General features: G+C 73.0%; 43 protein-coding genes, 1 tRNA gene and 3 pseudogenes (1 of these 47 only partly in view). 14 read left to right on the top strand and 33 right to left on the bottom strand.

Translation table 11 applies throughout. The features are described from left to right. Window positions 1–147 precede the first annotated feature (147 nt). Window positions 148–351, top strand: a pseudogene (locus tag ACIRPP_RS25600) (phosphotransferase); the annotation flags it as partial. On the opposite strand, the pseudogene ACIRPP_RS25605 reads toward ACIRPP_RS25600, so the two are convergent. From ACIRPP_RS25605 to ACIRPP_RS25625, 5 genes and pseudogenes are all read right to left on the bottom strand, one after another. Next, a pseudogene (locus ACIRPP_RS25605) lies at window positions 323–730 on the bottom strand (alpha/beta hydrolase); the annotation flags it as partial. The pseudogenes ACIRPP_RS25600 and ACIRPP_RS25605 overlap by 29 nt on opposite strands. Window positions 731–1004: 274 nt before the next feature. Then, window positions 1005–1358 carry a hypothetical protein gene (locus ACIRPP_RS25610; RefSeq protein WP_403647100.1) on the bottom strand — a complete coding sequence of 118 codons (354 nt, stop codon included), beginning with the start codon at window positions 1356–1358 and terminating at the stop codon, window positions 1005–1007. Window positions 1359–1610: 252 nt separating this feature from the next. Then, window positions 1611–3002: a PASTA domain-containing protein gene (locus ACIRPP_RS25615; RefSeq protein ID WP_403647103.1), complete on the bottom strand. Its 1392-nt coding sequence runs from the start codon at window positions 3000–3002 to the stop codon at window positions 1611–1613. A gap of 377 nt (window positions 3003–3379) precedes the next feature. Then, window positions 3380–4798 (bottom strand): NAD(P)/FAD-dependent oxidoreductase, encoded by a 1419-nt coding sequence (locus tag ACIRPP_RS25620; protein ID WP_403647106.1) that lies wholly within the window; start codon window positions 4796–4798, stop codon window positions 3380–3382. 209 nt (window positions 4799–5007) lie between these two features. After that, window positions 5008–6222, bottom strand: coding sequence for an erythromycin esterase family protein (locus ACIRPP_RS25625; protein WP_403647109.1), 1215 nt, complete (start codon window positions 6220–6222; stop codon window positions 5008–5010). A gap of 58 nt (window positions 6223–6280) precedes the next feature. Between ACIRPP_RS25625 and ACIRPP_RS25630 the strand changes: the two genes are divergently transcribed. Both ACIRPP_RS25630 and ACIRPP_RS25635 read left to right on the top strand, forming a co-directional pair. Then, the gene (locus ACIRPP_RS25630; RefSeq protein ID WP_403647112.1) at window positions 6281–7030 is read left to right on the top strand and encodes a MerR family transcriptional regulator; all 750 of its coding nucleotides are present in this window, start codon (window positions 6281–6283) and stop codon (window positions 7028–7030) included. A 212-nt stretch (window positions 7031–7242) separates the two neighbouring features. Further along, window positions 7243–8136, top strand: coding sequence for a restriction endonuclease (locus ACIRPP_RS25635; protein ID WP_403647115.1), 894 nt, complete (start codon window positions 7243–7245; stop codon window positions 8134–8136). A gap of 31 nt (window positions 8137–8167) precedes the next feature. Here ACIRPP_RS25635 and ACIRPP_RS25640 read toward each other — a convergent pair whose 3' ends face one another. Continuing rightward, window positions 8168–9526, bottom strand: a complete 1359-nt coding sequence (locus ACIRPP_RS25640) for a GH1 family beta-glucosidase (RefSeq protein ID WP_403647118.1) — start codon at window positions 9524–9526, stop codon at window positions 8168–8170. A gap of 170 nt (window positions 9527–9696) precedes the next feature. After that, window positions 9697–9850 (bottom strand): annotated as a pseudogene (locus ACIRPP_RS25645) (carbohydrate ABC transporter permease); the annotation flags it as partial. 355 nt (window positions 9851–10205) lie between these two features. Between ACIRPP_RS25645 and ACIRPP_RS25650 the strand changes: the two are divergent. Then, window positions 10206–12020, top strand: coding sequence for a coagulation factor 5/8 type domain-containing protein (locus ACIRPP_RS25650; RefSeq protein WP_403647121.1), 1815 nt, complete (start codon window positions 10206–10208; stop codon window positions 12018–12020). A gap of 156 nt (window positions 12021–12176) precedes the next feature. Here the strand turns inward: ACIRPP_RS25650 and fusA are convergent, their stop codons facing one another. From fusA to ACIRPP_RS25665, 3 genes are all read right to left on the bottom strand, one after another. Further along, window positions 12177–14213, bottom strand: a complete 2037-nt coding sequence (fusA, locus tag ACIRPP_RS25655) for an elongation factor G (protein WP_403647124.1) — start codon at window positions 14211–14213, stop codon at window positions 12177–12179. Between the two features lie 91 nt (window positions 14214–14304). Next, window positions 14305–14430 carry a hypothetical protein gene (locus tag ACIRPP_RS25660; protein WP_403647127.1) on the bottom strand — a complete coding sequence of 42 codons (126 nt, stop codon included), beginning with the start codon at window positions 14428–14430 and terminating at the stop codon, window positions 14305–14307. Between the two features lie 285 nt (window positions 14431–14715). Then, window positions 14716–14800, bottom strand: a tRNA-Leu gene (locus ACIRPP_RS25665). A 143-nt stretch (window positions 14801–14943) separates the two neighbouring features. Between ACIRPP_RS25665 and ACIRPP_RS25670 the strand changes: the two genes are divergently transcribed. Then, window positions 14944–16275, top strand: coding sequence for a DUF2254 domain-containing protein (locus ACIRPP_RS25670; protein WP_403647130.1), 1332 nt, complete (start codon window positions 14944–14946; stop codon window positions 16273–16275). A 97-nt stretch (window positions 16276–16372) separates the two neighbouring features. Here the strand turns inward: ACIRPP_RS25670 and ACIRPP_RS25675 are convergent, their stop codons facing one another. From ACIRPP_RS25675 to ACIRPP_RS25745, 15 genes are all read right to left on the bottom strand, one after another. After that, a complete protein-coding gene (locus ACIRPP_RS25675) occupies window positions 16373–17581 on the bottom strand; it encodes a sugar phosphate isomerase/epimerase family protein (protein ID WP_403647132.1) in 1209 nt (402 codons plus the stop codon). Window positions 17582–17732: 151 nt separating this feature from the next. After that, on the bottom strand, window positions 17733–19208 hold the full coding sequence (locus ACIRPP_RS25680; RefSeq protein WP_403647135.1) for a nucleotide pyrophosphatase/phosphodiesterase family protein: 1476 nt from the start codon (window positions 19206–19208) through the stop codon (window positions 17733–17735). Then, window positions 19205–20374, bottom strand: coding sequence for a metabolite traffic protein EboE (gene eboE / locus ACIRPP_RS25685; protein WP_403647138.1), 1170 nt, complete (start codon window positions 20372–20374; stop codon window positions 19205–19207). Before eboE ends, ACIRPP_RS25680 begins: the two co-directional genes overlap by 4 nt. A gap of 3 nt (window positions 20375–20377) precedes the next feature. Further along, window positions 20378–21268, bottom strand: a complete 891-nt coding sequence (locus ACIRPP_RS25690) for a TatD family hydrolase (RefSeq protein ID WP_403647141.1) — start codon at window positions 21266–21268, stop codon at window positions 20378–20380. Then, a complete protein-coding gene (locus tag ACIRPP_RS25695) occupies window positions 21268–22188 on the bottom strand; it encodes an EboA domain-containing protein (RefSeq protein ID WP_403647144.1) in 921 nt (306 codons plus the stop codon). The genes ACIRPP_RS25690 and ACIRPP_RS25695 overlap by 1 nt, the downstream gene beginning before the upstream one ends. Beyond that, window positions 22185–23243, bottom strand: coding sequence for a sugar phosphate isomerase/epimerase family protein (locus tag ACIRPP_RS25700; RefSeq protein WP_403647147.1), 1059 nt, complete (start codon window positions 23241–23243; stop codon window positions 22185–22187). The genes ACIRPP_RS25695 and ACIRPP_RS25700 overlap by 4 nt, the downstream gene beginning before the upstream one ends. Next, window positions 23240–24232, bottom strand: coding sequence for an SCO3242 family prenyltransferase (locus ACIRPP_RS25705; RefSeq protein ID WP_403647273.1), 993 nt, complete (start codon window positions 24230–24232; stop codon window positions 23240–23242). Before ACIRPP_RS25705 ends, ACIRPP_RS25700 begins: the two co-directional genes overlap by 4 nt. Before the next feature lie 308 nt (window positions 24233–24540). Further along, window positions 24541–25848: an inositol-3-phosphate synthase gene (locus ACIRPP_RS25710; RefSeq protein ID WP_403647150.1), complete on the bottom strand. Its 1308-nt coding sequence runs from the start codon at window positions 25846–25848 to the stop codon at window positions 24541–24543. A gap of 197 nt (window positions 25849–26045) precedes the next feature. Next, a complete protein-coding gene (locus tag ACIRPP_RS25715) occupies window positions 26046–29759 on the bottom strand; it encodes a ThuA domain-containing protein (RefSeq protein ID WP_403647153.1) in 3714 nt (1237 codons plus the stop codon). Between the two features lie 269 nt (window positions 29760–30028). After that, window positions 30029–31027 (bottom strand): sugar phosphate isomerase/epimerase family protein, encoded by a 999-nt coding sequence (locus tag ACIRPP_RS25720; RefSeq protein WP_403647156.1) that lies wholly within the window; start codon window positions 31025–31027, stop codon window positions 30029–30031. Between the two features lie 15 nt (window positions 31028–31042). Further along, window positions 31043–32254 (bottom strand): Gfo/Idh/MocA family protein, encoded by a 1212-nt coding sequence (locus ACIRPP_RS25725; RefSeq protein WP_403647159.1) that lies wholly within the window; start codon window positions 32252–32254, stop codon window positions 31043–31045. A gap of 80 nt (window positions 32255–32334) precedes the next feature. Further along, a complete protein-coding gene (locus ACIRPP_RS25730; protein ID WP_403647162.1) occupies window positions 32335–33384 on the bottom strand; it encodes a substrate-binding domain-containing protein in 1050 nt (349 codons plus the stop codon). A gap of 16 nt (window positions 33385–33400) precedes the next feature. Next, window positions 33401–34420: an ABC transporter permease gene (locus ACIRPP_RS25735; RefSeq protein ID WP_403647165.1), complete on the bottom strand. Its 1020-nt coding sequence runs from the start codon at window positions 34418–34420 to the stop codon at window positions 33401–33403. Then, window positions 34417–35934: a sugar ABC transporter ATP-binding protein gene (locus ACIRPP_RS25740; protein WP_403647168.1), complete on the bottom strand. Its 1518-nt coding sequence runs from the start codon at window positions 35932–35934 to the stop codon at window positions 34417–34419. The genes ACIRPP_RS25735 and ACIRPP_RS25740 overlap by 4 nt, the downstream gene beginning before the upstream one ends. 387 nt (window positions 35935–36321) lie before the next feature. Beyond that, window positions 36322–37503 (bottom strand): ROK family protein, encoded by a 1182-nt coding sequence (locus ACIRPP_RS25745; protein WP_403647171.1) that lies wholly within the window; start codon window positions 37501–37503, stop codon window positions 36322–36324. 366 nt (window positions 37504–37869) lie between these two features. Between ACIRPP_RS25745 and ACIRPP_RS25750 the strand changes: the two genes are divergently transcribed. Then, window positions 37870–39585 (top strand): protein kinase, encoded by a 1716-nt coding sequence (locus ACIRPP_RS25750; protein ID WP_403647174.1) that lies wholly within the window; start codon window positions 37870–37872, stop codon window positions 39583–39585. Then, window positions 39582–40349 carry a hypothetical protein gene (locus ACIRPP_RS25755; protein WP_403647177.1) on the top strand — a complete coding sequence of 256 codons (768 nt, stop codon included), beginning with the start codon at window positions 39582–39584 and terminating at the stop codon, window positions 40347–40349. The genes ACIRPP_RS25750 and ACIRPP_RS25755 overlap by 4 nt, the downstream gene beginning before the upstream one ends. A 15-nt stretch (window positions 40350–40364) precedes the next feature. Here ACIRPP_RS25755 and ACIRPP_RS25760 read toward each other — a convergent pair whose 3' ends face one another. After that, window positions 40365–41303 carry a beta-ketoacyl-ACP synthase III gene (locus ACIRPP_RS25760; protein WP_403647180.1) on the bottom strand — a complete coding sequence of 313 codons (939 nt, stop codon included), beginning with the start codon at window positions 41301–41303 and terminating at the stop codon, window positions 40365–40367. Window positions 41304–41939: 636 nt separating this feature from the next. Here ACIRPP_RS25760 and fdhD point away from each other — a divergent pair. Both fdhD and ACIRPP_RS25770 read left to right on the top strand, forming a co-directional pair. Next, window positions 41940–42788: a formate dehydrogenase accessory sulfurtransferase FdhD gene (gene fdhD, locus ACIRPP_RS25765; protein ID WP_403647183.1), complete on the top strand. Its 849-nt coding sequence runs from the start codon at window positions 41940–41942 to the stop codon at window positions 42786–42788. Between the two features lie 81 nt (window positions 42789–42869). Further along, window positions 42870–44099, top strand: coding sequence for a DUF4185 domain-containing protein (locus ACIRPP_RS25770; protein WP_403647186.1), 1230 nt, complete (start codon window positions 42870–42872; stop codon window positions 44097–44099). Here ACIRPP_RS25770 and ACIRPP_RS25775 read toward each other — a convergent pair. Beyond that, a complete protein-coding gene (locus ACIRPP_RS25775; RefSeq protein ID WP_403647276.1) occupies window positions 44035–45123 on the bottom strand; it encodes a bile acid:sodium symporter family protein in 1089 nt (362 codons plus the stop codon). The genes ACIRPP_RS25770 and ACIRPP_RS25775 overlap by 65 nt on opposite strands. 194 nt (window positions 45124–45317) lie before the next feature. Between ACIRPP_RS25775 and ACIRPP_RS25780 the strand changes: the two genes are divergently transcribed. The 3 genes from ACIRPP_RS25780 (at window position 45318) to ACIRPP_RS25790 (ending at window position 49264) form a co-directional block, all read left to right on the top strand. After that, complete coding sequence (locus ACIRPP_RS25780; RefSeq protein WP_192232063.1) at window positions 45318–46184, top strand: LysR family transcriptional regulator; 867 nt, start codon at window positions 45318–45320, stop codon at window positions 46182–46184. Window positions 46185–46517: 333 nt separating this feature from the next. Continuing rightward, window positions 46518–48344: an AMP-dependent synthetase/ligase gene (locus tag ACIRPP_RS25785; RefSeq protein ID WP_403647189.1), complete on the top strand. Its 1827-nt coding sequence runs from the start codon at window positions 46518–46520 to the stop codon at window positions 48342–48344. Window positions 48345–48472: 128 nt separating this feature from the next. Next, on the top strand, window positions 48473–49264 hold the full coding sequence (locus ACIRPP_RS25790) for an aldo/keto reductase (RefSeq protein ID WP_403647279.1): 792 nt from the start codon (window positions 48473–48475) through the stop codon (window positions 49262–49264). A 101-nt stretch (window positions 49265–49365) separates the two neighbouring features. Here the strand turns inward: ACIRPP_RS25790 and ACIRPP_RS25795 are convergent, their stop codons facing one another. The 3 genes from ACIRPP_RS25795 to ACIRPP_RS25805 form a co-directional block, all read right to left on the bottom strand. Next, window positions 49366–50343, bottom strand: coding sequence for a class I SAM-dependent methyltransferase (locus ACIRPP_RS25795; protein WP_403647192.1), 978 nt, complete (start codon window positions 50341–50343; stop codon window positions 49366–49368). 86 nt (window positions 50344–50429) lie between these two features. Beyond that, window positions 50430–51176 (bottom strand): class I SAM-dependent methyltransferase, encoded by a 747-nt coding sequence (locus ACIRPP_RS25800; protein ID WP_403647195.1) that lies wholly within the window; start codon window positions 51174–51176, stop codon window positions 50430–50432. Window positions 51177–51181: 5 nt separating this feature from the next. Further along, the gene (locus tag ACIRPP_RS25805) at window positions 51182–51487 is read right to left on the bottom strand and encodes a 4a-hydroxytetrahydrobiopterin dehydratase (RefSeq protein ID WP_403647198.1); all 306 of its coding nucleotides are present in this window, start codon (window positions 51485–51487) and stop codon (window positions 51182–51184) included. A gap of 141 nt (window positions 51488–51628) precedes the next feature. On the opposite strand from ACIRPP_RS25805, the gene ACIRPP_RS25810 reads away from it, so the two are divergent. Beyond that, on the top strand, window positions 51629–52459 hold the full coding sequence (locus ACIRPP_RS25810; protein WP_403647201.1) for a helix-turn-helix domain-containing protein: 831 nt from the start codon (window positions 51629–51631) through the stop codon (window positions 52457–52459). Here the strand turns inward: ACIRPP_RS25810 and ACIRPP_RS25815 are convergent. Continuing rightward, window positions 52441–52866, bottom strand: coding sequence for a hypothetical protein (locus ACIRPP_RS25815; RefSeq protein ID WP_403647204.1), 426 nt, complete (start codon window positions 52864–52866; stop codon window positions 52441–52443). The two genes, ACIRPP_RS25810 and ACIRPP_RS25815, sit on opposite strands and share 19 nt — an antisense overlap. A gap of 248 nt (window positions 52867–53114) precedes the next feature. Between ACIRPP_RS25815 and ACIRPP_RS25820 the strand changes: the two genes are divergently transcribed. Next, window positions 53115–53978, top strand: coding sequence for a helix-turn-helix domain-containing protein (locus ACIRPP_RS25820; RefSeq protein WP_403647207.1), 864 nt, complete (start codon window positions 53115–53117; stop codon window positions 53976–53978). Window positions 53979–54005: 27 nt separating this feature from the next. Here ACIRPP_RS25820 and dnaK read toward each other — a convergent pair whose 3' ends face one another. Together dnaK and ACIRPP_RS25830 are read right to left on the bottom strand one after the other, a co-directional pair. After that, entirely contained in the window at window positions 54006–55901 is a 1896-nt protein-coding gene (gene dnaK, locus ACIRPP_RS25825; protein WP_403647210.1) for a molecular chaperone DnaK, read from the bottom strand. 90 nt (window positions 55902–55991) lie between these two features. Beyond that, window positions 55992–56482, bottom strand: partial view of a glycerophosphodiester phosphodiesterase family protein gene (locus ACIRPP_RS25830; RefSeq protein WP_403647213.1) — the 3' portion only. The gene runs 250 nt beyond the window's last position; the window shows 491 of its 741 coding nt (coding positions 251–741); the start codon falls outside the window, past its right edge; its stop codon occupies window positions 55992–55994.

Here is a 56482-nt window from a genome sequence, read left to right on the forward strand (position 1 = left end):
AGGGGTTGCTGCTGCCGGCCCAGTGCTGCTCAGACCGGCCGCGCGCCAGTCGTAGCTCACGAAAACCGGTCGACAGGCCGCTACCTCGCTCGGTGTGATGGTGTGTGACCGTCCGCCGTACCGAGCGGGCCGACCACAGGAGCCGCCGTGGGCACCGCGGACGTCGTGGACACTCTCCCCCACATCGACGCGGTGCTGGTAAGGCGCCTGGTCGACGCCCAGTTCCCGCAGTGGGCCACGCTGCCACTGGACCGGCTCGATCCGGCCGGCGCCGATCATGTGATCTACCGTCTGGGCAACGAGTTGATCGTCCGGCTGCCTCGTCACGCCGGGGCGACGCGAAGAAGCCGAGGGTGCGGTCGGTCGACTCGTCGTCGAGCAGCGGGTGGGCGGAACCGGAGTAGGCGGCGGCCGCCTTGAACATTCCGGGGTGCCTGGCTGCGTAGAGCAGGGCGCCCTGGCCCCCCATCGACAGACCGGCGACGACGTGGTTCCGGCTCGCGCCCCAGTCGTGTTCCAGGAGATGGCGGAGCTCCACGGTGTGGAAGGTCTCCCAGGCCGGGTCGCCTCCCCGGCCGTGGTTCCACCAGTCGCTGTACCAGCCGTTCCAGCCCGCTTCCGGCATGACGACGAGGACGTCGCGGAGGCTGCCGGTCTCCGCGACTTCGGTCATGGCGGTCCACGAGGTGTATTCGCCGCAACAGCCGTGGAGGAGCCACAGGGTGGGCCAAGGGGCAGGCCGCGCACGAGGTCCGCCGCTGCCGGCACCTGCCGCTCGGGCCGCGACTCAGGCGGCTCCGCCGCCTGGGCGGGTGCCACACCGAACGTCACGAGGACGCCGAGTACAGCGCCCGCACCGCACACTCTCTTCCGCACTCTGCACCGCCCGCGTGGAGGATGATGGACGTGAGGTGTGACAGGAGCTTCTCGGAACGCCCTTCCCGCTGTGGGCGCGACCATGCATGCCCGCGAGCGTGAAAGCCCCCGTCCGGTCGCTTCGCTTCCTACTTGGCCAGGCGGACCTTCTCGTGATCGAGGAGCGCGGTGTGGGTCGCCGCCGTGATGATCAGCAAGGTCAGCAGGAAGCCGGGCACCGAGTTCCCGTCGTCGTCGGTCGGGCTGACCACCAGGCCGAGGGAGAACACGGTGATCTCCGCGATGACGTACACGGCCGCCAGCCAGACCTTCACCACCCCCTTCACGGAAGCGACGACGAACGGCACCGCCAGGGCCAGCCCGAGGGTGACGATCGGGACGAGTGTCCAGACCACTTTGGCGAAGGTGGACGCGAACATCCGCGGCCGAGGCGGCGCGAGCGGCGCGTGGAGGTACGGGTTCGGGGCGGGATTGGGTGCCATCGCTCCTCAAGCGGTTCGTGTGACCAAGGGACGTTGTGGTCGTCATGTAAGGCCACCGGGCTCCATGACACCCGCCGGTCAGGAGAGTTGCCAGGGCGCATCGGGGTGAGAGGGGTTACGCGGTGCGCGGCGGGCGCCGTCGGCCCGACCGGTCCGCTGCTATGCCGGTGCGGAACGGCTGGGGGCGTGCCTGCGAGACCGGGAGGTGTCCCGCAGGCCCGCCCCCGGAGGTCACCGCGAGCCGCCCGGATGTCACCCGGAGTTGTATCCCCAGCGGGCGTTTCCGTCCTTGCCCATGAAGCACTTGGCGGGCCGCCCGTCGGTGGTCGTCGCGATGGCACCCACGGGAGAGCAGAACTGCCCGAACTGCACGCCGGGTCGGCTCCCGGTGCCCCCGGTGCCGCCACCCGTGGTGCCGGAGGATCCGCCACTGGTGGAGCCGCCGCCGGATGAACCGCCGCTGCTGCCGCCGCTTCCCGTGGTACTCCCGCCGGACGTACCCCCAGTGCTGCCGCCCGTCGAACCACCGCCCGAGCCGGTGCCGTACGACGGCTTGGGCTTGGGCTTGGGCTTCGGTTTCGGCTTGGGTTTGGGCTCGGGCTCGGGATCGGGGCTGGGCTTGGCACAGCTCTTGCTCGGGCCGATCAGCCACAGATCGGCCTGGGTCCCGGTCGAGATCTCGGTGTCGGGTTCCGGATGCTGTCGGCACACCCGCCAGTCCGCCACGTCCTGCAGCCCGTCGGTCAGACGCTTGCCGGTGTGGGCGTGGAAGAGGACCACGCGCCGGAGGCCGAGGTCGTCGAGCGTGCTGGAGGCATCGTCGGCCTGCTCGCCCACCAGGTCGGGCATGATGACCCGGCGGGAGCCGTGCAGCCGGGTGGGGCACTCCTCCTGCTCGGGAACCGCGTACAGGATCAGCGTCCTGCCCGAGGGAAGCACCTTCTCCTCGCCGGACGGGCTCTGGAAGCAGACCTGCCAGCCGCTCGTCGTGGTGGTGACGGAGCGCCGGTCGGAGGAGGCGTCGGCCGCCGACACCGTCTGCCACGGATGCCGGCCGGCCGATACCGCCGCTTCGGCGAGAGGGGAACCCGAGAAGTCGGGAACGACCAGGCGCGTGGGCGCGGGCGCGGGCTTCTGAGCGACCGCCGCTTTCTCACTCTCGGTGGAGCCCGGCCCCAGGACGGCGAAGAAGAGTCCGAACACGGCCGCGGCCATGACGACCGGGTGCCGGCCCATCCAGGTGGCGAGCCGTATTCTGCGGCCGGGACGCAAGGGAGAGTCCGGGGGCACCATCTCGCCCATGGCCATGAGGAGCTCGCCCTTGGGGTCCAGCTTCGATCCCCGCAGCTTGTACGGGTGCCCGAGGACGAGGACGTCGACGGAATCGGACACGCCGTAGGTGGCGCGGAGGATCTGGAGGGGCGCGGGGACGCGGATGGCCACGGGCTTGACGATGCCCCGCAGCAGGATGAGGCCGTTCTCCGCGAGCACCACCCTGCCCCAGCCGTTGTGGTACGCGGCCAGGACGGTTTCCCGGGGTCCGAGTTCCCTCAGCAGGGCCTTCGCCTGGTCTTCGGACAGGGGGTTGCCTTCACCGGCGCCGGCTTCGGCGGTGCGCGGGTCCCCGGCCAGCAAATCGGACAACGCTTCTCCAGCTCTTTCCAGGAGTCCTTCGGACGTGTCGAGCTGTGAGTCCCGGTGGCCGGCGCGTCCCCCTCTCACACTTCACACTTCCGGCTTCACGAGGAGAGGAGACGTCCGGACCGCCGGACACAGTGCATGGGGGCACTGTGCGACAGGTACCGACATGTGGAGATGTTAACGGCGACCAACCCGGACCCGAAGGGCGGTGACAATCATGAAATGCACCCGTGACCTGCACCGACTCTGACTTTCTGGGCTCCTCCCCCTCGTCGCCGGTACGTGACCTCTGCCCGCGCTGCCGCAGGAGTCATCGCCGTCTCCCGTCGCGGGAGACGGCGCGGGCCGACGATCCCGTCGCCGGCCGCCACACCTACTTGTCAGTTCCCTGTCTCCGCGCGGGCCATCGGGGGCTCCGTGGGGGTCGGGACGGGTGTGCCGAACAGGACGGCTCGGGCCACCGCGGGGGCGAATACGGCGGTCAAGGGTGCGGACAGGCTGAGTACGGACCGGAAGGCGTCGCCCACCACGGGGTCTCCGGCATAGCGGTCCTGGACCCGGCCCAGGTACCAGTGGGCCGCTCGGTCCCCGGGGCGGGGGGCGACCGCGTTGCCCGTCGCGCCGGGCATGAGCTTGTCGGCTCCGGCGGAGATGTCCCACGCCTGCCGGGACGAGGACAGCACCGCCCGCTGGACGCGGCGCGTCGTGGGCTTGCGCCGCGGGTCGGCCAGGGCGTCGCGGAGCGCGACCGCGTTGAGGGCGGCGACGCTCATGCCCTGTCCGTAGATGGGGTTGAAGGTGCACAGGGCGTCGCCGACTGCCAGGAAACCGGCCGGGCGCCGGCCCGGCAGGTCGTAGCGGCGCCGTACGTTCGCGGTGTGGCGGAAGCCGTGGACCGGTGACACGGGTTCGGCCTTGCTCAGCCACCGGTGCACGAGCGGGTGCGGCAGTTTCTTGGCGTAAGCCGTGAACTGGTCTCCGTCCGTGGGCGGTTGATCGCCGCCGAGGCCGGACAGGGTGACGAGGTGAGTGCCGTCGCCCAGAGGCAGGACGACGGCGCCGTACGTCTGGGAGGGATTGGGCACGATGTAGTAGCCGAGTGCGTCGGTGCCGAGGATGCCGTCCTTGTCACGGTAGACGCGAGTGCCGTAGGCGAGACCCGTGTCGATGGTCTCCTCGTGCGGGACCTGCGCCCCGAGCGCCGTGAGCCACTGCGGGGCCTTCGTGCTGCGGCCGGAGGCATCCACGACCAGATCGGCCTCGACCAACTGGGGCTCCGCACGTGTCGCGTCGCCGCGTTCGCGCAGGAGCACGCCACGCACACGGGAGGCGTCGCCCAGGAGACCGACGGCATCCGTGCCTTCCAGCACCTTGATCAACGGGTTGGCGAGAACCCGTCGCCGTACGAGGTGTTCGAGTTGCGCGCGGGGACCGGAGTGGTAGTGCGCGGACGAGGGCAGCCGGCGGAACCAGCGCCCGTTCTGCCACTGCACCATGTCCCCGGGCACGCCCACCCGCGGTGCTCCCGCCTCCTCCAGTTCCTGCACGAATCCCGGGAGCAGCGATTCGATGGCCGTCCGCCCTCCCTCCAGCAGGACGTGGATGTGCCGGCTCTGCGGCACGCCGGGACGTGGCTCCGGTCCGTCGGGGTACCGGTCACGCTCGACGACGGTCACCCGGTCCACGTGGGCGGCGAGGACGTGTGCCGCGAGCAGGCCCGCCAGGCTGCCGCCGACGACCACCGCATGGCGTCCGCCCCGAGTGCCGCCCGTTGTCACGATTCCCTGCGCAGCCTGCATCGTTTCCGCTCCTGGTTGGCACATCGTCAGAAACCGCCAGTATCGCCCATTTGGAAAGGGGGCTGGTGGTTTTCCGGCTCTTCAGGACCGGCTGCCGAGGGCCTTTCGGTCCGTGTGGTCGAGCCTAGTGCCGTGGCCGCCGACGTCGGGGGAACGGGTCGTTCGGTCGGCGACGGTGGGGGTCGGAGGGGGCGGTGTGACTGGTCGTGTCACTGCCGGGCCTCCCTCACGTAGACGATCCCGTCGATCCGCGGCAGGTGGGACGGGTCCAGGGGGGCGTACCCGAAGTACGGGGAGATGCGGTGGGTGGGTGTCGTGTCCGCCAGGGCGTGCGCCAGTTGACGGGCGCTGACGAGGCAGGTGTCCCCGGGGTGGGTGTGGAGGTGGCCTTCCAGGGTGTCCGCGGGCGGGGTGTCCACGCCGTGGTGCGGGAGAGCGCCGAGGGCGCCCGCCAGGAAGCCGTACCGGTCACCGAGCCGGACGCTCGCCAACGCGCCGGCGCTCCACCACTCCAGGCGCGGGTGGTCCCCCATGCTCATCGTGCTCATGTCGCGCTGGAGGTGGCTGTTGTGGGCGTGGACGAGTACCGGGCCTCGTTCGGCCAGGGCGAGGAGGTTGTCGGCCATCATCGCGTCTCGGGTGGCCAGCAGCCGCGGCATGCGGGCCGCCGTGGTGTCGGCCATCGAGGCGTGGTAGCGGAGCAGGCCGGTGGCGGTGCGGCCGTGCAGGCGTGCCCGGTACCAGTCGTCCCGGGGGCCGGCCGTGACGAGGTGGGGTGTCCGGGTGTCGAGCAGGGCCACCAAGTCGTCGGTCAGGAGGCGTAGTTCCCCGGCCTCCGCCGAGCGGCCCACGGACCGGGTCGGGTCCCTCATCGCCTCCGGCTCGGCCCACTGCTCATCCGGGCCGAGCAGGCGGTCGAGGGTGTCGGCGGTGCAGGGCAGCAGGGCCGGGTCGACGTGCGCCGCGAGGTAGGCGTGGAGGGCCGTGAGGGAACGGCGAGGGCTCTGCGCGCCGGTCATCTCCAGCGGGCCGTCGATGCCCGCGAAGCGGACGTGGTCTCCTACCGGGCGGGGCTCGTTGTGCTCGCGCATCCAGCGGACGAGAGCGCGGTTCGCCTCCGAGGCGCCCCAGCCGTGGCTGAAGCCGTGTTCCATGACGTCGTCGAGCGGGCCGGTCCCGCCGGTGACGTAATCGTCCACGATCAGGCCCGCCGTGCAGTCGGTCTCCAGGGCGATCGTCCGGTAGTCCTCCTCCTCGACTAGCCGCCGGAAGAGGTCGTTGCGGAGGTGAAGCAGGTCGTCCTCGCCGTGGGTGGGCTCCCCCAGGGCGAGGACGTGCGGGCGGGACGGGAACAGCCTCCTCACGGCTGCGGCGTCGACGGCGTGGGCGAGGTCTTCGATGTCGGTTGCCTGGTCGGTTGCCATCCTTCAACGGTATCGTTGAACTTTCGGTGGAGACCTTGCGCGCAGTAGCCTCCAGTCTGTGGTGAGAAACCTTCAAACGGGTAGGAAGCTGCGACCCGTGGACCTGGCACGGCCGCACGGTCTGTCCACCCAGGCGGTGCGGAACTACGAGGACGCCGGCATCCTCCCCGCCGCCGACCGCACCGACCACGGTTACCGCATCTACACTCCGGTCCACGCCGGTGCGCTGCGGGCGTTCCTGGCTCTGGTGCCGGGGCACGGTCATGGGACGGCGACGGCGATCATGCAGGCCGTGAACCGCGGTGCGGCGGACGAGGGGTTGCTTCTGATCGACGAGAGTCATGCGCAGTTGCTCGACGACCGGCGCACCCTGCAGGCCGTGGAGAGGGCCCTCGGTGATCTGGCGCCGCCGTCCTCCCGGCCCGGCCACCGCGCTCCCGGGCCGCCGCGTTCCGGGCGCCGGTACATCGGCCCGCTGGCCCAGGAACTCGGGATCCGGCCGGCGACCCTGCGGAAGTGGGAGGACGCCGGGCTCGTGCGGCCCCGGCGTGACCCGGTGACCGGGTACCGGGTCTACGACGACGATGACGTGCGTGACGCGCGACTCGTCCACCAACTCCGGCGCGGAGGCCACCTGCTGGAGCAGATCGCCCCGCTGCTGGCGCAGGTGCGGGAGGCGGGCGGAGTAGAGCCCTTGGAAGGGGCTCTGCGCGCATGGCACGGGCGGCTGTCCGACCGGGGGCGGGCGATGCTCGCGGGAGCGGCACAGCTGGATGCCTACCTCCGTCGACTACGCGAAGAGGCGTGAGGCGGCGCGGAGGCGTGAGGCGGCGCGGAGGCGTGAGCGGCACGCGCGCGTCCTGAGCCCCGGGGCAACTCTCCCTCCTCACTCCATCGTTCCGGCACCGGCACTTGGAGCCCCGGCGAGCAAAGCCGTGATCAACGTTGCCGGTACAACATCGCGTACCTGGGCAGTCGGTGGTTGACCTTCGTCGGTGTCTCCCGGGAGGAAGCATCACCATGGCCGTGCCCGCATCACACGCACCCGCCGCGTCGGACTCCGTGCGCACCCGTCGTTCGTTCGAACTGCGCAAGACCGCCATGTACTTCCTGCTTCTCGCCGTCATCGTGACCCTGACGGGGCTGACCGCCCGGACGGTGGCCGCCGCGGCCGAGCGTCGTCCTGCCTGGGCGCTCGCGCTGGCCCTCCTGGTGGCGGCCGGGGGCATCGCCTTCTGGCGAAGAAGGCGCCGGATATCGGCGGTGAAGCTCGCCCGCCGGGCCGCGCAGGCCCTGGACGCCGCGGCGGAGACCGCGGTGGACGTGCTCGACGACACTCCGCCCGTCGCCGACCCGGTCCGCCCCGGCGACCCCGCCCTGCCCAGCGCTCCGGTCACCCCGGCGGGCTCCCCTGCCCCCGGTGGCGCAGGTGCGGCGGAAGTGCCGGCCGAGGGCGGCCTGTTGGAGCCCGAACAGACCGCCGTCCTCGTCGACCCGGCCGCGGACCCGCTTCTCGCGGCCTACGAAGCCCTGGATCCCTACGAGTTCGAGGAGGCGGTGGCCGAACTGTGCCGCCGGGACGGGTGTCGTGACGTCGAGGTCGTGGGCGGGGCCGGAGACCTCGGTGCCGATGTGGTCGCGCGGACTTCGGACGGGCGTCTCCTCATCGTGCAGTGCAAGCGGTACGGCGACACGAACCGGGTCGGTTCCCAGGACATGCAGCGGTTCGGCGGCACGTGCTTCACCGTGCACGGGGCGGACGTGGCCGTCATGGTGACCACCAGCGACTTCACCGGCCCCGCACTCGAGTACGCCGAGCAGTGCGGGATCGTCTGTGTGAACGGTCCGGACCTCCTGCGCTGGCGGGACGGCTCGGGGCCGAGCCCCTGGGAGGCGGGGGACGCCCTCGGCTGAGGCGTGGTCCCCGGAACGACCGCACCGGGGGTCACGCAGCCCGAGAGTCCCTCCCCCGGTGCGCCCGGATGATCTCCGCGTAGCGGTGGCCGGAGCCCTTGATGGTGCGGGTCTGGGTGGCGTAGTCGACGTGGACGAGGCCGAAGCGCTTGTCGTAGCCGTAGGCCCATTCGAAGTTGTCCAGGAGCGACCAGGCGAAGTAGCCGGCCAGCGGTGCGCCCTTGCGGGCGGCGGAGGCGCAGGCGGCGATGTGGTCCTCCAGGTAGGCGCGGCGTTCGGGGTCGTCGACGGTGCCGTCGGGGCGCACGGTGTCGGGGAAGGCGGAGCCGTTCTCGGTGACGTAGAGGCGGCGGGCGCCGTACTCGTGGGTGAGGCGAAGGAGGAGGGTTTCGATGCCGGTGGGGTCGATCTCCCAGTCCATGCCGGTGCGGGGCACGCCCTCCCGGCGGACGGCGGTGGCGTGGGGGGCGGGGCCGTCCGGATCGGCGGTGACGACCTGGGGGAAGTAGTAGTTGAGGCCGAGCCAGTCGAGGGGGGACGCGATGGCGGCCGAGTCGCCCGGTTTCTCGGGGAGTTCGACGCCGTACACGTCGCGCATGTCGGTGGGGAAGCCGCGGCCGTGGACGGGGTCGAGCCACCAGCGGTTGGTGTGGCCGTCCATGCGGGCGGCGGCGGCCCGGTCCTCGGGGGTGTCGCTCGCGGGGTGGATGGTGGAGAGGTTGTTGACGATGCCGACCTGGGCGCCCGGGGCGGCGGCGCGGACGGCGCGGGTGGCGAGGCCGTGGGCGAGGAGGAGGTGGTAGGAGGCGCGGACGGCAGCGGTGAGGTCGGTGAGGCCGGGGGCCATGCGGCCTTCGAGGTGGCCGATCCAGGCGGAGCACAGGGGCTCGTTGAGGGTGGCCCAGTGGTGGACGCGGTCGCCGAGGCGGCGGGCGACGACGGAGGCGTACGCCGCGAAGTGTTCGGCGGTCTCGCGTACGGGCCAGCCGCCGCGGTCCTGGAGCGTCTGGGGCAGGTCCCAGTGGTAGAGGGTGACGGACGGGGTGATGCCGGCGGCCAGCAGACCGTCGACGAGCCGGTCGTAGAAGTCGAGGCCCTTGGAGTTGGCCGGGCCGTCGCCGCCGGGGACGACGCGGGGCCAGGCGACCGACAGGCGGTAGGCGTTGGTGCCGAGGCGGCGCATGAGGTCGATGTCCTCGGGCCAGCGGTGGTAGTGGTCGCAGGCGGTGTCGCCGTGGTCGCCGTTGTCGACCGCGCCGGGGCTGCGGGAGAAGGTGTCCCAGATGGAGGGTGAGCGGCCGTCCTCCGTCACGGCCCCCTCGATCTGGTAGGCCGAGGTGGCCGTGCCCCACAGGAAGTCTTCGGGGAGAGCGGAGAGGTCGATGGTCACTGGGGTCCTTCCGCGAGGGTGCGGTGGTCGGTCACGTGGCTTGGCCGCCCGGCGGTCGGTGCAGGGCGGTCGTCATCACGGGGCGGTCAGGGCGGGACGGTCAGGGCGGGGCGGTCAGGGCGGGGCGGTCAGGGCGGGGCGGTCAGGGCGGGGCGGTCAGGGCGGGGCGGTCACGTGACCGCTCCCGCGGTCAGGCCGGCGACGAGGTAGCGCTGCAGGAGCAGGAAGCCCGCGACCATGGGGACGCTCACCACCCAGGGAGGCGGCCATGATCTGGTTCCAGTACACGTCGTCGAGGGTGGAATAGCCCTGGAGGCCCACGGCACGGCTCGGATGCTGCGCATGGCTCGTGAAATCCCTTTCCGGGAGTGAGCGGGGGTGGTCTCCCAGCGCCGAGGCTGTTCACGCAAAGGCTGCATGGGGCGCGTCCCGGTGACGTGATCCTCACGACTTAATTCAGGACGTGAGTTAAATGCTCCGGGCGCGCCGCGTCAAGGGGTTGGGCACGCTCGTCCGCGGCGGACCGAGGGCGGTGCCGCTCGTACCGACTCGCGCCTCACCCCTTGACGCATCTGTTCCAGGGATGAACCATTCACCGGCGAGAGAGCGCTCCCAACACCTCACCCCGTTCACTTTCTGAACCGGACCACGTTCGCTTCCTGAACAGGAGAGCCGCCCCATGACGTCCGACTCCCCCATCGCCTCCGCGAGTTCGCCCGGAACATCGGGGCAGCCCGCGCTCGGCCGGCGCACCGTCCTCGGTGCCGCGGCCGCCGCTCCCCTGCTGGCCGCCGCCCTGCCGGGCACGGCGTCCGCCGCGCCGGACCACCGCGGAAGGCCCCGCCGTCTCAAGGGCGGTGGCGACCTCGGCCCCGACGTGCTCGTCTTCGACCCGGCCACGCGGAACATCCAGGAGACGCTGGACGAGGTGTTCGCCCGGCAGGAGTCGGACCAGTTCGGACCCGGGCGCTACCAGTTGCTGTTCAAGCCGGGGGCCTACCACGGGCTCAACGCGCAGATCGGCTTCTACACCTCGATCTCCGGGCTGGGCCTCTCCCCCGACGACACCACGATCCACGGCGACATCACCGTCGACGCGGGCTGGTTCGACGGCAACGCCACGCAGAACTTCTGGCGTTCGGCGGAGAACCTGGCCGTCGTCCCGGTCAACGGCACCAACCGGTGGGCCGTCGCCCAGGCCGCGCCGTTCCGCCGGATGCACGTCCGGGGCGACCTCAACCTCGCGCCCGACGGGTACGGCTGGGCCAGCGGCGGCTACATCGCGGACAGCCGCATCGACGGCACCGTCGGCCCGTACTCCCAGCAGCAGTGGTACACGCGGGACAGTGCGGTGGGCGGCTGGACCAACGCCGTGTGGAACATGGTGTTCTCCGGCGTCGAAGGTGCCCCGGCACAGACGTTCCCCGAGCCGCCGTACACCACGCTGACCACCACACCCCGCTCCCGGGAGAAGCCCTTCCTGTACCTCGACGGGGACCGCTACCGCGTGTTCCTGCCCGCGCTGCGGACCAACGCGCGCGGGGTGACCTGGGGCAATGGCACCCCGCGCGGCACCTCGCTGCCGCTGGAGCGCTTCTACGTCGCCCGGCCCGGCGACTCGGCGGCCACCCTCAACCGGGCGCTCGACCAGGGCCTGCACCTGCTGCTGACGCCGGGGATCTACCACGTCGACCGGCCGGTGCGCGTGAACCGGCCCAACACCGTGGTGCTGGGCCTGGGTTACGCCACCCTCATCCCGGACAACGGCGTCACCGCGATGCGGGTCGCCGACGTCGACGGAGTCCGGCTGGCGGGCTTCCTCATCGACGCCGGCCCGGTCAACTCCCCCGTCCTGCTGGAGGTCGGGCCGCGCGGCGCCTCCCGCGGCCACTCCGCCAACCCGATCACCGTCCAGGACGTGTTCATCCGGATCGGCGGCGCCGGGCCCGGCAAGGCGACGACCAGCATGGTCGTCAACGCCCGGCATACGATCATCGACCACACCTGGGTGTGGCGCGCCGACCACGGCGACGGCGTCGGCTGGGAGACCAACCGCTGCGACTACGGCGTCGTCGTCAACGGCCACGACGTCCTGGCGACGGGCCTGTTCGTCGAACACTTCAACAAGTACGACGTGCAGTGGAACGGCGAACGGGGCCGCACCATCTTCTTCCAGAACGAGAAGGCGTACGACGCCCCCGACCAGTCCGCCATCCAGAACGGCTCCATGAAGGGCTATGCCGCGTACAAGGTCGGCGACCACGTCCGCAGCCACGAGGGCTGGGGCATGGGCAGTTACTGCTACTACAACGTCAACCCCACGATCGTGCAGCACCACGGCTTCGCCGCCCCGGTGCGCCCCGGGGTGCGCTTCCACCACCTGCTGGTCGTCTCGCTGAGCGGCAACGGCCAGTACGAGTGCGTCATCAACGACACCGGGGCGCCGACATCGGGCTCGGACACGGTGCCGTCGAAGGTGGTGTCCTACCCCTGAGCGACCGACGGTGCCGTTGACCGACGGGCGGTGTTATGCACCCACGGGCGGTGCTGTCCCGGGCGGACGGTGGTGCGCCGTGGTCCTGGGGCGGGCGGCCCCTCCCGGTCGAGGGCGCGGGAGGGGCCGCCCGCCGGGCCCCTCACGGGTGCGGGCCTACCGCGGGGGCGCGGGGGCGTAGCCGGTGGGCCGGCCGGTGAAAGTGCCGCGGCCCCGGGTGCGGCTGCGCAACCGGGTCGCGTAGCCGAAGAGTTCGGCCAGCGGCACGGTCGCGGTGACGACCGTCGCGCCCGCCCGGGTGACGGAGCCCGTCACCCGGCCGCGGCGGGCGGCCAGGTCACCGAGCACCCCGCCCACCGCGTCCTCGGGCACGGTGACGGAGACCTCGACGACCGGCTCAAGCCGGACCATCCCGCAGGCCCGCAGGGCGTCCCGCAGACCGAGCCGCCCGGCCGTGCGGAACGCGGTGTCCGACGAGTCCTTCACGTGCGTGGACCCGCCGGTGAGGGTGACCCGCAGGCCGGTCACCGGGTCGCCGCCCAGCGGGCCCTCCGCCAGCGCGTCCCGACAGCCGGCCTCGACCGCCCGGACGTACTCCTGCGGCACCCGCCCGCCGGTCACCGTCGAACGGAACGTGAAGCCGGATTCCGCGGACGGAAGCGGTTCTACGTCGAGGACGACGTGCGCGAACTGCCCCGCACCGCCGTCCTGTTTGACGTGCCGGTACACGAATCCGGACACCCCGCGGGCCACCGTCTCCCGGTGGCTGACCCGGGGGCGGCCCACGCCGACGCCCATCCCGTGCTCGCGCCGGATCTTCTCCACCGCGACCTCCAGGTGGAGTTCGCCCATGCCGGACAGCACCGTCTGCCCGGTCTCGGGGTCGGTGCGCACCACCAGCGAGGGGTCCTCCTCGGCGATCCGCGCCAGCGCGGCCGCCAGGCGGCCGGTGTCCGTGCCCCTCGACGCCTCGACGGCCACGGACACCACCGGCTCGGCGACTCCGGGAGGTTCGAGAAGCAGCGGGTCGTCGGGCGCGCAGAGGGTGGATCCGGCGCGCGCGGACTTCGGGCCCACCACGGCGACGATGTCCCCGGCGACGGCACGGTCGAGCGGGGCGTGCCGGTCGGCACGGACCCGCAGGATGCGCCCGATGCGTTCGGTGCGCCGCGCGGTGGCGTCCCACACGGTGTCTCCCTTCTCGATGGTTCCCGCGTAGAGGCGCAGGTAGGTCAGGCGCCCGGTGGCGGTGGCGGTCACCTTGAACGCGAGCGCGGCCAGCGGTGCGCTGCGGTCGGCGGCCCGTTCCCGCTCGCGGCCGTCGTCGTCCGTGCCGCGGACCGGCGGGACGTCGAGCGGCGAGGGCAGGTAGGCGAGCACGGCGTCCAGGAGCGGTTCGATGCCGCGGTTCCGGTAGGCGGAGCCGCACAGGACGACGACCGCGTCACCGCTGCGGGTCAGGTCCCGCAGGGCGGATTCGAGGGTGCCGGTGCCGAGCGAACCCGCGGCGCAGAACTCCTCCAGGGCGCGCGGATGCAGTTCGGCGACGGTCTCCTCCAGCAGCCGGCGCCGCCGGTGCGTCTCCTCGCGCAGCTCGTCCGGGACGGGTCCGGGGTCGCGTGCCTCGCCCTCGTCGGTCCAGGTCAGCGCCCGCATGCGCAGGAGGTCGACCACACCGGTGAAGGTGTCCTCCGCCCCGATGGGGAACTGGACGGCCAGGGGTGCGGGGTGCAGCCGTCCGCGGAGGGAGGCGACGGCGTCGTCGAGCCGGGCGCCGGGACGGTCCATCTTGTTGACGAACGCGATCCGCGGTACTCCGTGCCGGTCCGCCTGCCGCCACACGGCCTCGCTCTGCGGTTCCACTCCGGCGACCGCGTCGAACACGGCGACGGCGCCGTCGAGGACGCGCAGGGAGCGTTCCACCTCGTCGGCGAAGTCGACGTGTCCGGGGGTGTCGATGAGGTTGATGCGGTGCCCCTGCCAGGCACAGCTGACGGCGGCCGAGAAGATGGTGATGCCCCGGTCGCGTTCCTGGGGGTCGAAGTCGGTGACGGTGGTGCCGTCGTGGACCTCGCCGCGCCGGTGCGTGGTGCCGGTCGCGTAGAGGATCCGCTCGGTGACGGTGGTCTTGCCGGCGTCCACATGGGCGAGGATGCCGAGGTTGCGGACGGTGGTGAGAGGGTCGGTGCGCATGGCCCGTGCCTTTCGGCTGGTACGGAGAAGGGCAGCGCGATGTCGCCCGGCGCACGGCGGGGCACACCCCCGGCGGGCGGGGTTCGTCGGCTCAGACGTGCGTCGCGGGCATCCGGTACCGGCCGCGCAGCGGGCACCGGACGGCCGGGGACACCAGGATCACCTCTGACCGGGCGGACCGGGAACGGGGAGCGGCGACGGCGGCGTGGTCACGCATGGCCTGCTCCCCTCACTGTGGTCACGGTGCGGCGCCCCCGGGACGGGACGGCGCCTGCTGATCGGCGAGTGTAGGGAAGGGCGGGAGGCCGCGGCCACGCAATTTCCGCGGCTGGTTGTCCCGGGGGCGGGCCGGGGGACGTGAAGCCCGCGGGCGGGGGGAGGTGAAGTCCCGCGGGCGGGGGACGGGAAGCCCGACGACACCTGCGGGAGGAGGCCGGGCAAGTACCCCGGACAAGGGAAACGGGCCGAGATGAACTCGACCCGTGGCTGTGTTTTCTGCGAGTGTCCGAGGGGGGACTTGAACCCCCACGCCCGATAAAGGGCACTAGCACCTCAAGCTAGCGCGTCTGCCATTCCGCCACCCGGACCAGGTGTTTCGCCGCCGTGCAGGGGGCGGGCCCCGCGGCGACATGGACCACCATACCAAGGTTTGGCAGCGCCCTTCACCTGCGTTTCCTTCGCTCCGGCGGCGCTCCGGGACCTGGGGGCCGGATCCGCCTAGGGTCACACCATGAGTGACTGGATGATGACGCACCGTGCGCTGCCGGGTCGCCGGCGGCGGGCCCTGTCACCGCTCCGGGAGCACCTGCGGGACTCGTTCTGGTTCGCGCCCACGGCCGCCATGGTGATCGTCTTCGTGGTGTGGCTGGTCACGGAGGAGCTGGACACGGCGATCGTCGATTCGCTGCGGGAGCAGGGCGACTTCGAGACGCTCGACGATCTGGTGCGGTTCGCCGAGGACGTGAAGACCGTGGTCGGCGCGGTCAGCTCGGCGATGATGACCTTCATCGGTGTGGTCTTCAGTATCTCGCTGGTCGCAGTGCAGATGGCGAGCGGTCAGTTCACGCCACGGGTGGTGCGGATCTTCGTCCGGAGCCGGATCACCAAGGCCACCTTCGCCGTCTTCCTCGCGACGTTCGTCCTGACGCTGCTGGTGCTGACCGCCTTCGACAGCACGACCGACCCCCGCCGGGTGGTGACCGTTCCGCTGGTGCAGTCGGTCCTCACGCTGGGGATGGTGGCGCTGAGCCTGCTGCTGTTCGTGATGTACGTGAACACGACCCTGCGGCTGATGCGGGTCAGTCATGTGATCGCACGGATCGCCGTGGAGTCCTTCCGGGCCGTCGCGCTCATGCCGGCGGTGCGGGACGGCGACGCGCGGCCGGAGCTCGGGCCGGTGACGGCGTGGGTCGCGCACGAGGGCCGGGCGGGGGTGCTGCGGGACGTGCACATCGCGCGGCTGGTGCGGGTGGCCCGGCGGCACGGGGTGGTGCTGCGGCTGGTGCCGCGCATCGGGGACTTCGTGGTGCCCGGCATGCCCGTGATCGCGGTGCACGGCGGGCAGTCCCCTCCCCCGCGTGTCCTGCGGAACACGATGGGCGTCGGTGTGGAGCGCACCTTCCATCAGGACCTCGGGTTCGGGTTGCGGCAGCTGTCGGACATCGCGCTGCGGGCCCTGTCCACGGCGATCAACGATCCGACGACGGCCGTGCAGGCCATGGACCGCGTGGTGCAGCTGCTGGCGGCGCTGTCGCGGCGGCCACTGGACGTGGCGCTGCACCGGGACCGGTCGGGGACGGTCCGGCTGGTGCAGCCGCTGCCGGGGTGGGAGGCGCTGGTGGACCTGGGGTTCGCCGAGGTGCGCAGCTGTGCCGCGGGGACGCCGCAGGTGACGCGGCGGCTGCTGGCCGGGCTGGACGACCTGCTGCTGCTCGTGCCGCCGGAGCGGTGCGAGCCGCTCCGGCGGCACCGCGAGCTGCTGCGGCAGGCCGTCGAACGGGTCGCGCCGACCCCGGCGGACCGGGCGTTCGCGCTCCGGCCGGACCGCCAGGGCATCGGCTGACGCGCCGGGCCGACCGGGCGGCGGCCGGAGCCGGCCGGATCCGGTCTGATCGGGCCGGCTCTGGACGGCCCGCACGGGCTGCGGCCGTCAGCGGGCGTCAGCGGCGGCGCTTGCGGAGGGCCGCCATGTTGTCGTAGCTGATTTTCGCCTCCCGCAACGACTGCGCGGGGTCGGTGGCGCTCGGGGAGTTGTCGTCCTCGACCATCGGGTTGCGGTAGTTCGGCAGCCCGACCCGGGAGAAGAACGTCGTGTAGTCGATGTCGCCGGTGCCGAACGGCACCATGTCCCAGCCCATGCCGTTGGTGGTGTCGACGACGCCGTCCTTGGCGTGGAAGAGCGGGTAGCGCTTGTTGTGGCGGGCGACCAGGGCGGCCGGGTCGAAGACGTTCCTGCGGGTGGAGCCGTCGGCGGCGGTGTAGGTGTGGAACTTGTACTGGGCGACGTGCGCCCAGAAGATGTCCATCTCCAGCCAGACCAGCCTCGGGTCGGTGACCTTCAGGAAGTACTCCAGCTTGCGGATGCCGGAGCTGCGGGTGGGACGGCCCTGGTCGTCGAGCGGTCCGCGGTCGAGGAGGAAGCCGTAGGCGCTGTCGTGGTTGTGGGTGTAGAGCTTGATGCCCGCACGGCGGGCGATGGCGCCGAGCGCGTTCCACTTGTCGGCGGCCACGTCCCAGTCGGCCCGGTGGGAGCTGCCGGTGGGGTCGCCGCCGGTGCCCATGTGGTCCATACCGAGGATGTTGGCGATCTCCAGGTGCTTCTTGAAGGTGTCCTTGTCCGCGGAAGTGAGCGGCCAGGACGGCGGGATGAAGCCGTGGTTGCCCTGGGCGCGCAGTCCGTGGTCGTCGAGCCAGCGGCGCAGCAGCCTGGCGCCCTTGACGGTTTCGAGGTTGTCGCCGCCGGGGGCGTTGGCGTGCTGGCGGTAGCCCGCGAACTCGACCTGGCGGTAGCCGTGGCGGGCGAGTTGCTTGAAGACTTCGCGGAAGCCGGAGGGCAGGTCGCTCGCGAGGGGGTCGCGGGCGGTGGCGTCGCGGACGGTGTAGAGGATGATGCCGCGCTTGTGCGGCGGGACGAGCACCTGCCCACGCCCATGGCCGTGGTCGTGCCCGTGGCCGTGGCCTCTGTCCCGGCCGTGGGCGAGGGCGGGCGCTGCGCCGAAGACGGGGGCCGCGACGGCTCCGGCGGCCACGGCGGTGCAGGTGGTGAGGAAGCGGCGCCGGCCCACACCGAGGCTGCGGCGCAAGGCCTCGTCGGGTGCGTCGCCGAGGGTGGCGGGTTCGGTGCGGGAGGGTTCGGGACGGAGCGTCACGGGGGGCCTGCCTTCCGGGTCGCGGCCGGTGCCGGGGCCACCGGGACCGGCCGTTGTCAGTGTCGTGTGTTTCACTCTCGGTAGTCGGATCTCGGTAGTCGCATTCCGAAGGCCGTGTACGGGCGGGATGCGGCGGGTGTGAGGCGTGCGGTCACACGGGGTCGTGCGGGCGCACGTCGTGCGGGTGCGCGTTGTGCGGGTGCGCGTTGTGCGGCTGCGCTTCGTGCGGGTGTACGTCGTGCGTCGGCCGGTCGAGTCCGGCCAGGCGGAGCAGGAGTTGTTTGACATCGGTGGCCGCGACGCGGTCGCCCACGGCATCGGGGGTGGAGCAGATGAGGAGCGGACCGTCGTCGTCACTCGCGGGGAGGCGGCCGTGGCTGCCGCGAAGAGGCGACGGGTCGAGAGGCACCACCGCCATGCGGTAGCGCAGACCCAGCTTCTTGCGGGCCAGCGCGGTGGCGGCCTTGACCTTGACGTAGGGGTCGAGGGGATCCATGAAGAGTTCGACCGGGTCGTAGCCGGGTTTGCGGTGGATCTCGACGAGCCGGGCGAAGTCGGGCGCGCGGTCGTCGTCGAGCCAGTAGTAGTACGTGAACCAGGCCTCCGGTTCGGCGACGGCGACCAGTTCCCCCGAGCGGGGATGGTCGAGGTGGTGGGTCTTCTTGCCCTCGTCGTCGAGGAGTTGCTCGATGCCGGGCAGTCCGTCGAGGGCGGCGCGGGTCGCGTCGAGGTCCTCGGGGCGGCGCACGTAGACGTGGGCGATCTGGTGGTCGGCGACGGCGAAGGCGCGGGAGGCCATCGGGTCGAGGTACTCCATGCCGTCCTGCGTGTGCACCTCCAGCAGTCCGGCGCGGCGCAGGGCCCGGTTGATGTCCACGGGACGGTTCACGCGGGTGATGCCGTACTCGGACAGGGCGACGACGGTGCGTCCCTCTGCGCGGGCGTCGTCCAGCAGCGGGGCCATCGCGGCGTCGAGGTCGGCGGCCGCCTTCAGGGAGCGGGGGTCGTCGGGGCCGTATCGCTGCAGGTCGTAGTCGAGGTGAGGGAGGTAGCAGAGGGTCAGGTCGGGGTGGCGGGTGCGCATGATGTGGCGGGTGGCGTCGATGATCCACCGGCTGGAGACGAGGTCGGCGCCGGGGCCCCAGAAGTGGAACAGAGGGAAGGTGCCGAACTTCTCGGTGAGTTCGTCGTGCAGGGCGGGCGGCCGGGTGTAGCAGTCGGGTTCCTTGCGGCCGTCGGCGTAGTAGACGGGGCGGGGGGTGACGGTGATGTCGGTGTCGGCGCCCATCGCGTACCACCAGCAGATGTTGGCGACGGTGTAGCCGGGGTGGGCGCGGCGGGCGGCGTCCCAGAGCTTGTCGCCGGCGACGAGGCCGTTGTGCTGCCGCCACAGCAGGACGTCGCCGAGTTCGCGGAAGTACCAGCCGTTGCCGACGATGCCGTGCTCGGCGGGCAGGGTGCCGGTCAGGAAGGTGGACTGGGCGGCGCAGGTGACGGCGGGCAGCACGGTGCCGAGGGGGGCGCGGGAGCCGCTCCGGCCGAGGGACTTGAGGTGGGGCATGTGGTCGAGGAGACGCGGGGTGAGGCCCACGACGTCGAGGACGAGGAGGGGGGTGGGGCGGCTCATGGGAGCTCCTTCAGGCCGAGGTCCGTCAGGAGGTCGCGGGCCAGGGCGAGCTCGGCGGCGATGCCGTCGGCGAGCGCGGTGCGGCCCTTGGGGCGCAGCTCGGGCGGGAGGGCCTGCCAGGTGTAGGTCTCGACCTCGAGGTGGTGGGTGAGCGGGTGCGGGCCGCCGACGAGGCGGGCGAGGGCGGAGGTGAGCACGGGCAGCGTGGAGGTGAGGGGTGCGACGGGGTCCGCGTGCAGCGGGACGTGGAAGTGCGCCCGCCAGGGTGCGGTGTCGGGCAGGGCGGTGCCGGTCAGGGCCTCGTCGAGGTCGTCGGTGCCGCGCAGGCCGGCGGCGGTGGTCGTGCGGGTCTGGTGCAGGAAGCGGGGCTCGGCGAAGGCGGCCAGCGCCTCGCGGACCTCGGGGAGGTGAGGCCGTTCGGCGTGCAGGGCGGCGGACAGCTGGGACTTGACGACGGGCACCCTGGCCCGGGTGAGGTCGTCCAGGGCGGTGTGCGGGTCCTCGAAGGAGGTGGCGAGGTGACAGGTGTCGACGCAGATGCCGATGCGGTCGTGGCCGATCGTGGTCAGCGGTGCGAGGGCGTCGCGGGTGGTCTCGACGACGCAGCCGGGTTCCGGTTCCAGGGCGACCCGGACGGAGCGTCCGGTGAGGTCCTGAAGGGCGTCGAGGCGTTCGGCGAGGGTGCGCAGGGCGGTGTGGGCGGTGGCGGCCCGCCGGTCGTCGTAGACGGTGCGCCAGGCCAGCGGCAGGGTGGAGATGCTGCCTTCGGTGACGTCGTCGGGGAGCAGCCCGGCGAGGACGCGGGCCAGGGCCGTCGTGTACTCCAGCCGCTCGGGGTCGGCCCAGTCGGGCTTGTAGACGCGGTACTTGACCTCGTCCGCGCCGAATCCCTCGTAGGGGAAGCCGTTGAGGGTGACGACTTCGAGGCCCCGCTGTTCGAGTGCGCAGCGCAGGCCGCGCAGGGCGGAGGGGTCGCCGACGAGGGCGCGGGCGGCGTCCCTGGCGAGCCACAGGCCGATGCCGAGACGGTCCCGGCCCAGGCGGCGTCGGACGGGCTCGCAGTGGTCGCGGAGCTGGGCGAGGACGCCGTCCAGGGTTTCGGCGGGGTGCACGTTGGTGCAGTAGGCGAGGTGCACGGTGGAGCCGTCGGGATGGCGGAAGCGCATGGCTCACGCCTCCGCGGCGGGGACGGCGGCCGGGCCGGGCGCGTCCTTGGGGGCGCCGCGCTGGATGGAGTTGCCCTCGTGGGTGTCCAGGGGGGCGGGGACATCCAGGGCGAGCCGGCCGCTGAGCCCGTAGAAGGCGACGGGGTTGCGCCACAGCACCAGGTCGACGTCGTCGTCGGTGAAGCCCTCGGCGAGCATGAGGTCGGCCACCTTGCGGGTCTTCAGCGGGTCGCTCTTGCCCCAGTCGGCGGCGGAGTTCACCAGGACCCGCTCGGGGCCGTGTTCCTGGAGGATGGCGACCATCCGGTCCTCGTCCATCTTGGTGTCCGGGTAGACGGAGAAGCCGAGCCAGCAGCCGCTGTCCTTGGCCTCCTTGACGGTGGTCTCGTTGAGGTGGTCGATCAGGACGCGGTCCATGGGCAGCGCGGACTCGCGGACGACGTCGAGGGTGCGGCGCAGTCCGGCCAGCTTGTCGCGGTGCGGGGTGTGCACGAGGGCGGGCAGGCCGTGGTCGGCGGCGAGCTGGAGCTGTGCGGCCAGTGCGTTGTCCTCGGCGGGGGTCATGGAGTCGTAGCCGATCTCGCCGACGGCCACCACGTTGTCCTTGACGAGATAGCGGGGCAGTTCGTCGAGGACGGGCACGCAACGCGGGTCGTTGGCCTCCTTGGGGTTCAGGGCGAGGGTGCAGTGGTGGGCGATGCCGTACTGGGCGGCGCGGAAGGGTTCCCAGCCGAGGAGGGCGTCGAAGTAGTCCAGGAAGGAGGCCGGGGAGGTGCGGGGCTGGCCCAGCCAGAAGGCGGGCTCGACGACGGCGCGGACCCCCGCGGTGTACATGGCCTGGTAGTCGTCGGTGGTCCGGGACGTCATGTGGATGTGGGGGTCGAAGAGGCGCATCAGGTCTCCTTGACGTGGGGGTCGTCCGCGTGGGGGGTGTCGGCGTGGGGGGCGTCCGTAGGGGGGTGGTGCGGGGTGAGCGGGCGGTCCGGGGCGGGCGTCGGCGCGGCGGCGTCGGCGGCGCCGGCGGTCGCGGTGAGGGCGAGGACGCGGTGCAGGTCGTCGGGGACCGGGCGGCCGGCGGCGGTGCGCTCCTCGGCGAAGTCGCCGAGCATGCGGGCGAGTTCGCCGTCGCCGCGGGCACGCCGGGCCAGGTCGGTGATCCGGTCGACGGGGACACCGGTGAACAGGCACTTCAGTACGGCGTGCCGCCAGGCGTGGGGGTCGAGGTGCCGGGCGCCGTAGGGGCCGAGGGCGGCGGCGACCAGCCGGGTGTCGTTGGTGCGCAGGGCGTCCTCGACGAGCGGGACGGCGTCCGGGCCGGGCACGAGGTGGGCCAGGGCGTGCAGGACCGCGCGGCGTTCGGCGGCGGTGCCCTGGGAGTAGACCCGGTTGAGGGCGTCCGTGTCGGCGCGGGCGGCGTCCAGGATGAGGACGCGGGCGGCGTCGGCGTGGTCGGGCCCGCAGCGGCGGCCGGCCTCGGCGAGCCGGAGCTCCCACACCGAAATGGGGCCGTGGGTGCCCGGGTGTTCGGCGGCCTCCTCCAGGGCCCGGTCGAGCCAGGCGCGGGCGGCCGCGTCCAGGCGGTCGGCGAGCAGGCGGCGCAGATCGGCGGGCGGGAGGACGGCCGGATGACCGGTGCGGTGGTCGGCCTGGTGACCGGCCTGGTGATCGGCCCGGGGGTGGGACTGTGCCGCTGCCGCGGAGCGGGCGGCGGGAGCGTCGGCCTGAGTTTCCGCCACGGGGTGGGTGGCGGTGGCCGGGGTGACGCCTGCTGGGTCTGCCTCCGGGGTCGCCGGGACGGCATCGGGGCTGTTCATGGGGTGGTGCTCCCTTCGGGGGTGGCGGAGGGATCGCCGTGTGGGGGGACGGGATCGGAGGAGGAGGTGGTGATGAAGGAACTGGTGGAGGAGTCGGTGTCGGAGGACCTGGCGGACGCGTCGGTGGCGGGGGTGCCTGCCCTCGGCGGGGCGGCCGCGCGGAGGAACGGGAGGGAGTGGGCGGCGAAGTGGGGGCCCGCGTGGGAGTGGCGGGGCAGTTCGACGACGGTCAGGCCCCGGTAGCCGGTGTCGGCGAGGGCCGCGAGGACGGGCGGGAAGTCGATCTCGCCGTCGCCGAAGGGGAGGTGCTCGTGCACACCGCGCCGCATGTCTTCGATCTGCACGTGGCGCAGCCAGGGAGCGGCTTCGCGGACGCAGTCCGCGGGAGAGAGGGGTTCCAGGCACTGGCAGTGGCCGATGTCCAGGGTGAGGCCGAGGGGCTGGGGGTCGCCGAGGAGGCGGCGCAGGTGGTGGAAGTCGGCGAGGGTGCCCAGGAGGTGGCCGGGTTCGGGTTCCACGGCGAGCGGGACACCGGCGGCGTCGGCTGCCTCCAGCACCGGGGTGAGGGACTGGTCGAGGCGCTTCCAGGCGGTGTCCGCGTCGGTTCCCTCCGGGAGGGTGCCGCTGAAGCAGTGCACGGCGTGGGCGCCCAGGTCCGCGGCGACCCGGACGCCCCGCAGGAGGAGGTCGACGCGTCGGGCCCGGTCGTCCCGGTCCGGGTCGAGGAGCGACGGGCCGTGCTTGCGGCGCGCGTCGAGGACGTAGCGGGCACCGGTCTCGACGGTGACGCCCAGGCCGAGCGCGTCCAGCCGGTGGGCGACCCGGCGGGTGCGGGCGGCCAGGTCCGGGGCGATCGGGTCGAGGTGCATGTGGTCGAGGGTCAGACCGACGCCGTCGTAGCCGAGGTCGGCGAGCAGGCGGAGGGCGTCGTCGAGACGGAGGTCGGCGAGGCCGTTGGTGCCGTAGCCGAAACGCAGCGGGACGGGCTCCTGCGAGGGCGGCTGTGCTGCGTCGCCGCTGCCCCCGTGCCGGTTCCTCGACGCGTCGCGGCTCATGTGATGCTCACCTTCCTCATCGCGGCCCGCCGCGCGAACCACCGTCCCGCCGGGGCCAGGGCCGCGACCAGCAGGGAGGTCGCGGGGGCGCCGGCGCGGGCGGCGAGCGCGGCCTGGAGCGGGACCGTCGCGCGGATGCCGCCGCCGACGGCGCGCTGGGTGAGCGGGGGTGACGGGTTGAGCGCGGCGTGGAAGTAGGGCCGGGCGGCGGTGGCGGCGTAGGCGGCGCCCAGGGCGGTGGCCAGGACGTCGGCGGCCGGAGAAGCGGGCGCGGCCGGGACGGAGCCCGGCAGGCCGGGGGCGGCTGCTGCCCGCCGGCCTGCCGGGAGCTGGGTGCGGCGGTGGGTGACGAGCCGGGCGAGCGCCCCGGTCGTCGCGAGCGCCGCGAGGGGGGCCAGGACCGCCCCGCCGGTGGTCTCCCGGCGGGACACGGCGGTGACGGCCAGGGTGTGACTGCCGAGCAGCACGGCGGAGGGCAGGGCGGCCCGGGTGGCACGGCCCGCACCACCGCCCCGGCCACCGTCGACCTCGGCGCTTCCGGTGACCGAGGCGCCGAGGAGCAGGTCGAGTCCGCGGGCGGCCGCCATGGCCGCCGGTCCGGCGGGCGTGTGCTTCAGGGCGAGGTCGTAGGCCCACACGGTCGCGGCGAGCGGCGCGGCCACGGCGAGGGCGGGGCGTCCCGCCCCGGCGGCCAGTGCCAGACCCGCCCCGGTGAGCGCACCCGCGGCGGTGAGGGCGGCGGCCGGGCGGATGCGGCCGGACGGGATCGGGCGGTGCGGCCGCTCCCGGGCGTCCTCCTCGCGGTCCGCCCAGTCGTTCAGCGCCATGCCCGCCTCGTACAGGCACACGGAGGAGCCGATGGCGAGCAGTGTCCGCACCCCGGGCCGCGCACCGGCCGCCGCCGCACCGGCCAGGGCGTCGCCGGGGACAGTGAACAGGGCGGGCAGGCGCAGGAGTTCGGCCCAGGCACCGAGTCGGCCGGGGCCGATGTGCGGGTCAGCGGCGTGGGGATCGCCGTCGGCGGGCGGGACGGGGGCTAGCGCGGGGGCCGGGGCGGGTGCGTCCGCCGTTCCGGCCTTGGCGGACGCGTCGAACCGGTCGTGCGGGTGCGACGCCGACGTGCCCGACGCGGACCCGGAGGAGCCCCACGCTGACCCGGAGGAGCCCCAAGCGGACCCGGAGGAGCCCCACGCGGAGCCGGACGTGCCGGACCCGGACGGGCCCCACGCCGCTCCGGACGCGCCCGTGACCGACGTGCTCGGCGGGAACCGGCCCTCTGCGAACGCGCCCCGGCCGGTCATCGCCGTACCTCCGAGCCGTGCTGGTGATGCCCGCCCTGCGGGTCAGGCCGGCCATGCGGGCCGCGCCGATCCCGCACTCCGTCCCCTCCGTCCCCTCCGTCCCCGCCGTCCGGGCCCGCCGGCCCGCCGGCGTCGTCACGGAGGCGTGCGGCCAGGGTCAGCAGGTCCGCGTACTGCTCCGCCAGGGCGGCCGGGCCGTCGCCGACCGGGTCCTTGAAGTAGAAGCCGAGTTCGCGCAGCGGCCCGGTGATGCCCTTCTGCCGGGCGCGCAGGGTGAGGCGGGCCAGGTCGAGGACGAGGGGGGCGGCGAGGGCGGAGTCGCAGCCCTGCCACACGGTCTGGAGGATCATGCGGGAGCCGAGGAAGCCGTCGAAGGCGACGTGGTCCCAGGCGGTCTTCCAGTCGCCGAGGGAGGGCACGTCGTCGATGTGGACCTCGCCCTCGGGAGTGGTGCCGAGGGTGTCGGTGAGCACGCGTTCCTTGCCGCCGTTCTTGGCGGCGGCGGCCGCGGGGTCGGCGAGGGCGGCGCCGTCGCCGCCGCCGAGCAGGTTCGTGCCGGACCAGGCGCGCACGGCGAGGGCCCGCTGGCAGAACATCGGGCCGAGGACGGAGCGCAGCAGGGTCTGTCCGGTCTTGCCGTCGCGGCCCGCGTGGGGCAGGCCCGCGGTCTCGGCGGCGTCGGCGAGTGCCGGGTGGTGCAGGCCGGCGGAGGGGGTGAAGTTGACGTAGGGGCAGTCGGCGCGGAGGGCGGCGGCCGCGTAGAGGGAGCTGGGCGGCAGGGCGCCGTCGGCGGGGGCGGGCTCGGTGGAGGCGACGTTGACGACGACGGCGCCGGCGAGGTCGTTGCGGCGGACGAAGTCGCGGATGTCGGCGGCGAAGGCGTCGATCCAGTCGTCCTGGGTGCGGGCCGGCCCGTCGTCCCCGGTGGCGACCGGGGCGTCGCCGGGGGTGCCGGGCTGCGGACCGCCCGGCCGGATCTCCCGGTCGGCGGCAAGGAGTTCGGCGTGGACGGCGGCGGGCAGGCCGTGGGGCAGGACGCCGCCGGCGGCGAGGTGTTCGGCACGCTTGGGCAGCGGGCAGTCGACGGTGTCGTGACCGCCGAAGACGAGGGAGGACAGCGGGGGCAGGCCGCAGTCGGTGAAGTCGGCGGTCTCGGTGACCATGCCGGTCGGCGGGTGGAGTCCGGCGGCGACGGCGGCGCAGCCGGTGATGGCGGTGCTGGCGACGGAGCCGCGGGCCCCGATGAGCCAGACGCCGAAGCGGGCGGCGGGGGGCGGGGTGGGGAGGAACGGTTCGGCGGACATGGGCAGCCTCCTTGTCGTACGCGAACCGGGTGTGAGCCGCCGGAGGCGGGGACGAGCGGGTGCCGGGCCCCTGAGGGCCCGGCGGGACGGCGGGCGGAGGTCCGGCGTCCTTCGCCCGCCGCCGTTCAGGTCGCCCTTCGGGCCTCTCGTCCGGACCAGGCCGGATCAGGGAACGGGCCTGGTCCGAACGGAAGACCCTAGGAGGGCAGCTCCTTCAGCTGGATGTTGCGGAAGGAGACCTTGTCGTCGGGGCCGTGGTTCTGCAGACCGATGTAGCCGTCGGTCAGGCTCCGCTCGGGGTCCTTGTTGGTGAAGTCGTTGATCTTGACTCCGTTGAGGAACACCTGGAGGCGTTCTCCCTTGACCTTGATCTCGTAGGAGTTCCACTGGCCGGGCGGGCGGAGCACCTGGTCGCGGGCCTTGATGTTGGCCGACTTGAAGGAGTAGACGGCACCGGTCGTCCGGTCCGGCGCGTCCGTGGCGTCGATCTGGATCTCGTAGCCCTTGTTGACGGCGGACCAGGGGTCGTCGGAGGCGGGGAAGCCCACGAAGATCCCGGAGTTGTCGTCGCCCCGCATCTTCCAGTCCAGCTTCAGGGAGTACGACGACAGTTCCTTGGCCTGGTACCAGAGCAGGCCCATGCCGCCGTTGGACTCCAGCGTGCCGTCCTTGACGTCGAAGCTGCCGGGGCCGGCCTGCTTCCAGCCGTCCAGGGTGTGGCCGTTGAAGATCGTCCGGTAGCCCTTGGCCGGCTTGCAGTCGGCCTTGACCTGGCCGGTGGCGTACTGGAGTCCGCCGAGCAGGTGGGCGCGGAAGGCTTCCTCGGCGTAGGACTCCTTGGTGTGGCCGCCGCCGGTGTAGAAGGAGCGGCCGCCGCCGTAGTTCTGGCACCAGGCGATCGGGTGGTCGCCCTTCATGGTGCCGCCCTGGTAGGTCGTCTCGTCCAGGGTGGCGAGGACCTTGGCCTGTTCCCGCGGGTTGGTGCGGTAGTTGTACCACTCGTCGGTGCGCTCCCAGGCGTCGTCCAGGTGCGCGGTGGACGGGTGGTCGTGGTCCTCGACGCGCACGGTGGCCTTCTGGATGGCCGGGTGCGAGTCGAAGTACGCGCCCACGAGGCCGCCGTAGAACTCCCAGTCGTACTCGGTGTCGGCGGCGGCGTGGATGCCCATGTAGCCGCCGCCGTTCTTGACGTAGTTCTCGAAAGCCTTCTGCTGGTCGGCGTTGAGGACGTCACCGGTGGTGGACAGGAAGGCCACCGCGTCGTACTTGGCGAGGTTGGTGGTGGTGAACTGGCCGGCCTCCTCGGTCGCGTCGACGGTGATGCCGGCCGGGCCGCCGAGTTCCTTCAGGGCGGCGATGCCCTCGGGGATGGAGTCGTGGCGGAAACCGGCGGTCTTGGAGAAGACCAGGACCTTCTTGCCGTCCTTGTAGCGCTCCTTGGAGAACTCGAAGTCGTCGATGTCGTAGAGCGCGCCGTCGCCGCCGCGGAAGACCAGGTAGATCTCGGAGGTCTTTTTCGGCAGGGCCCGCAGCGGGACGTCGACGTTCTGGAACGTCTCCCAGCCGCCGGTCGGCGGGATGTACGCGGAGCCGTGCAGCTTGCCGTCGGGTGAGCCGGTGCGCAGTTCGAGGTAGCCGCCGGAGCCGCCGGAGGAGGCGCGGACGGTCATCTTCTTCTGGCCGTCGAAGCGGTAGGGCGTGAAGGAGATCCAGTCGCCGTCGTGGATGTTGCCGACCGTCTTGCCGCCGTGGGCTCCGGTCTTGTCGATCACAGTGACGCCCTCCTGGGCGCCGAAGTGCTCGGCCTGGCGGTGCAGCGGCTGGAGGACGGTGCGGGCGGTGCCGGTGAGGGCTTCCTGACCGTTGGCTCCGCCGTCGGTGTACGCGGCGCCGACGACGCCGTAGATGTTGGCGTTGGGGTCGTGGCCGCCGTCACCGGGGGGCGGGTTGAGGGTGCCCTCGCAGCCCGTCTCGCTGGTCAGCTCGTGGGCGTGGGAGTCGTGGCCGAGGCTGTAGACGACCTTGACCTTGGAGCAGTCGACCTTCTCCTCGGGGTCGGTGACGGTCACCTTGAACGGGACGGGTTCGCCGAAGGCGGCCAGGCTGCCGTTGCCGGGTACGTCGATCTTCACCGTGGGTTCGGTGTTGCCGACGACGATGCGGACGCTGGCGTTGCCGGTGTTGCCCTCGGGGTCCTTGGCGGTGAACGTCGCGGAGTAGGTGCCGGTCTTCTTGTACTTGTGGGTGGGGGTGAGGCCCTCGCCCTTGGTGCCGTCGCCGAAGTCCCAGCTGTAGGTGAGGTCGGTGGAGTCGGCGTCCTTGGCGGTGGCGGTGAACTTGACCTTCAGCCCGGCGGCGCCGGAGGTCTTGTCGGCCCTGACCTCGGCGATCGGGGAGAAGCCGTCCTCGGCGTTCTCGATCCGGTACAGGGCGGAGTGCTCGTCGCCCTGGAACCAGGAGAGGCCGTAGTCCAGGACGTAGAGCGCGCCGTCGGGGCCGAACTCCATGTCCATGATCTGCGTGCCGGTCCACGGGAAGTCGTTGATCTTCGCGACGGAGCCGTCGTCGTCCTGCTCGATCCGCTTGATCCAGCGGCGGCCGTACTCGCCGGCGAAGAAGTCGCCGTCGTAGGCCTTGGGGAACTTCACCTTGGAGTCGAGGCCGGCGTCGTAGCGGTAGACCGGGCCGGCCATCGGGGACTCCGATCCGCTGCCGAATTCGGGCAGGGATCCGCCGTCGTAGGGGATCCAGGCGGCCTGGGCGGGCGGCAGGTCGGTGAGGCCGGTGTTGTGCCGCGAGGTGTTCTTCGGGGCGGCGCAGTCGAACTTCGCGCCGGAGGTGCCGGTGGCGAAGTCGTAGTCGTTGTAGGCGTCGTTGTCGCCGGTGCAGAACGGCCAGCCGAAGTTGGCGGCCTCGGTGACCTTGGCGAACTCGACCTGTCCGGCCGGGCCGCGGTCCGGGTCGGCGGCGCCCGCGTCGGGCCCGTAGTCGCCGACGTAGACGACGCCGGTCTTGTCGTCGACGCTCATCCGGAACGGGTTGCGGAAGCCCATCGCGTAGATCTCGGGGCGGGTCTTGTCGGTGCCGGGGGCGAAGAGGTTGCCCTCGGGGACGGTGTACGAGCCGTCCTCGGCGACCTTGATCCGCAGGATCTTGCCGCGCAGGTCGTTGGTGTTGCCGGAGGTGCGGCGGGCGTCGAAGGCCGGGTTGCGGTCGGCGCGTTCGTCGATCGGCGTGTAGCCGTCGGAGGCGAAGGGGTTGGTGTCGTCGCCGGTGGACAGGTAGAGGTTGCCCTCGGCGTCGAAGTCGATGTCGCCGCCGACGTGGCAGCAGATGCCGCGGGTGGCCGCGACGTCCAGGACCTTCTTCTCGCTGGACAGGTCCAGGGTGCCGTTGGCGTTGAGGACGAAGCGGGAGAGGCGGTTGACGCCGTCGAACGCCGCGAAGTCCTCGGCGGTGCCCGTCTCGGGGGCGTCGCCGGCGGGGGTGTCGAGCGGCGGGGCGTAGTACAGGTAGACGGCCCGGCTGTTCTCGAAGTCCGGGTCGATGCCGACGCCCTGGAGTCCCTCCTCGTCGTGGCTGTAGACGGGGATGCGGCCGGCGACCTTGGTGACGCCGCCCTCGTCGGTGAGGCGGAGGGTGCCGTCGCGCGAGGTGTGCAGGACGCTGCGGTCGGGGAGGACGGCGAGCGACATCGGCTCGCCCATCTCGGGTTCGCCCTTGGCGAGCGGGACCTGCTGGAACTGTCCCTCGGCGGCGGCCGGTCCGTCGTGCTCCGGGTGGCCCGGGTGGGCGCCGGCCACGGTCGCCGGGGCGCCCACGGCCAGGAGCAGGCCGGTGAACAGGGCGAGTCCGGTTCGGAATCTGGAACGCCTCGCGGTGCGCGTTGTCTTCAGTCGGCTTCTGTGCACGAAGTCCCTCCGGGAACGGGGTGGGGCCGTACGGAACGGGTGCGTGGACGTGCGGTAGGAGTGGGTACCGGGGTGCGCCGTCACCCCGGAGGCGTATGTGTCGCGGCCACTTCAGGGACGGTAACCGCGTTCATCCGGGCCGAACAGCCCTTGGACCGCCACTGGTTGAACTTTTTCCCCGCACAGGACAAAGCGGGATGCGGGCAGGCCGGGCCGGGGACCGGCAGGTGCGCCGGCCCCCGTCCCCGACCTGCGGACGAGCGGGCCCGTCAGCTGCTGAACGCGGCGTCGAAGGAGGCGCTGGGCGGCTCGAAGTCGTATGCCTTCAGGCGGGTCAGGGCCTCCGGGGCGCCCTGGAGGCGGTCCATGCCGGCGTCCTCCCACTCGACCGACACGGGGCCGCCGTAGCCGATGGAGCGCAGCATGCGGAAGACGTCCTCCCAGGGGACGTCGCCGTGGCCGGCGGAGACGAAGTCCCAGCCGCGGCGGGGGTCGCCCCAGGGCAGGTGGGAGCCGAGGCGGCCGTTGCGGCCGTCCAGGCGCTTGCGGGCCTCCTTGCAGTCGACGTGGTAGATGCGGTCGCGGAAGTCCCACAGGAAGCCGACCGGGTCGAGGTCCTGCCACACGAAGTGCGACGGGTCGAAGTTGAGGCCGAAGGCCGGCCGGTGGCCGACGGCTTCGAGGGTGCGGACGGTGGTCCAGTAGTCGTAGGCGATCTCGCCGGGGTGCACCTCGTGGGCGAAGCGCACGCCTTCGGCGTCGAAGACGTCGAGGATGGGGTTCCAGCGGGTGGCGAAGTCCTCGTAGCCGCGGTCGATCATGGCCTCGGAGGCGGGCGGGAACATGGCGACCAGGTGCCAGATCGCGGAGCCGGTGAAGCCGATGACGGTGTCGACGCCGAAGCGGGCCGCGGCCCGTGCGGTGTCCTCGATCTCGGCGGCGGCCCGCTGCCGGACGCCCTCCGGCTCACCGTCGCCCCAGATCCGGGCGGGCAGGACGGCCTGGTGACGTTCGTCGATGATGGCGTCGCACACCGCCTGGCCGACCAGGTGGTTGGAGATCGCCCAGCACGTGAGCCCGTACTTGTCGAGGAGCTGGTGCCGGGAGTCGACGTAGGAGGGGTCGGCGAGGGCCTTGTCGACCTCGAAGTGGTCGCCCCAGCAGGCGAGTTCGAGGCCGTCGTAGCCGAAGTCGCGGGCGAGTCGGCAGACCTCCTCCAGGGGCAGGTCGGCCCACTGGCCGGTGAACAGCGTGAAGTTGCGCGGCATCCGTATCCGTCCTCCTCAGGCGGCGATCGGCGTGTAGACGGAGTTCTTCTCTGCGCTCTCCTCCACGGCGGCCAGGACGCGCTGCACCTGGAGCCCGTCGGCGAAGGAGGGGTCGGGGGTGCGGCCCTCGGCGACCGCGTGGACCAGGTCGCGCGCCTGGTGCACGAAGGTGTGCTCGTAGCCGAGGCCGTGGCCCGGCGGCCACCAGGCGTCCAGGTAGGGGTGGTCCGGTTCGGTGACGAGGATGCGGCGGAACCCGGCGTGCGTGCCGGGCTCGGTGCCGTCGTGGTACGCCAGCTCGTTGAGCCGTTCCAGGTCGAAGGCCAGCGAGCCGCGCTCGCCGTTGAGTTCGATGCGCAGGGCGTTCTTGCGTCCGGTGGCGTACCGGGTGGCCTCGAAGGAGGCCAGGGCGCCGGAGGCGAAGCGGCCGGTGAACAGGGCGGCGTCGTCGACGGTGACCTCGCCGGTGCCGGCGGCGGACACGGCGGCCAGGCCGCTGGTGGCGGCGGTGGGCAGCGGCCGGTGCCGTACGAAGGTCTCGGTCAGGGCGGACACCCCGGCCAGGTGCTCGCCGGCCAGGTACTGGGCGAGGTCGACGATGTGCGCGCCGAGGTCGCCGAGCGAGCCGGAGCCGGCCTGGTCCCGGCGCAGCCGCCAGGTGAGCGGGAACTGCGGGTCCACCAGCCAGTCCTGGAGGTAGGACACGCGGACGTGCCGCAGGGTGCCGATGCGGCCCTCGGCGACCATCCGCCGGGCGAGCGCGGTCGCGGGCACCCGCCGGTAGTTGAAGCCGACCATGGCGGTCCGGCCCCGCGCGGCCGCCTCGTCGGCCGCGCGGACCATCGCCTCGGCCTCGGCGACGGTGTTGGCGAGGGGTTTCTCGCACAGCACGTGCTTGCCGGCGGCGAGCGCGGCCAGCGCGATCTCGGCGTGGCTGTCGCCCGGGGTGCAGATGTCGACCAGGTCGACGTCGTCCCGTTCGACGAGGGCGCGCCAGTCGGTCTCGGTCGCCGCCCAGCCGTGCCGGTCGGCGGCCGCGCGCACGGCGGCGGCGTCCCGGCCGCAGATCACGGCCAGTTCGGGGTCCAGCGGCAGGTCGAAGACGCGCCCGGCGGTGCGCCAGCCCTGGGAGTGGGCGGCGCCCATGAAGGCGTAACCGACCATGCCGACGCGCAGGCGTGGCTTCCCCGTTCCTGCTGCCCCTTCTGACGCTTGCGGCTGTGCCATACGGATGTCCTCCTCGTCGTCCGTGCGGGCGGGGGCGGGCCCCGCCCGGTGGGCTGGTCAGGCCCGTGGGCCGGGGCTCCTCACTTGAAGCCGGTGGACATGTACTGGTCCACGTTCTCCTTGTCGACGACGGCCGAGTAGCAGGTCAGCGACGCGGGGATCTCGAACTCGGCGAGCCCGCCGACCCCCTTGCCCTGGCCGAGCGCGCGGGCCAGGTCGATCGCGGAGGCCGCCATCGTCGGCGGGTACAGCACGGTGGCCTTCAGGACACCGTTGTCCGCCTTGATGGCCTCGAAGGCGGACAGCGCGCCCGCGCCGCCGACCATCAGGAACTCGTCGCGCCCGGCCTGTTCGATGGCGCGCAGCGCGCCCACGCCCTGGTCGTCGTCGTGGTTCCACAGGGCGTCGATCTTGGACTGCGCCTGGAGCAGCTGCGCCATCTTGGCCTGGCCGGTCTCGACGGTGAACTCGGCCGCCTGGCGGGCCACCTTCTTGATGTTGGGGTAGTTCTTCAGGGCGTCGTCGAAGCCCTGGGTGCGCTGCTTGGTGAGTTCCAGGTTGTCCAGGCCGGCGAGTTCGACGACCCGGGCGTCCGGTGTGTCCTTGAGCTTCTCGCCGATGTAGTGGCCGGCGTTGAGGCCCATGCCGTAGTTGTCGCCGCCGATCCAGCAGCGGTAGGCCTGCGGGGTGTTGAAGATCCGGTCGAGGTTGACGACGGGGATGCCGGCCCGCATCGCCTTCAGCCCGACCTGGGTGAGGGCCTTGCCGTCGGCGGGCAGCACGACCAGGACGTCGACCTTCTTGTTGATGAGGGTCTCGATCTGGCCGATCTGCTGCGCGGTGTCGTTGGAGCCCTCGGTGATCTCCAGGGTGACGTCGCTGTACTTCTCGGCGCGCTTCTTGGCGTTGTCGTTGATGGCGTTGAGCCAGCCGTGGTCGGCCTGCGGTCCGGCGAAGCCGATGGTGACCGGCTTGCCCGGCTTGTCGTCGGCGGCCGGCTGCGTGCCCGCGTCGGACTCCTTCTCGCTCGGCTCGTTGCTGGTGCAGCCGGTGACCAGGGCACCGGCGGACACGGCGGCGGCTCCGAAGAGCAGCCCTCTGCGGCTCGTGGACGGCATGGGCTTGGGCATGGCGGTGAACCCTTTCCTAGGTCGTGCTCGCGGTACGGCGCTGGACCAGCACGGCGGCGACGATGATCGCGCCCTTGGCGATCTGCTGGACGTCGCTCTGCAGGTTGTTCAGGGCGAAGATGTTGGTGATCGTGGTGAAGATCAGGACGCCCAGCACGGAGCCGACGATGGTGCCGCGGCCTCCGGTGAGCAGGGTGCCGCCGATGATCGCGGCGGCGATGGCGTCGAGCTCGTAGAGGTTGCCGTTGGTGTTCTGGCCGGAGCCGGCCAGGACGATGAGGAGGAAGGCGGCGATGCCGCAGCACAGCCCGGACAGCAGGTAGAGGTGGAGCTGCTGGCGGCGGACGTCGATGCCGGCGAGGCGGGCGGCCTCCGCGTTGCCGCCGACGGCGACGGTGCGGCGGCCGAAGGTGGTCCGGTTGAGCAGCAGCCAGCCGATGACGGTGACCGCCGCGAACACCAGGACCAGGGGCGGCACGCCGAGCACGTAGGCGTCGCGTTCGCCGAGGCCGAGGACGCTGTCGACGGTGACGATCTGGGTGCGGCCGTCGGTGATCTGCAGGGCGAGTCCGCGCGCGGAGGCGAGCATGGCGAGGGTGGCGATGAACGGCACCATCCCGCCGTAGGCGATCAGCACCCCGTTGACCAGCCCGCAGCCGAGGCCGACCAGGACGGCGGTGAAGAGGATGCCGGCGAAGCCGAACTCCTGGGTGGCGACGGTGGTCGCCCAGACGGAGGACAGCGCGACGATCGCGCCGACCGACAGGTCGATGCCGCCGGAGGTGATGACGAAGGTCATGCCGACGGTGACGACACCGATGACGGAGGCCTGGGTGAGGACGAGTTGCAGGTTGCGGGTGTCGAGGAACTCGTCCGGTTTGGTGAAGCCTCCGATGAGGACGAGGACGGCGAGCACCCCGAGCAGGGAGAGCGTGCGCACGTCGGGACGGAACAGGACGGCGCGCCAGGCCGGGGGGCCGGCGGACGGCGGCGTCTTGCCGATGGTGTCCCGCGGCGGGGAGACGGGCTGCGTCATGTGGCCGGGCTTCCTTCCATGACGAGGTCGAGTACACGGTGTTCGTCGAGTTCACGGGCGGGTGCGGAGTGGACGACCCGGCCCTCGCGCAGGACCAGGACGCGGTCGGCGAGGCCGAGGACCTCGGGCACCTCGCTGGAGACCAGCAGCACGGCCAGGCCCTCGTCCGCGAGCCGGCGGACCACCGCGTACAGCTCGGCGCGGGCGCCGACGTCGACGCCGCGGGTGGGTTCGTCCAGCAGCAGCACCCGGCAGCCCCGCAGCAGCCAGCGCGCGAGCACGGCCTTCTGCTGGTTGCCGCCGGACAGGGTGCGCACCGGCGCGTGCGGGTTGTCGGGCCGCAGGGACAGCTCGCGGATCGCCGCGTGGGCCGCCCCCAGTTCGGCCCCGCGGTCGATCCAGCCGGCCCGCGAGAAGCGGGACATGGTGGAGACCGACACGTTGCGGGTGACGGACTCCAGCATCAGCAGCGCCTGGGCCTTGCGTTCCTCGGGAGCCAGGCCGATCCCGGCCCGCACGGCCGCCCGGACGCTGCCGGGCCTGAGCGGCCGCCCGTCGACGAGGACCCGCCCGGTGTCCGGTCGGCGGGCGCCGTAGACCGTCTCCAGGATCTCGGAGCGTCCGGAGCCGACGAGCCCGGCGAGCCCGACGATCTCCCCCGGCCGCACCTGGAGGTCCAGGGCCTCGAACTCCCCCTCGCGGGACAGCCCTTCGACGGTGAGGACCGGTTCGCCGAGGGGCTGCCCGGTGGGCCGTTCGGGGAAGACGTACTCGACGGTGCGGCCCGTCATCAGGGAGACGACCTCGCTGGTCGGTGTCGACTCGGCGGGCAGCCCGCCGGCGACGGCGCGGCCGTCCTTCAGCACGGTGACCCGGTCGCCGATGCGGCGGATCTCCTCCAGGCGGTGGGAGATGTAGACGACGGCGACGCCCTCGGCGGTGAGTCCGGCGACGATCCGGAAGAGGTTGTCGACCTCGTCGGGGTCGAGGGCGGCGGACGGTTCGTCCATCACGATGAGCCGCACGTCGTGGGACAGCGCCCGCGCCATGGACACGATCTGCTGCTGTGCGGCGGAGAGTTCGCCCACCAGGCGCGCGGGGTCGATCTCCGGGTGCCCCAGGCGCTCGAGCAGGTTCGCGGTCGCGGTGCGGGCGGCCCGGCCGCGGACGACGAAGCCGGCGGTCGTGGGTTCGTGCCCGAGGTGGACGTTCTCGGCGACCGACATGTGTTCCACCAGGTCGAGTTCCTGGTAGATGGTGGCGATACCGAGCTTCATGGCCGCGATCGGCGAGCGGAGCGTGACCGGCTCGCCGCGCCAGTGGATGGTGCCGGTGTCGGGCTGGTGGGCGCCGGCCAGCACCTTGATCAGAGTGGACTTGCCGGCCCCGTTCTGGCCGAGCAGACAGTGCACCTCGCCCGCCTGGACGTCGAGGTCGACTCCGTCCAGGGCGCGGACTCCCGGGAACGACTTGGTGATGCCGGACATGCGGAGCAGCGGTGCTTGGGATGCCATGCGGATTCCCCTCGGCGGGCGTGCGGGCCGGTGTCAGGGCGCGGTCGGGCCAACGTTGTCAGGGCAGGGCTGTGGTACCGGTGGCGTGCGGTGGTGGAACGGTGCGGCGGTGCGTCGTCGGGCGGTGTTGCCGTGCGCGGTGCGGCAGTTCGGGGGTGCCGTTGGTGCCTTGAGCGGTGGTGTGGCGCGGTGTGCGGTGTGCGGTGCGCGGTGTGCGGTGTGCGGTGCGCGGTGTGCGGTGTGCGGTGGTGCAGCTTGCGCTGTGGTGCCTTGCGCTGTCGGTGCCTCGTGCCGTGGTGCGGGTGTGCCGTACTGCAGGAGTGCTGTGGTGCGGTTGTGCCGTACTGCAGGTGTGCCGTACTGCGGGTGTGCCGTGGTGCGGGGTGCCTAGGCGGGTGAGAACAGGTGGTCGCTGATGAGGCGGGCCGCGCCGATGACTCCGGCGGTGGGGCCCAACTCGCCCAGGACGATCGGGAGGTTGCCGGTCGCCAGCGGCAGCGACTGGCGGTAGACCTGGGTGCGGATCGCGGCGAGCAGGGTGTGGCCGAGGCCGGTCACTCCGCCGCCGATCACCACCAGGCCGGGGTTGAAGAAGCTGACGAGTCCGGCGATGACCTGGCCGGTGCGGTTGCCGCCCTCGCGGATCAGGTCCAGGGCGGTGGCGTCGCCCGCGGCGGCAGCGGCGGCGACATCGGCCGCGCTGAGCGTGCCGCTCGCCTCCAGCCGGGCCGCGAGTTCGGGGGACCGCTGCTGCTGGGCGGCCTCGGTGGCGTCACGGGCGAGGGCCGCGCCGGAGAAGTGGGCCTCCAGGCAGCCCCGGTTGCCGCAGGCGCACGGGTGTCCGTCGGGCACCGCCTGGATGTGCCCGATGTCGCCCGCGCTGCCCGTCGTCCCGCGGTAGACCTCACCGCCGACGACGATGCCGCAGCCGATGCCGGTGCCGATCTTGACGCAGAGGAAGTCGGCGACGGTGCGGGCGACGCCCGCGTGCTGCTCGCCCATCGCCATCAGGTTCACGTCGTTGTCGACCATGACGGGGCAGCCGAGTTCCTGGCTGAGGGCCTCCCGCACGGGGAAGCCGTCCCAGCCCGGCATGATCGGCGGGGCCACCGGGACGCCCTCGGGGAAGCGGACCGGGCCGGGGACGCCGATACCGGCGCCGTCGAACCCCTCCGCGAGTCCCGAGGCACGCAACTTGGCGGCCATGGCGAGGACTTGCTCGAAGACCGCGACCGGTCCCTCGCGCACGTCCAGGGGCTGGGTGATGTGTCCGAGGATCTCCAGCTCGGCGTTGGTGACGGCGACGTCGACCGAGGTCGCGCCGATGTCGACACCGAGCATGCGCAGACGGGGGTTGAGCCGGATGTTGTGGGAGCGCCGTCCGCCGCGGGAGGCGGCGAGGCCGTCGGCCACGACCAGCTCGGTCTCCAGCAGCCGGTCCACCTCCACGGCCAGTTTGGACCGGGAGAGGTCGACCTGGTCGCCGAGCTGGGCACGGGAGTTGGGGCCGCCGTCGCGCAGCAGCCGCAGCAGCCGGGCCTGATGGGCGTTCGCGGGTCGCGCTGTCATGCGTCTCACGAGCCCCTCCCCGCCTCGATCGGCATCGCGCACCGGATTCCGGCCACGTGTGCGGCCTGCTTTCGGAAGGGAACGTAGCAGCGGCTGCCCGGGCTGGGAAGAAGTCGTGCAGGAATTGCCCCCCACTTTTTCCACTCACAGGACAAAGGCGGGGCGGAGACCCTTCAGAACCGGGCTCGGGCACGGGGCCTGCGGCCCTGCGAGGCGTCGCGGCGGACGCCGGGGCTCCGGTGGCCCGGACCGCCGGCCGGCCGGTGACCGCAACCGCGGTGGCCTGAATCGTGTCTGTGTTCGCGAGGGCCGGATGCCCCGGGGTGCGCCATACTCCGGGGGACGGACTGCGGTCCGGGGGGATCGATGAGCACATGGGCGGTACCGGGGTACACCGAGTCGCTGGAACTCGGGGCCGGGGCGAGCGGCCGGGTCGTTCTCGCCGTGCACGAGGGCACCGGTGTGCCGGTGGCGGTGAAGTACCTCAGCGCGTCGCTGCACACCCGTCCCGGCTTCGTGCACGACTTCCGCGCCGAGGCACGGCTGCTGGGCGGCCTGGACAGCCCGTACGTCGCCGGCCTGTACGAGTACGTGGAGAGCCCGGACGGCGCGGCCATCGTGATGGAACTGGTGGACGGTGTCCCGCTGCGTGCCCTGCTGACCCGGCAGGGCACGCTGGAGCCGGAGGCGGCGCTGACGGTCCTCAAGGGGTCGCTGCTGGGGCTGGCCGACGCCCACCGGGCCGGGGTGGTCCACCGCGACTACAAGCCGGAGAACGTCCTGGTCACGCCCGACGGGGCCTCGAAGCTGGTCGACTTCGGCATCGCGGCGGACGCGGGAACGCGCGCCGGGGTGGCCGGGACCCCCGCCTACATGGCACCGGAGCAGTGGCGGGGCGAGCCCGCCTCGCCGGCCACCGACGTGTACGCGGCGACGGCCACCTTCTTCGAGTGCCTGACCGGCCGCAAGCCCTACCCGGGTGAGAACGTCGCGGAACTCGCGCTGCGCCACGTCGACGCGCCCGTCCCCGACGGCGAGGTGGCCGAGGCGCTGCGGCCGCTGGTGCGTCGCGGGCTGGCCAAGGACCCTGGTCAACGGCCGGGCGACGCGCGGGCGTTCGTGGTGGAGCTGGAAGCGGTCGCGGGTGCCGCGTACGGGCCCGGCTGGGAGGAGCGCGGCCGGGGCCGGCTGGCCGCGCTGGCCGCCCTGCTGCCGCTGCTGCTGCCCTCGGCCCGCTCGGAGGCGTACTCCACGACGGACGCCGCGCGCACGGTGCTGCGACAGGGGCCGGGCGGCGGTTGGGCGCGGGCCTGGCGGCCCAGTGGTCCGGGGCTGCTGGCCGCGGCGGCGGCCGTCGTCCTGGCCGTCCTGCTGGCGCAGGCCCAGCCGTCGGGCGGCGACACGGAGCGCCGGGCGGCCGAGGCGTTCGCCACCACCAGTGCCCGCCCGGGCGTCACCGCGGGCCCCACCGCGCCGGGCGCGACGGCCGGTCCGGACGGGCCGGAGGGTCCGTCGGCGTCCGCCACCGCGGCCGACGCCTCAGCCGAGCCGTCCGGCACGGCGACGGCGGGGCCCGGCGGCCCGGACCCGACGGGCACCGACGCGGCCCCGGGCACCGGCCCCGACGCGGGGACCGACCCGGGCACCGGACCGGACACGGACCCCGGCACCGACACCGGCACACCGGGCGGCCCGGCGACCGGCCCCGGCACCCCCTCGCCCCCTCCCCCGCCGCCGGACACCGCACCGGCCGCACCGGCGGTGAAGGACATCACCGTCTCGGGGTTCCGGCAGACCGGTGCCACCACCGGCACGACCACCGTCACGGTGGTGACGGACGGGACCGGCCCGGTGTCGGTCTCCCTCAGCTGGTTCACGGGTGACGTCTCCGGCCGACCGTCCGCCCAGGACGGGGCCACGCAGGTGATCCGGCGCAGCGGTGCCACCCGGTACACCGTGACCGCCGAGCACTCCTTCGCCACCCTCGGCTGCTACTGGACGGTGCGCGCGGCCACCTCCCCGGCGTCGGCGGACGGGGGCGCGTCGCAGCAGCTCCTCACCCGGCGGTGCGACCTGCGATGACATCGGCGAACGATCCCGCGTCCCGGCCCGGGAACCCGCCCGGCGAGGACGACGACTACAGCGCCACCGTGCTGGCCAGCCACTGGATCCAGCGGCCCGGGCCGGAGACGTCGACCCTCCGCGACCGGACCGGCGACCAGGGCCCCGGCCGGGACGGGACGACCCCGGACGCGGCCACGCTGCGGGCGGCGGACACCCGCCGCGAGGACCCCCCGGTGGACGGGGCACCGGAACCGCCGCCCCCCGTTCTGCCGGACCGGGTGGAGGGCACGGTGCTGCGCTTCGGCCCGGGGGTCGCGGGCGTGCTGGCGCACCGCTCGTACGGGGCGTCCCTCGTCCCGGCGCCGGCCACACCGCCCGCGCCGCCGGTGCGGCGGGGAGTGCGGCGGCACGCGCTGCCGGCGGTCGTGCTGCTGTGCGTGCTGGCTTTCCTTGCCTGGCAGCGCCTCGGTCCGGACCTGGCGGTACGCGACGCGGCGGTCACGGCCCGGCCGGCCACGGTGCGCTGCGAGGGCACCGCGGACCTTGTCGGCACCGTGACGACGAACGGCCGCCCCGGGGTGCTGACCTACCGCTGGACCCGCAGCGACGGCACCTCCTCGGGTGTACTCCGCGAGGAACTGCCCCGGGGCCGGACGAAGGCACGGCTGCACCTGCTGTGGACCTTCGAGGGCCGCGGCCGCTACGAGGGGCACGCCGAACTGCGCCTGCTGACGCCGGTCGAGCGCACGGCACGGGTGGACGTCGCCTACGACTGCCGCTGACCCCGTACCGGGGCCTCAGGGGCAGCGGACGACCTGGCCGGCGTAGGACAGGTTGCCGCCGAAGCCGAACAGCAGCACGGGGTCGCCGGTGCTCACCTCTCCCCGTTCCACCAGCTTGGAGAGGGCGAGCGGGATGCTGGCGGCGGAGGTGTTGCCGGACTCGGTGACGTCCCGGGCGACGACGGCGTTGACCGCGCCGAGGCGGGCCGCGAGCGGCTCGATGATCCGCAGGTTGGCCTGGTGCAGCACGACCCCGGCCAGTTCCTCGGGGGCCAGTCCCGCCTTCTCGCACGCCTGGCGGGCGACGACGGGCAGCTGGGTGGCCGCCCAGCGGTAGACGCTCTGCCCCTCCTGGGCGAAGCGCGGCGGGGTGCCCTCGATGCGCACCGCGTGTCCCATCTCGGGGACCGAACCCCACAGGACGGGTCCGATGCCGGGCTCGTCCGCCGCCTCCACGACGGCCGCCCCCGCCCCGTCGCCGACGAGCACGCAGGTGGAGCGGTCCGTCCAGTCCGCCACCTCGGACATCTTGTCCGCCCCGATCACCAGGGCCCGGGTCGCCGCGCCGGCCCGCACGGCGTGGTCGGCGGTGGCCAGTGCGTGGGTGAAACCGGCACACACGACGTTGAGGTCCAGGGCGGCGGGGCCGGGGATGCCCAGCCTGGCGGCGACGCGGGCGGCCATGTTGGGCGAGCGGTCGATGGCGGTGGACGTCGCCACCAGCACCATGTCGATGTCCGCGGCCGTCCGGCCGGCCGCCGCGAGGGCCTTGCCGGCGGCCTGGGAGGCCAGTTCGTCGACCGGTTCGTCGGGTCCGGCGATGTGCCGGGTCCGGATGCCCACGCGGCTCGTGATCCACTCGTCGCTGGTGTCCACCATGCCCGCGAGGTCCTCGTTGGTGAGCACCCGGGCGGGCTGGTAGTGGCCGACGGCGGCGATGCGCGAGCCGATCATGGGCGGTCCCCTCATGGGTCGGAAGCGGGATCCCTCAGTCTGATCAGTGACTCACGGGTACGAGTGCAGGTGAAGCGACAGGAATCGGGCCCCGGTGTTGTCGGCTTCCACTCCGGCCCGGCGCGGGGTCACAGGCGGCGACCGTCCGTGCGGCGACAGCCACGGCGGGACGCGTCCCGGGCGGCCGGAACCGGGGCACCCGCCCCGGAGCGGCCCGGCCGCCGAGCACCGCGCCGCGTCCGAAGGCCGTATCCGGGGTCCGCGTGCGGGTGCTGCGTCCGGGGGCCGCCCGGGGCCGCATCCGGGGGTCCGCGTCCAGGGACGCCCCTCCGCCGAGTCCCGCCCCGGCCCCACCGCCCGACCGCCCGAACGGCCTGCCCGCCCCACCGCCCCACCGCCCGACCGCCCCACCGCCCGAAACGGCCTGCCCGCCCCACCGCCCCACCGCCCGCCCCTCCGACCGCCGGACCGTCCCCCCGCCGTGTGCGGGACAATGGACGTCCGGAGGTCGTCCGCCGCGCGGCGGCCGGGTGACCTCGGCAGTTCTCCCGCCCGCCGTGGTGCGCGGACCCGGCGTCGAAGGACGCCGCGGCCCCGGCACCCACGACGGGACGGGGACCGATCGGGACTGGGGACATGGGACGAGTCACGGAACGACGCAAGGTGCTCCGCATCCGGGACGGGGCGGTGTCCAGCCGGCCGGACACGCTCGTCGCCGAGGAACCCCTGGAGATCCGGCTGAACGGGCGGCCGCTGGCGATCACCATGCGCACCCCCGGCGACGACTTCGCGCTCGCGGCCGGCTTCCTGGTGAGCGAGGGCGTCCTCGCCTCGGCCTCCGACCTGCGCAACATCGTCTACTGCGCGGGCGCCACCGCGGACGGCGTCAACACCTACAACGTGGTGGACGTGCAGACCGCCCCCGGCCTCCCGGTCCCGGAGATCACCCTCGAACGCAACGTGTACACCACCTCGTCCTGCGGGCTGTGCGGCAAGGCGAGCCTGGACGCCGTGCGCACCACGACCCGCTGGCCCGTCGCCGACACTCCCCCGCTGCGGATGACGCCCGACCTGCTGGCGGAGCTGCCCGAACGGCTGCGCGCCGCCCAGCGCGTCTTCGACCGGACGGGCGGCCTGCACGCGGCGGCCCTGTTCGACGAGAGCGGTGAGCTGCTGGACGTGCGGGAGGACGTCGGCCGGCACAACGCGGTCGACAAGGTGATCGGCCGCGCCCTTCAGCAGGGCGGTCTGCCGCTGTCCCGGGCGGTGCTGCTGGTGTCCGGACGTGCCTCGTTCGAGCTGGCGCAGAAGGCGGTGATGGCGGGCATTCCGATGCTGGCGGCGGTGTCCGCGCCGTCGTCCCTCGCGGTGGACCTGGCCGCGGAGACGGGGCTGACGCTGGTGGGCTTCCTGCGCGGCGGTTCCATGAACGTCTACGCGGGCGAGGACCGTGTCGTCCTGCGGGAAACCGCCGCCCGCGGCTGACGGCGCCTCCGCCTCCCGGGGTCCGCGGAGCCGCCGGGGCGCCATGGACCCGGACACCACGGGCCACTAACGTCGCGAAGCGTGCCCGACGACACAGCACGAGCACGGCGGCGGACGGGGACCGGGATCGGTGTGGTGCTGGCCCTGGTGCTCGGCGCCGTGCTGCTCTCCGGGGACCCGGACGACGGTCCGCCGGACGACGGCGGCTGCGCGCCGCGCACGGTCGCCTCGTGGGCGGCCGACGACGCCCTCACCGCCGAGTTCGCCCGCTACGGCGACGACGCCGCCCGCACCGACGACTGGACGGGCGGTGACGGCACCCACTCGGTGCGGCTGCCGGACGGCCGGCTGCTGTGGCTGTTCTCCGACACCTTCCTGGGCCGGGTGAACGGCCCGCCCAACCCGGTCGGCGAGTCCTCCGCCTGGCGGGAACCCACCGCGCCGATGGTCCGCAACTCCGCCGTGCTGATGCGCGACGGCCGCCTGGAACGCACCCTGCCCGCCCCCCTGTTCGCGGATCCAGGGCCCGGCCAGTGGCGCTGGCCGGTCGCCGCCCGGGTGGAGCCGCGCTCCCCCGGCTCCGCCGAGAAGGTCGTGCGGGTGCTGCTCTGGGTGCGCCGGACGGGGCCGTCCCCGTGGATCTACGGGGTGCCCACCGCCACCGAGGTGGCCACGCTCTCCCTGCCCGGCCTGCGCCTGGAGTCGGTCACCACGGTCCACGACCAGCAGCAGGTCGCCGACCCGTCGCGCCGGGTGCTGTTCGGCACCACCCTGACCGAGGAGGACGGCTGGACGTACGTCTTCGGCGGGGACGACGGCCGTGCGGTGTCCCGGCCGGTCTCGCGGGCGTACGTGGCGCGGGTGCCGGAGGGCGGCCTGGGCGATCCGGCGGCCTGGGAGTTCTGGAACGGCTCCGAGTGGCAGACCCGGGCCGAGCCGCGCCCGATCCTCGGCGACGGACGGCGCGCCGGGGTGGGCAGCGCCTTCTCGGTGGTGCGCGAGGACGGCACGTACGTGCTGTTCACGATGGCGGCGGGCGCGAAGGGGCTCACCACGATCGCGTCGTACTGGGCGTGCTCGCCGGCCGGGCCGTGGCACGGGCCGGAGAAGGAGATCAGCCCCGGGCTGCCGCAGGAGGGCACCGCCGCCTACAACCCGCAGACGCATCCCGAGCTGAGCCGGGACGGGCGGTTGGTGCTCAGCTACGACGTCAACTGGATGGAGACGGCCGGTGCCGCGGTGATGCTCAGCCGGAACGTGTCCCTGTACCGGCCCCGGTTCGTGACGGTCCGGCTCGGCCCGGTGACCTGACACCGGCGTCGACGTCCGCGTCGACGTCCGCGTCGACGTCCGCGTCGACGTCGGCGTCCGCGTCGGCGTCGGCGTCGGGCGCTTCGGCGGGGTCGCGGGAGCGTCGCCCGGCGATCACCGCGCAGACCATCAGCTGCAGCTGGTGGAACAGCATCAGCGGCAGCAGCGCCAGGGACGCCTGCGCGCCGAACAGGACGCCGGCCATGGGCAGTCCGGCGGCCAGCGACTTCTTGGACCCGGCGAACTGGATGGCGATCCGGTCCGCGCGGCCGAAGCCCAGCGCCCCGGCGCCGTACCAGGTCGTCAGGAGCATGACGGCGAGCAGCACGGCCTCGACGGCGAGCACGGCGCCGAGCCGGGCGGGGCTCACCTGCTGCCAGGTGCCCTGCACCGTGCCCGCGCTGAACGCGGTGTACACGACGAGGAGGATCGAGCCTCGGTCCACCAGGCCGAGGATCCGGCGGTGGCGGACGGCGAACGCGCCGATCCAGCGGCGCAGCAGCTGCCCGGCGAGGAACGGCGCGAGCAGTTGCAGCACGATCCGCAGGACGGAGTCGCCGGAGAAGGCGCCCGTGCCGCCGAGCAGGGCCGCCGCGAGCAGCGGGGTGAGGAGGATGCCGGCGAGGGAGGAGAAGGAGCCGGCGCAGATCGCGGCGGGCACGTTGCCGCGGGCCATGGAGGTGAAGGCGATGGAGGACTGGATGGTGGACGGGACCAGGGTGAGGAACAGCAGCCCCTGGTGGAGGGGGTCGGTGAGGACCGTGGGGACGAGTGCGCCGGCGGCCAGGCCGAGCAGGGGGAAGAGGACGAAGGTGCAGGCCAGCACGGTGAGGTGGAGCCGCCAGTGGCGGAGTCCGTCCAGTGCCTCGCGGGTGGGCAGGCGGGCGCCGTAGAGGAAGAAGAGGGCCGCGATCGCTGTCGTGGAGGCGCCGGAGGCGAGGTCCGCGGCGGTGCCGCGCGCCGGGAGGAGCAGGGCGGGCCCCACCGTGGCGAGCAGGAGCAGGAGGTACGGGTCGAGCGGCATCCGGCTCGGCCGGCGCAGGCGTGTCAACGGTGCTCCCGTGCTCGTGCGGTCGGTGCCCGGCGCGGTCGGGCGGGCTTCGGGAGGGGGTGGTTCCGTCCCTCAGCCCCCTCGTGCCCATCGTGCGTCAGCGGCCGGTGATCGGGAATGCCGCACACCGCTCTGACTGTCATCACGGTTCGCGATAACCTGCTCCCGTGTACGAGCCGGGGCACCTCAGGACGTTCCTGTCGGTGGCGCAGACGCTGAGCTTCACGCAGGCCGCGCGGCGGCTCGGGCTGCGTCAGTCGACGGTAAGCCAGCACGTGCGGCGGCTGGAAGAGGCCACCGGACGACCGCTGTTCACCCGGGACACCCACGCGGTGGAGCTGACGGAGGACGGCGAGGCGATGCTCGGCTTCGCCCGGCGCATCCTCGACGTGCAGGAGCAGGCGGCGCGGCACTTCGCGGGCACCCGGGTGCGGGGACGGCTGCGGTTCGGGGCATCGGAGGACTTCGTGCTGACCCGGCTGCCGGAGATCCTGGAGCGGTTCCGGCACGAGCACCCCGAGGTGGACCTGGAGCTGACGGTCGAGCTGTCGGGCACGCTGCACGCGCAGCTGGCCGCCGGCCGGCTGGACCTGGTGCTGGCCAAGCGCCGGCCGCAGGATCCGAGCGGTGAACTGGTGTGGCGCGACGAGCTGGTGTGGGTCGGCGCGCCGGGTGTGCGGGTGGATCCGGACCGGCCGGTGCCGTTGATCGTGTACCCGCCGCCGGGCATCACGCGGGCGCTCGCCCTGCGGGCGCTGGAGCGGCAGGGCCGGGAGTGGCGGATCGTGTGCCAGAGCGGCAGCCTCAACGGGCTGGTCGCCGCCGCCCGGGCCGGGCTGGGCGTGATGGTGCACTCGCGGGGGCTGGTCCCGCCGGGGCTGGTGCGGCTGCCGGACCGGGCCGGGCTGCCGGAGCCGGGGCGGGTGGACTTCGTGGTGGTGCGCGGGGACCGGCGGCCGTCCGCGGAGGGCGCGGCGCAGGCGCTGGCGGCGGCGATCCTGGCGGGCGGGGACCGGCTGCACCGGGGCGGGTGACGGTCCGGGCCGCGGTCACCGCGGGCCGGGAGGCCTGCCCGGGGGTCCGGCCGCCGGGCCGACCGTCAAGCGCCGGTAATCCCGGCGTACAGATTCGGTGGAGATTGCCTCCGCAATGCTTACTCAAAAGTCAGGAATCTGTCCGACCCTTCCCCTTGTGCGTGCATTCTCCGGCGCTGACCTGCGCGAACGCGAGTCCCGTTCAGCTTCCGCACCTCTCCCGCCGTCCCGGGCGGGTGGGGTAGCTTTCACCGCGCCGTGCCGGGCCTCACCGCCGGGCGCGGCCCGACGTCCGATCGTACGAGTGCCGGGGAGCGGGGAACGGGAGCGGAGTTGCGCGAGTTCACCAGCCCTGCGTTGACGTTGCCGCCTCCGGTGGGCGGTCTGGCCGATGTCGTGTTCCGGTACGCGCAGGAGGACCCCACGCGGGTCGCGCTGGGCCGCAAGGACGCCGACGGCGTGTGGCGGGACGTGACCAGCGCCGAGTTCCGCGACGAGGTGCTCGCCCTCGCCAAGGGCCTGCTCGCGCAGGGCGTCCGGTTCGGCGACCGCGTCGCGATCATGTCCCGCACCCGCTACGAGTGGACGCTGTTCGACTTCGCGCTGTGGACGGTCGGCGCCCAGGTGGTGCCGGTGTACCCGACGTCGTCGGCGGAGCAGTGTCTGTGGATGCTGCACGACGCGGAGGTGAGCGCGGCGGTCGTGGAGCACGAGGACCACGCGATGACCATCGCCACCGTCATCGACCGGCTGCCCGGGATGCGGCGGCTGTGGCAGCTCGACGCCGGCGCGGTCCAGGAGCTGTACGACGCGGGCGCCCACCTCGACGACGACGTCGTGCACCGGCACCGCCGGGCCGTCACCCCCGACACGGTGGCCACCGTCATCTACACCTCCGGCACCACGGGCCGTCCGAAGGGCTGTGTGCTCTCGCACGGCAACTTCATGTACGAGGCCGACACCGTCATCGAGCGCTGGGAGCCGGTGTTCCACTCCCGCCGGGGCGACGAGGCGGCGACTCTGCTGTTCCTGCCGCTCGCGCACGTCTTCGGGCGGATGGTTGAGGTGGCCGCGATCCGGGGCCGGGTGAAGTTCGGCCACCAGCCGCAGCTGAACGCGGCGGCGCTCATGCCGGACCTGGCGTCCTTCCGGCCGACGTTCTTCCTGGCCGTGCCGTACATCTTCGAGAAGGTGTTCAACGCGGCGCGGCGCAAGGCCGAACGGGACGGCCGCTCGGGGGCGTTCGAGAAGGCCGTCGAGGTGGCGGTGAACTACGCGGACGCCATGGAGGCTAAGGCGTGGGGCACCGGACCGGGACCGTCCGCGGGCCTGCGGATGCAGCACCAGCTGTTCGACAAGCTGGTGTACGGGAAGATGCGGGCCGCGATGGGCGGGCGCATCCGGCACGCCATGTCGGGCGGCTCGGCGATGGACCGGCGGCTCGGACTGTTCTTCGCGGGCGCCGGCATCCACGTCCACGAGGGGTACGGGCTCACCGAGTCGACGGCGGCGGCCACCGCGAACCCGCCCGAGCGCACCCGCTTCGGCACCGTGGGCCGGCCGGTGCCGGGCGTCTCGGTGCACATCGCCGACGACGGCGAGATCTGGCTGAACGGGGACAACGTCTTCCAGGGCTACCTCAACAACCCGAAGGCGACGCACGAGACGCTGCACGACGGCTGGCTCGCCACCGGTGACCTGGGGGCGCTGGACGAGGACGGCTACCTCACGATCACCGGCCGCAAGAAGGAGATCCTGGTGACCTCCGGCGGCAAGAGCGTCTCGCCGGTCCCGCTGGAGGAGCGGGTGCGGGACCACCCGCTGGTGAACCAGTGCATCGTCGTCGGCAACGACCGGCCCTACGTCGCCGCGCTGATCACCCTGGATCCGGAGGCCGTCGAGCACTGGCTGGCGATGCGCGGCAAGCCGGCCCTGCCGGCGGCGGAACTGGTGCACGACGCCGACCTGGAGGCGGAGGTGCGCCGGGCGGTGGTGGCGGCCAACACCCTGGTGTCGCAGGCCGAGTCGATCCGCACGTTCCGGATCCTGGCGCAGCCGTTCAGCGAGGAGCACGGGCTGCTGACCCCGTCGCTGAAACTGAAGCGCAGGGCCATCGAAAAGGCGTACACGGAAGAGGTCGAGGCCTTGTACCACGCGTGAATTGCGCGGTCGGGAATGCACGACGGGCGGTGATCGTTGAGGATGGGGCTGTTCATCATTGTCCGCAACCGAAGGATCGAGAGCTCGTGAGCAAGGTCCCCCCGATCGTCCTCAACAACGGCGTCGAGATGCCCCAACTGGGCTTCGGCGTCTGGCAGGTCCCGGACGCCGAGGCCGAGACGGCCGTGGCGACGGCTCTGGAGGCGGGCTACCGCAGCATCGACACCGCGGCCGCCTACGGCAACGAGGAGGGCACCGGCAGGGCGATCGCACGGTCGGGCGTGCCCCGCGAGGAACTGTTCGTCACCACGAAGCTGTGGAACAGCGACCAGGGGTACGACGCCACGCTGCGCGCCTTCGACGCGTCCGTGTCGAGGCTGGGCCTGGACTTCGTGGACCTGTACCTCATCCACTGGCCGACCCCGGAGCGCGATCTCTACGTCGAGACGTACAAGGCGTTCGAGAAGCTGTACGCGGACGGCCGGGTCCGGGCCATCGGCGTGTCCAACTTCCTGCCGGAGTACCTGGAGCGGCTGACGGCCGAGACGTCGGTGGTGCCGGCGGTGAACCAGATCGAGCTGCACCCGCACCTCCAGCAGCACGCGTCGCGTGAGTACCACGCGGAGCGGGGCATCGCCACGGAGGCGTGGTCGCCGCTGGGCCAGGGCAAGGGCCTGCTGGAGGTCCCGGCGATCGTCGCCATCGCCCGCAAGCACGAGCGCACCCCGGCCCAGGTGGTGCTGAGCTGGCACCTCCAGCTCGGCAACGTCGTGATCCCGAAGTCCGTGACCCCGTCGCGGATCCGGGAGAACATCGACGTGTTCGACTTCGCCCTGGACGCCGAGGACCTCGCGGCGATCAGCGCGCTGAACGAGGACCGGCGCATCGGCCCGGACCCCGCCCAGCTGAACGGCGCCTGAGCCAGGGCCCGCAGCACCGCCCGATGGCCTCCCCCTCCCCCGCTGCCGGGGCCGCGGGGAGGCCGTCGCGTGTCCGGCGGCCGCCCGCCGGCCGGGGCGGCTCAGGCCGGCCGCACCGCCGTGTGGACCGTGTGGGCCGCCAGCACGAAGACGTCGGGGCGGTGGTGGACGCTCGCCGGGTCGTCGGGGTCGAGGAGGCGGTCGAGGGTGGCGCGGTCCTCGGCGTCCAGGTCCTCGGCGAGCGACTCACGGGTGCGGGTGAGGACGGCGGCGACGTAGGCGCGGGCCCGGTCGGTGGTGGGGGCCGGCAGGTCGAGGAGGAAGGTGCGGGTCCGCGTGTGGTGCAGCCCGGCGGCCACCAGCAGCGCGGGCCAGTCCTCGGTCTCGGCGACCGACCCCGGCAGGTCGGCGCGCATGCGGGCGAACCAGTCCTCCTCCACCGCGTCGATCCGGGCCTGGAGTCCGGGCCGGCCGATGCCGATGTCGCGGGGCAGGAACCGGGCCGGCAGCCCGCCCTCCATCACCGCCAGGGTGCCGCCGGGCGCGAGCCGGGCCGCCAGCGCGGTGAGCGCGGCGCCCTGGTCGCCCAGGTGGTGCACGCTGCGGCTGGCCCACAGCAGGTCGGCCGGATAGTCCAACTCGTCGAGGATGTCGGGGAGTTCCCCGGTGAGGGTGCCGAAGCGGTCGGCGGCGCCGCGGCGTGCCGCCCGGTCCCTGGCCCGTTCCAGCAGCGCTTCGGAGCCGTCCACGGCGACGATCCGGGCGCCCGGGAAGGTCTCGGCGAACAGGGCGGAGATGACGCCGGGTCCGCTGCCGGCGTCCACGACGAGTCCCGGCTCGGTCACCTCCTTCGCCAGCCAGCTCAACGCCCGTTCATACAGCGGCGTGAAGAGTTCCGCCTGCGATTCGAGCAACGGGGCCATCTCGGCCCAGTCGATGTCGGCGTGATCGTGGCCGTGGTGGTGGTGTCCGTCGTGGTGGTCGGGTGCGTGGTGGTGCGGTGCCTGCTGATCCGGTTCGTGGTGGTCCGGTGCCGGGTGGTGCGGTTCGTGGTGGTCCGGTTCGTGGTGGTGCGCCATGGGGTCAGCCTCTCCGCTCGGGTGGGCCCAGGGTGCGGCGACGCACCGGAGGACGGCAAACGATGTTGCCGCTCCCGCAAACCCGGTCAGCGGGCGGCCGGTTTGCGGAAGGCCCGCAGGTCGAACACCGGGTCCGGCCGGGGCCGGTCCTGGTCCGGCAGCCGCGCCAGCCGGGCGGCGAAGCCGTCGGCCAGCGGATCACCGGGCGGCAGCGTCATGAACCAGCCGCGCCGCAGGTCGGCGATGGTACGCCGGGGGCTGCGGCCCTGGCCGTGGCCGGTGAAGCGGGCCCGCCCGGCCGGGAGCAGCCCATGGGCGGCGGCGCAGGCGGTCACCTCGGCGGCACCGTCCCGCACCGGGCTGGGCGGCCGGGAGGCGAGCACGGCATCGATGTCACTGCCCACGTTGTGGGAGGCGGCCTTGCCGACGGTGGTGACGTAGACACCGCCGGGGCGCAGGACGCGGGCGCACTCACCGATGACGCGGCGCACCTCGTCGGGCCCGGACAGCAGGTGCAGCAGCCACACGCTGACGACGGCGTCGACCGCGGCGTCGCGCACCGGCAGCCGGCGGCTGTCGGCGCGCACCACGGTGCCGGGAAGGCGGGCGGCGGCCCGGCGCGTCATGGCGGGAGCGAGGTCGACACCGGTGACGCGCAGCCCGGGGCGGGCGGCGAACCGCCGGGTGACGATGCCGGTGCCGCAGGCCACGTCGAGCAGGTCGCGGGTGGTGTCCGGGAGGAGGGCGAGCACCGCGTCGGCGGCGGCACCGGCCCGGGGCTCACCCCCGCGGGAGGCGTCGTAGCGTTCGGCTTCCTCGTCGTAGTCGAGCACGCACCTCAGTGTGCCCCGTGGGCGGGGGCCAGGTCCCGCACTCGGCGGGCCAGCTCCAGGTCCTTGGCCGTGACGGCGCCGCCCGCGCTGTGAGTGTGCACGGACAGGGCGACCGTGTTGTAGCCGAGGGTGAGGTCGGAGTGGTGGTCGAGCTCCTCCTGCACCTGGGCGATGTGGACGACCATCGCGGTGGCGGCGAAGTGCGAGCCGAGCCGGTAGGTGCGGGTGAGCCGGTCCCCGTCGAGGGTCCAGCCCGGCAGGTCGGCGAGGCGGTCCTCGATCTCCTCGGGCGACAGCGGTTCGACGGGCATGGCGTGCTCCTTCGCTGGTCGGGTCCTCGCTCGCGCCCGCACGGGGGCTCGCTCCTCAGCCTGCCACAGGGTGCGGCGACGGTCCCGCGCGGCCCGCGCACGGCTGCCCGGGGCGGCGGCCGTTCGGCTAACGTCACCCGTATGGCCACCGTCCCGCCCGGAACCCGTCCCCCTTCCCTCTCCGCCGCCGGCGGGGCCGGTCCGCTGCTGCGGGCCTGGCGGGAGCAGCGGCGGGTCAGCCAGCTGGAGCTGGCCCTGCGGGCCGGTTCCTCCGCCCGGCACATCAGCTTCGTCGAGACCGGCCGGGCCCGGCCCAGCGAGGAGATGGTGCTGCGCCTGGCCGAGCATCTGGACGTCCCCGTGCGGGAGCGCAACGCCCTGCTGCTGGCGGCCGGTTACGCGCCGCGCTTCCCGGAGACCCCGCTGGACGATCCGGCGCTGGGCGCGCTGCGAGAGGGCATCGAGCAGCTGATCGGCGGTTTCGCACCGTACCCGGCGCTGGTGGTGAACGCCCTGTACGACGTCGTGGCGGCCAACAGCGGGGTCCTGGAACTGCTCGACGGGGTGCCCGAGGACCTGCTGAAACCGCCGCTGAACACCATGCGGCTGACCCTGCACCCCCGGGGGCTGGCCCCGCGCATCAGAAACCTGCGGCAGTGGCGCGGGCATCTGCTGGCGCAGATGGAACGGCAGATCGCGCTGCGCCGCTCCGGGCCCCTGCGGGCCCTGTACGAGGAGGTGGCGGCCTACCCGGTGCCGGAGGCCGCCGGGGAGGACGACGAGGCCGTGGAGGTGGCGGCATACTTCGCGCTGCCGATGCGGATCGAGCACCGGGGCCGGACGCTGTCGTTCGTGTCGTCGGTCTCCACCTTCAATACGCCGATGGACGTGACCGTCGCCGAGCTGGCCGTGGAGGCGCTGCTCCCGGCCGACCCCGCGACGGCCAAGTACCTTCAGTCACAGATGACCTGACGGCCCTTCAGAGCGAGGTGCTGGAGCACGGCGAAGGCCGCGACGGCCAGGGCCTGCAGGACGATCCAGACGGCGCCCGCGGTGGTCGGGGTGAGCCACAGCAGGAACGCGGCCAGACTTACCGCGGTCCAGGCGAGGTTGGCCTCGACGACCGCGCGCACCCCCAGGGCCGGCGGGTGGTCCCGGGCGGCGAGCAGGGCGACCCCGGCCGCGTAGACGGCTAGGAAGGCGCCCACACCGAGGAGCAGTTGGGCGTCGACGCCGAGGAACCGGCCGACCGGGCCGGACAGTGCCAGGTAGGCGAGCGCGTTGACGCCGGTGACGGCGGCGTCGAGGCCGAGGAAGCGGCGCAGCACGGACTGCGGCACGGTGGTGCGGGCGAGCGCGGCGAGCTGGGGCGCGGACATGGGGCATCACTCTCCGTCGGGCGGTGGCGGTGTCCGATGGGGCCGGGTCCCGGGCCGGAGTGCGCCGGCCCGGAACCCGGTGCGTCCACGATGGCGCCGGGGCGGGGGCGCGGTCGATTACCCGCGGGGTAATGGTGCGGGCGGCGGGCGCGTCACCCGGCCGGACCCGTCCACCGGCCGGTGCCGTGAGAGTGTGCTCCGGACGTGACAGACTGACCGCATGCGTGGGCACGTGGGAGAGGCGTGGCGTGAGTGAGCGGCGAGCCGCCCCCACCGTGGGCCAGGTGGTGCTGGGCAGGCGTCTGAAGGAACTGCGGGAAGCGGCGGGTCTCGGACGCGAGGAGGCCGCCCGGGTCCTGCGGGTGGCGCCCGCCACCGTGCGGCGGATGGAGACGGCGGACGTGGCGCTGAAGGTGCCCTACGTCCAGATCCTGCTGGACGCCTACGGGGTGTCCGAGCGGGAGGCGGTCACCTTCGTGGAGCTGGTGGAGGAGGCGAACCGGCCGGGCTGGTGGCAGCGGTTCCACGACGTGCTGCCGGAGTGGTTCAGCCTGTACGTGAGCCTGGAGGGCGCGGCCCGCGTCATCCGGTCCTACGAACCGCACTTCGTGCCGGGGCTGCTCCAGACGGAGGCGTACGCCCGCGCCGTGCTGGAGGCGGGGACGATCGGCACCGCCGGGCCGGACGCGGTGGAGCGGCACGTCTCGCTGCGGCTGGAACGGCAGCGGCTGGTGGAACGCCCGGACCCGCCCCACCTGTGGGTGATCATGGACGAGACGGTGCTGCGGCGGCCCGTCAGCGTCGACGGCGGGGTGATGCGCGAGCAGCTGGACCGGCTGCTGGAGCTGTCCGAACGCGACCGCGTCACCCTGCAGATCATCGAGTTCGCGAGCGGGCCGCACCCGGGCACGTACGCGCCGTTCTCCCTGTTCCGGTTCGCCGAACCGGAATTGCCCGACATGGTGTTCACCGAGTACCTCACCGGGGCGCTGTACCTCGACTCCCGGACGGAGGTCGCGGTGCACCTGGAGGTGCTGGACCACATGACGGCCCGGGCCGCGACCACGGAACGCACCCGGGAGCTGCTGCGGGAGTGGCGCAAGCGCCACTGACCCGCGGCGGCCCGGTGCGGCGCCGGGTCAGCCGTCGCCGCCCTTGCGGTTCCCGGCGTCCCCGGGGGTGTCCTCGTCGACGATCTCCGCGTCGACCACCCCGTCGTCGTCCCGGGACGGCCCGGAGTTGTCCGCGCCGCCCCCGGCGCTCTGCCCCCCGCCCGGACCGGGCTGTTCGGCGCTGGCGTACATCGCCTGGCCCATGCGCTGGCTGACCGAGGCGAGCTTCTCCACGCCGGTACGCAGGGCCGCGGTGTCGGCGTTCTCCTCCAGCTGCCGTTTGAGGTCGGCGACGGCGCTCTCCACCTCGGACCTGGTGTCGGCGGGCACCCGGTCGGCGTTGTCGGTGAGGAACCGCTCGGTCTGGTAGACGAGTTGCTCGGCCTGGTTGCGGGTCTCGGCGGCCTCGCGGCGGGCGCGGTCCTCCTCGGCGTGCTGTTCGGCCTCGCGCATCATGCGGTCGATGTCGTCCTTGGGCAGGGCGGAGCCGCCCGTGACGGTCATCTTCTGTTCGCGGCCGGTGGCGAGATCCTTGGCGGAGACGTGCATGATGCCGTTGGCGTCGATGTCGAAGGCCACCTCGATCTGCGGGACGCCGCGCGGGGCGGGCGGCAGACCGGTGAGGTCGAAGACGCCGAGCTTCTTGTTGTAGGCGGCGATCTCGCGTTCGCCCTGGTAGACCTGGATGCCGACCGAGGGCTGGTTGTCGGCGGCGGTGGTGAAGATCTCCGAACGCCGGGTGGGGATCGTGGTGTTGCGCTCGATCAGCTTCGTCATGATGCCGCCCTTGGTCTCGATGCCCAGGGACAGCGGAGTGACGTCGAGGAGCAGCACGTCCTTGACGTCGCCGCGCAGGACGCCCGCCTGGAGGGCCGCGCCGACCGCGACGACCTCGTCGGGGTTGACGCCCTTGTGCGGGTCCTTGCCGGTCAGCTCGCGAACCAGGTCGGTGACGGCGGGCATCCGCGTGGAGCCGCCGACGAGGATGACGTGGTCGATGGCGCTCAGCTTCACCCCGGCGTCCTTGACGGCCTGGTGGAAGGGGGTCTTGCAGCGTTCCAGCAGATCCTCGGTGAGCTCCTGGAACTGGGCGCGGGTGATCTTCTCGTCGAGGTGCAGGGGACCCTCGGCGGAGGCCGTGATGTAGGGGAGGTTGATCGTCGTCTCGGTGGAGGAGGACAGTTCGATCTTGGCCTTCTCGGCGGCCTCCCGCAGCCGCTGCACGGCCATCTTGTCCTGGGCCAGGTCGATGCCGTACTGGCCCTTGAACCGCTTGGCGAGGTGTTCGACGAGGCGCTGGTCCCAGTCGTCGCCGCCGAGGCCGGTGTCGCCGTTGGTGGCCTTCACCTCGATGACGCCGTCGCCCATCTCCAGCAGCGACACGTCGAAGGTGCCGCCGCCGAGGTCGAAGACCAGGACGGTCTCGTTCTCCTTGTCCAGACCGTAGGCGAGGGCCGCCGCCGTCGGCTCGTTGATGATCCTGAGGACCTTCAGCCCGGCGACCTCCCCGGCCTCCTTGGTGGCCTGCCGCTGCGTGTCGTCGAAGTACGCCGGTACGGTGATCACGGCGTCGGTAACGTCCTCGCCCAAGTAGGACTCGGCGTCCCGCTTCAGTTTCTGCAGCACCCGGGCGGACAGCTCCTGGGCCCGGTACCGGGTGCCGTCGATGCTGCCCTCCGGGGGGAACCGCCACTGCGCGTCCCCCATGTGCCGCTTGACCGAGCGGGCGGTGCGCTCCACGTTGGTGACGGCCTGCCGCTTGGCGACCTCACCGACCAGCACCTCGCCGTTCTTGGCGAACGCCACGACGGACGGCGTGGTGCGCGCCCCCTCCGCGTTGGCGACGACGGTCGGCTCACCGCCCTCGAGGACGGCCACCACCGAGTTCGTGGTCCCCAGATCGATCCCGACCGCACGTCCCATCGCCGTCCCCTTCCATCGGAGCACCCTGGTCCGGGTTCCTCCCCCTCCAGCCCAAAACCTGAGGGGGTGCTTGTCAATGGGGCCTCCGCCTCACGGGTGGCGTGCGGCGGGTGCGTCCCGCAGGGCGACGGCGCGCCGGGGGCGGTCGGTGATGAGGACGTCGACGCGCGGATCGTCGAGGAAGGCGCGCATCGAGGTGTCGTCGTTGACCGTCCACACCATGGTGAAAAGGCTGTTGCGGGCGGCCTCTCGCAGCACCGTGGCGCGGGCCAGGCGGTGGTGCACGGCCACGCCGTGGGCGCCGCAGGCGCGCACCCGGCGCATGGGGAGCAGTTCGCTGAGCCGGGTCGTCATCAGGCGGCGCCGGCCGACCTCCCGCCCGTCCCGGCCGAGGGACAGCAGGGTGCGCACGCGGGGGAAGGCGGCGGTGACGGCGGCGACGGACCGGTCCTCCAGGGTGGTGGCGACGCAGCCGTCGGCGCCGAGCAGGGCGACCGCCCGGTCCAGGATCTCCCGCTCGTGGCCGGTCTCCTTGAGGTCGAGGTGGGCCACGAGCCGCCCGGCGACCAGGGCCAGGACGT

Source organism: Streptomyces sp. NPDC101219, assembly GCF_044767675.1.
GTDB lineage: Bacteria > Actinomycetota > Actinomycetes > Streptomycetales > Streptomycetaceae > Streptomyces.

What these genes read in the sequence shown, in the direction of transcription:
- ACIRPP_RS25610 (WP_403647100.1), bottom strand. Translation starts at nt 1,358, where the DNA reads ATGGCACCCAATCCCGCCCCGAACCCGTACCTCCACGCGCCGCTCGCG.
- ACIRPP_RS25620 (WP_403647106.1), bottom strand. Translation starts at nt 4,798, where the DNA reads ATGCAGGCTGCGCAGGGAATCGTGACAACGGGCGGCACTCGGGGCGGA.
- ACIRPP_RS25625 (WP_403647109.1), bottom strand. Translation starts at nt 6,222, where the DNA reads ATGGCAACCGACCAGGCAACCGACATCGAAGACCTCGCCCACGCCGTC.
- ACIRPP_RS25635 (WP_403647115.1), top strand. Translation starts at nt 7,243, where the DNA reads ATGGCCGTGCCCGCATCACACGCACCCGCCGCGTCGGACTCCGTGCGC.
- ACIRPP_RS25650 (WP_403647121.1), top strand. Translation starts at nt 10,206, where the DNA reads ATGACGTCCGACTCCCCCATCGCCTCCGCGAGTTCGCCCGGAACATCG.
- fusA (WP_403647124.1), bottom strand. Translation starts at nt 14,213, where the DNA reads ATGCGCACCGACCCTCTCACCACCGTCCGCAACCTCGGCATCCTCGCC.
- ACIRPP_RS25660 (WP_403647127.1), bottom strand. Translation starts at nt 14,430, where the DNA reads ATGCGTGACCACGCCGCCGTCGCCGCTCCCCGTTCCCGGTCCGCCCGG.
- ACIRPP_RS25670 (WP_403647130.1), top strand. Translation starts at nt 14,944, where the DNA reads ATGAGTGACTGGATGATGACGCACCGTGCGCTGCCGGGTCGCCGGCGG.
- ACIRPP_RS25680 (WP_403647135.1), bottom strand. Translation starts at nt 19,208, where the DNA reads ATGAGCCGCCCCACCCCCCTCCTCGTCCTCGACGTCGTGGGCCTCACC.
- eboE (WP_403647138.1), bottom strand. Translation starts at nt 20,374, where the DNA reads ATGCGCTTCCGCCATCCCGACGGCTCCACCGTGCACCTCGCCTACTGC.
- ACIRPP_RS25690 (WP_403647141.1), bottom strand. Translation starts at nt 21,268, where the DNA reads ATGCGCCTCTTCGACCCCCACATCCACATGACGTCCCGGACCACCGAC.
- ACIRPP_RS25695 (WP_403647144.1), bottom strand. Translation starts at nt 22,188, where the DNA reads ATGAACAGCCCCGATGCCGTCCCGGCGACCCCGGAGGCAGACCCAGCA.
- ACIRPP_RS25700 (WP_403647147.1), bottom strand. Translation starts at nt 23,243, where the DNA reads ATGAGCCGCGACGCGTCGAGGAACCGGCACGGGGGCAGCGGCGACGCA.
- ACIRPP_RS25710 (WP_403647150.1), bottom strand. Translation starts at nt 25,848, where the DNA reads ATGTCCGCCGAACCGTTCCTCCCCACCCCGCCCCCCGCCGCCCGCTTC.
- ACIRPP_RS25720 (WP_403647156.1), bottom strand. Translation starts at nt 31,027, where the DNA reads ATGCCGCGCAACTTCACGCTGTTCACCGGCCAGTGGGCCGACCTGCCC.
- ACIRPP_RS25725 (WP_403647159.1), bottom strand. Translation starts at nt 32,254, where the DNA reads ATGGCACAGCCGCAAGCGTCAGAAGGGGCAGCAGGAACGGGGAAGCCA.
- ACIRPP_RS25730 (WP_403647162.1), bottom strand. Translation starts at nt 33,384, where the DNA reads ATGCCCAAGCCCATGCCGTCCACGAGCCGCAGAGGGCTGCTCTTCGGA.
- ACIRPP_RS25735 (WP_403647165.1), bottom strand. Translation starts at nt 34,420, where the DNA reads ATGACGCAGCCCGTCTCCCCGCCGCGGGACACCATCGGCAAGACGCCG.
- ACIRPP_RS25740 (WP_403647168.1), bottom strand. Translation starts at nt 35,934, where the DNA reads ATGGCATCCCAAGCACCGCTGCTCCGCATGTCCGGCATCACCAAGTCG.
- ACIRPP_RS25745 (WP_403647171.1), bottom strand. Translation starts at nt 37,503, where the DNA reads ATGACAGCGCGACCCGCGAACGCCCATCAGGCCCGGCTGCTGCGGCTG.
- ACIRPP_RS25750 (WP_403647174.1), top strand. Translation starts at nt 37,870, where the DNA reads ATGAGCACATGGGCGGTACCGGGGTACACCGAGTCGCTGGAACTCGGG.
- ACIRPP_RS25755 (WP_403647177.1), top strand. Translation starts at nt 39,582, where the DNA reads ATGACATCGGCGAACGATCCCGCGTCCCGGCCCGGGAACCCGCCCGGC.
- ACIRPP_RS25760 (WP_403647180.1), bottom strand. Translation starts at nt 41,303, where the DNA reads ATGATCGGCTCGCGCATCGCCGCCGTCGGCCACTACCAGCCCGCCCGG.
- fdhD (WP_403647183.1), top strand. Translation starts at nt 41,940, where the DNA reads ATGGGACGAGTCACGGAACGACGCAAGGTGCTCCGCATCCGGGACGGG.
- ACIRPP_RS25775 (WP_403647276.1), bottom strand. Translation starts at nt 45,123, where the DNA reads ATGCCGCTCGACCCGTACCTCCTGCTCCTGCTCGCCACGGTGGGGCCC.
- ACIRPP_RS25790 (WP_403647279.1), top strand. Translation starts at nt 48,473, where the DNA reads ATGCCCCAACTGGGCTTCGGCGTCTGGCAGGTCCCGGACGCCGAGGCC.
- ACIRPP_RS25795 (WP_403647192.1), bottom strand. Translation starts at nt 50,343, where the DNA reads ATGGCGCACCACCACGAACCGGACCACCACGAACCGCACCACCCGGCA.
- ACIRPP_RS25805 (WP_403647198.1), bottom strand. Translation starts at nt 51,487, where the DNA reads ATGCCCGTCGAACCGCTGTCGCCCGAGGAGATCGAGGACCGCCTCGCC.
- ACIRPP_RS25810 (WP_403647201.1), top strand. Translation starts at nt 51,629, where the DNA reads ATGGCCACCGTCCCGCCCGGAACCCGTCCCCCTTCCCTCTCCGCCGCC.
- ACIRPP_RS25815 (WP_403647204.1), bottom strand. Translation starts at nt 52,866, where the DNA reads ATGTCCGCGCCCCAGCTCGCCGCGCTCGCCCGCACCACCGTGCCGCAG.
- dnaK (WP_403647210.1), bottom strand. Translation starts at nt 55,901, where the DNA reads ATGGGACGTGCGGTCGGGATCGATCTGGGGACCACGAACTCGGTGGTG.